53 protein-coding genes and 1 tRNA gene (2 of these 54 running past the window's edge) are annotated in these 57671 nt (G+C 51.2%); 26 read left to right on the top strand and 28 right to left on the bottom strand.

Features of this window, described 5'->3' with window-relative positions; all coding sequences use genetic code 11:
• Positions 1-1084, top strand: the 3' portion of a protein-coding gene (locus ACO0LM_RS03175; protein ID WP_423034647.1) for a hypothetical protein. The gene continues 1034 nt to the left of window position 1, outside the view; the window shows 1084 of its 2118 coding nt (coding positions 1035-2118); its start codon lies beyond the left edge, outside the window; the stop codon is at positions 1082-1084.
• Between the two features lie 89 nt (positions 1085-1173).
• On the opposite strand, the gene ACO0LM_RS03170 is transcribed toward ACO0LM_RS03175, so the two are convergent.
• The 3 genes from ACO0LM_RS03170 to kbl form a co-directional block, all read right to left on the bottom strand.
• Positions 1174-2556 carry an L-serine ammonia-lyase gene (locus ACO0LM_RS03170; protein ID WP_423034645.1) on the bottom strand — a complete coding sequence of 461 codons (1383 nt, stop codon included), beginning with the start codon at positions 2554-2556 and terminating at the stop codon, positions 1174-1176.
• A gap of 170 nt (positions 2557-2726) precedes the next feature.
• Positions 2727-3698: an NAD-dependent epimerase/dehydratase family protein gene (locus ACO0LM_RS03165; RefSeq protein ID WP_423034273.1), complete on the bottom strand. Its 972-nt coding sequence runs from the start codon at positions 3696-3698 to the stop codon at positions 2727-2729.
• An 8-nt stretch (positions 3699-3706) separates the two neighbouring features.
• Positions 3707-4912: a glycine C-acetyltransferase gene (gene kbl, locus ACO0LM_RS03160; RefSeq protein ID WP_423034271.1), complete on the bottom strand. Its 1206-nt coding sequence runs from the start codon at positions 4910-4912 to the stop codon at positions 3707-3709.
• A gap of 170 nt (positions 4913-5082) precedes the next feature.
• On the opposite strand from kbl, the gene ACO0LM_RS03155 reads away from it, so the two are divergent.
• The 5 genes from ACO0LM_RS03155 to thrC all read left to right on the top strand — a co-directional run bounded on the left by ACO0LM_RS03155 (position 5083) and on the right by thrC (position 10962).
• A complete protein-coding gene (locus ACO0LM_RS03155) occupies positions 5083-5655 on the top strand; it encodes a helix-turn-helix domain-containing protein (RefSeq protein ID WP_186945372.1) in 573 nt (190 codons plus the stop codon).
• 206 nt (positions 5656-5861) lie between these two features.
• Positions 5862-8198, top strand: coding sequence for an FdhF/YdeP family oxidoreductase (locus tag ACO0LM_RS03150; RefSeq protein WP_423034269.1), 2337 nt, complete (start codon positions 5862-5864; stop codon positions 8196-8198).
• Complete coding sequence (locus ACO0LM_RS03145) at positions 8191-8556, top strand: hypothetical protein (RefSeq protein WP_423034267.1); 366 nt, start codon at positions 8191-8193, stop codon at positions 8554-8556. The genes ACO0LM_RS03150 and ACO0LM_RS03145 overlap by 8 nt, the downstream gene beginning before the upstream one ends.
• Entirely contained in the window at positions 8538-9392 is an 855-nt protein-coding gene (gene fdhD / locus ACO0LM_RS03140; protein WP_423034265.1) for a formate dehydrogenase accessory sulfurtransferase FdhD, read from the top strand. The genes ACO0LM_RS03145 and fdhD overlap by 19 nt, the downstream gene beginning before the upstream one ends.
• Positions 9393-9501: 109 nt before the next feature.
• Positions 9502-10962: a threonine synthase gene (gene thrC / locus ACO0LM_RS03135; protein ID WP_423034263.1), complete on the top strand. Its 1461-nt coding sequence runs from the start codon at positions 9502-9504 to the stop codon at positions 10960-10962.
• A gap of 114 nt (positions 10963-11076) precedes the next feature.
• Here the strand turns inward: thrC and ACO0LM_RS03130 are convergent, their stop codons facing one another.
• The 5 genes from ACO0LM_RS03130 to ACO0LM_RS03110 all read right to left on the bottom strand — a co-directional run bounded on the left by ACO0LM_RS03130 (position 11077) and on the right by ACO0LM_RS03110 (position 14567).
• Entirely contained in the window at positions 11077-11580 is a 504-nt protein-coding gene (locus tag ACO0LM_RS03130) for a DUF6265 family protein (RefSeq protein WP_423034261.1), read from the bottom strand.
• A gap of 26 nt (positions 11581-11606) precedes the next feature.
• Positions 11607-11954, bottom strand: a complete 348-nt coding sequence (locus ACO0LM_RS03125; RefSeq protein WP_423034259.1) for a glutaredoxin family protein — start codon at positions 11952-11954, stop codon at positions 11607-11609.
• 369 nt (positions 11955-12323) lie between these two features.
• Positions 12324-13283, bottom strand: a complete 960-nt coding sequence (locus tag ACO0LM_RS03120) for a GlxA family transcriptional regulator (protein WP_423034257.1) — start codon at positions 13281-13283, stop codon at positions 12324-12326.
• Between the two features lie 24 nt (positions 13284-13307).
• On the bottom strand, positions 13308-14204 hold the full coding sequence (locus tag ACO0LM_RS03115; protein ID WP_423034643.1) for an EamA family transporter: 897 nt from the start codon (positions 14202-14204) through the stop codon (positions 13308-13310).
• A gap of 135 nt (positions 14205-14339) precedes the next feature.
• Positions 14340-14567 carry a DUF1272 domain-containing protein gene (locus tag ACO0LM_RS03110; protein ID WP_423034255.1) on the bottom strand — a complete coding sequence of 76 codons (228 nt, stop codon included), beginning with the start codon at positions 14565-14567 and terminating at the stop codon, positions 14340-14342.
• A gap of 159 nt (positions 14568-14726) precedes the next feature.
• Here ACO0LM_RS03110 and ACO0LM_RS03105 point away from each other — a divergent pair, with 159 nt between their 5' ends.
• From ACO0LM_RS03105 to ACO0LM_RS03095, 3 genes are read left to right on the top strand one after another with little or no spacing between them, the layout of a single operon-like run.
• On the top strand, positions 14727-15404 hold the full coding sequence (locus ACO0LM_RS03105; protein ID WP_423034253.1) for a ribonuclease HI family protein: 678 nt from the start codon (positions 14727-14729) through the stop codon (positions 15402-15404).
• A 57-nt stretch (positions 15405-15461) separates the two neighbouring features.
• Entirely contained in the window at positions 15462-15875 is a 414-nt protein-coding gene (locus ACO0LM_RS03100; RefSeq protein ID WP_423034251.1) for a VOC family protein, read from the top strand.
• Complete coding sequence (locus tag ACO0LM_RS03095) at positions 15872-16828, top strand: 2-hydroxyacid dehydrogenase (protein ID WP_423034249.1); 957 nt, start codon at positions 15872-15874, stop codon at positions 16826-16828. Before ACO0LM_RS03100 ends, ACO0LM_RS03095 begins: the two co-directional genes overlap by 4 nt.
• A 77-nt stretch (positions 16829-16905) precedes the next feature.
• On the opposite strand, the gene ACO0LM_RS03090 is transcribed toward ACO0LM_RS03095, so the two are convergent.
• From ACO0LM_RS03090 to ACO0LM_RS03080, 3 genes are all read right to left on the bottom strand, one after another.
• A complete protein-coding gene (locus tag ACO0LM_RS03090) occupies positions 16906-18306 on the bottom strand; it encodes a hypothetical protein (RefSeq protein WP_423034247.1) in 1401 nt (466 codons plus the stop codon).
• A 283-nt stretch (positions 18307-18589) separates the two neighbouring features.
• Positions 18590-19273: a hypothetical protein gene (locus tag ACO0LM_RS03085; protein WP_423034245.1), complete on the bottom strand. Its 684-nt coding sequence runs from the start codon at positions 19271-19273 to the stop codon at positions 18590-18592.
• A 118-nt stretch (positions 19274-19391) separates the two neighbouring features.
• Complete coding sequence (locus tag ACO0LM_RS03080; protein WP_423034243.1) at positions 19392-19853, bottom strand: cupin domain-containing protein; 462 nt, start codon at positions 19851-19853, stop codon at positions 19392-19394.
• Positions 19854-20032: 179 nt separating this feature from the next.
• Here ACO0LM_RS03080 and ACO0LM_RS03075 point away from each other — a divergent pair, with 179 nt between their 5' ends.
• Together ACO0LM_RS03075 and ACO0LM_RS03070 are read left to right on the top strand one after the other, a co-directional pair.
• Positions 20033-20734 (top strand): hypothetical protein, encoded by a 702-nt coding sequence (locus ACO0LM_RS03075; protein ID WP_423034241.1) that lies wholly within the window; start codon positions 20033-20035, stop codon positions 20732-20734.
• A gap of 64 nt (positions 20735-20798) precedes the next feature.
• A complete protein-coding gene (locus ACO0LM_RS03070; RefSeq protein WP_423034239.1) occupies positions 20799-21398 on the top strand; it encodes a phosphatase PAP2 family protein in 600 nt (199 codons plus the stop codon).
• A 13-nt stretch (positions 21399-21411) separates the two neighbouring features.
• On the opposite strand, the gene ACO0LM_RS03065 is transcribed toward ACO0LM_RS03070, so the two are convergent.
• Complete coding sequence (locus ACO0LM_RS03065; protein WP_422982370.1) at positions 21412-21657, bottom strand: hypothetical protein; 246 nt, start codon at positions 21655-21657, stop codon at positions 21412-21414.
• Between the two features lie 340 nt (positions 21658-21997).
• Between ACO0LM_RS03065 and ACO0LM_RS03060 the strand changes: the two genes are divergently transcribed.
• Entirely contained in the window at positions 21998-23956 is a 1959-nt protein-coding gene (locus ACO0LM_RS03060; protein ID WP_423034237.1) for a TonB-dependent receptor plug domain-containing protein, read from the top strand.
• On the top strand, positions 23944-24549 hold the full coding sequence (locus ACO0LM_RS03055) for a YfiR family protein (protein ID WP_423034235.1): 606 nt from the start codon (positions 23944-23946) through the stop codon (positions 24547-24549). Before ACO0LM_RS03060 ends, ACO0LM_RS03055 begins: the two co-directional genes overlap by 13 nt.
• A 17-nt stretch (positions 24550-24566) precedes the next feature.
• On the opposite strand, the gene ACO0LM_RS03050 is transcribed toward ACO0LM_RS03055, so the two are convergent.
• The 3 genes from ACO0LM_RS03050 to ACO0LM_RS03040 all read right to left on the bottom strand — a co-directional run bounded on the left by ACO0LM_RS03050 (position 24567) and on the right by ACO0LM_RS03040 (position 30890).
• Positions 24567-27212 carry an EAL domain-containing protein gene (locus tag ACO0LM_RS03050; RefSeq protein ID WP_423034233.1) on the bottom strand — a complete coding sequence of 882 codons (2646 nt, stop codon included), beginning with the start codon at positions 27210-27212 and terminating at the stop codon, positions 24567-24569.
• A gap of 3 nt (positions 27213-27215) precedes the next feature.
• Entirely contained in the window at positions 27216-30275 is a 3060-nt protein-coding gene (locus ACO0LM_RS03045; protein ID WP_423034231.1) for a response regulator, read from the bottom strand.
• A gap of 538 nt (positions 30276-30813) precedes the next feature.
• Positions 30814-30890, bottom strand: a tRNA-Pro gene (locus ACO0LM_RS03040).
• A gap of 212 nt (positions 30891-31102) precedes the next feature.
• On the opposite strand from ACO0LM_RS03040, the gene ACO0LM_RS03035 reads away from it, so the two are divergent.
• The 4 genes from ACO0LM_RS03035 to ACO0LM_RS03020 are packed head-to-tail and all read left to right on the top strand — an operon-like array spanning position 31103 to position 34078.
• Complete coding sequence (locus ACO0LM_RS03035) at positions 31103-32227, top strand: M14 family metallopeptidase (protein WP_423034229.1); 1125 nt, start codon at positions 31103-31105, stop codon at positions 32225-32227.
• A 27-nt stretch (positions 32228-32254) separates the two neighbouring features.
• A complete protein-coding gene (locus ACO0LM_RS03030) occupies positions 32255-32731 on the top strand; it encodes a CYTH domain-containing protein (RefSeq protein WP_423034227.1) in 477 nt (158 codons plus the stop codon).
• Positions 32724-32993: a MoaD/ThiS family protein gene (locus tag ACO0LM_RS03025; RefSeq protein ID WP_423034225.1), complete on the top strand. Its 270-nt coding sequence runs from the start codon at positions 32724-32726 to the stop codon at positions 32991-32993. Before ACO0LM_RS03030 ends, ACO0LM_RS03025 begins: the two co-directional genes overlap by 8 nt.
• Positions 32993-34078 (top strand): exo-alpha-sialidase, encoded by a 1086-nt coding sequence (locus ACO0LM_RS03020; RefSeq protein ID WP_423034223.1) that lies wholly within the window; start codon positions 32993-32995, stop codon positions 34076-34078. Before ACO0LM_RS03025 ends, ACO0LM_RS03020 begins: the two co-directional genes overlap by 1 nt.
• 188 nt (positions 34079-34266) lie before the next feature.
• Here ACO0LM_RS03020 and ACO0LM_RS03015 read toward each other — a convergent pair whose 3' ends face one another.
• From ACO0LM_RS03015 to ACO0LM_RS02975, 9 genes are all read right to left on the bottom strand, one after another.
• Positions 34267-34656, bottom strand: a complete 390-nt coding sequence (locus ACO0LM_RS03015; RefSeq protein WP_423034221.1) for a nuclear transport factor 2 family protein — start codon at positions 34654-34656, stop codon at positions 34267-34269.
• A gap of 43 nt (positions 34657-34699) precedes the next feature.
• A complete protein-coding gene (locus tag ACO0LM_RS03010) occupies positions 34700-35152 on the bottom strand; it encodes a MaoC family dehydratase (RefSeq protein WP_423034641.1) in 453 nt (150 codons plus the stop codon).
• Between the two features lie 52 nt (positions 35153-35204).
• Positions 35205-35666, bottom strand: a complete 462-nt coding sequence (locus ACO0LM_RS03005) for a MaoC family dehydratase (protein WP_423034219.1) — start codon at positions 35664-35666, stop codon at positions 35205-35207.
• 65 nt (positions 35667-35731) lie between these two features.
• Complete coding sequence (locus tag ACO0LM_RS03000; RefSeq protein ID WP_423034217.1) at positions 35732-36871, bottom strand: acyl-CoA dehydrogenase family protein; 1140 nt, start codon at positions 36869-36871, stop codon at positions 35732-35734.
• A 10-nt stretch (positions 36872-36881) separates the two neighbouring features.
• Complete coding sequence (locus ACO0LM_RS02995) at positions 36882-38072, bottom strand: acyl-CoA dehydrogenase family protein (RefSeq protein WP_423034215.1); 1191 nt, start codon at positions 38070-38072, stop codon at positions 36882-36884.
• A 270-nt stretch (positions 38073-38342) separates the two neighbouring features.
• Positions 38343-40196 carry a DUF3857 domain-containing transglutaminase family protein gene (locus ACO0LM_RS02990; protein ID WP_423034213.1) on the bottom strand — a complete coding sequence of 618 codons (1854 nt, stop codon included), beginning with the start codon at positions 40194-40196 and terminating at the stop codon, positions 38343-38345.
• Between the two features lie 111 nt (positions 40197-40307).
• Entirely contained in the window at positions 40308-40832 is a 525-nt protein-coding gene (locus ACO0LM_RS02985; protein ID WP_423034211.1) for a GNAT family N-acetyltransferase, read from the bottom strand.
• A 28-nt stretch (positions 40833-40860) separates the two neighbouring features.
• On the bottom strand, positions 40861-42087 hold the full coding sequence (locus ACO0LM_RS02980) for a DUF2863 family protein (protein WP_423034209.1): 1227 nt from the start codon (positions 42085-42087) through the stop codon (positions 40861-40863).
• A 228-nt stretch (positions 42088-42315) separates the two neighbouring features.
• Complete coding sequence (locus tag ACO0LM_RS02975) at positions 42316-43008, bottom strand: glutathione binding-like protein (protein ID WP_423034207.1); 693 nt, start codon at positions 43006-43008, stop codon at positions 42316-42318.
• A 229-nt stretch (positions 43009-43237) separates the two neighbouring features.
• On the opposite strand from ACO0LM_RS02975, the gene ACO0LM_RS02970 reads away from it, so the two are divergent.
• From ACO0LM_RS02970 to ACO0LM_RS02950, 5 genes are all read left to right on the top strand, one after another.
• Entirely contained in the window at positions 43238-44095 is an 858-nt protein-coding gene (locus ACO0LM_RS02970) for a DMT family transporter (RefSeq protein WP_423034205.1), read from the top strand.
• Positions 44096-44287: 192 nt separating this feature from the next.
• On the top strand, positions 44288-44668 hold the full coding sequence (locus ACO0LM_RS02965; protein WP_423034203.1) for a BlaI/MecI/CopY family transcriptional regulator: 381 nt from the start codon (positions 44288-44290) through the stop codon (positions 44666-44668).
• Complete coding sequence (locus tag ACO0LM_RS02960) at positions 44665-46185, top strand: TonB family protein (protein WP_423034201.1); 1521 nt, start codon at positions 44665-44667, stop codon at positions 46183-46185. The genes ACO0LM_RS02965 and ACO0LM_RS02960 overlap by 4 nt, the downstream gene beginning before the upstream one ends.
• A gap of 64 nt (positions 46186-46249) precedes the next feature.
• Complete coding sequence (locus tag ACO0LM_RS02955; RefSeq protein ID WP_423034199.1) at positions 46250-47596, top strand: M56 family metallopeptidase; 1347 nt, start codon at positions 46250-46252, stop codon at positions 47594-47596.
• A 142-nt stretch (positions 47597-47738) separates the two neighbouring features.
• A complete protein-coding gene (locus ACO0LM_RS02950) occupies positions 47739-48395 on the top strand; it encodes an SIMPL domain-containing protein (RefSeq protein WP_423034197.1) in 657 nt (218 codons plus the stop codon).
• A 74-nt stretch (positions 48396-48469) separates the two neighbouring features.
• Here ACO0LM_RS02950 and ACO0LM_RS02945 read toward each other — a convergent pair whose 3' ends face one another.
• From ACO0LM_RS02945 to mfd, 4 genes are all read right to left on the bottom strand, one after another.
• Complete coding sequence (locus ACO0LM_RS02945; RefSeq protein ID WP_423034195.1) at positions 48470-49729, bottom strand: acyl-CoA dehydrogenase family protein; 1260 nt, start codon at positions 49727-49729, stop codon at positions 48470-48472.
• A 64-nt stretch (positions 49730-49793) separates the two neighbouring features.
• Positions 49794-50867, bottom strand: a complete 1074-nt coding sequence (locus ACO0LM_RS02940; protein WP_423034193.1) for a phosphotransferase — start codon at positions 50865-50867, stop codon at positions 49794-49796.
• Between the two features lie 445 nt (positions 50868-51312).
• Positions 51313-52161 (bottom strand): phosphoserine phosphatase SerB, encoded by an 849-nt coding sequence (serB, locus tag ACO0LM_RS02935; RefSeq protein ID WP_423034191.1) that lies wholly within the window; start codon positions 52159-52161, stop codon positions 51313-51315.
• 24 nt (positions 52162-52185) lie between these two features.
• On the bottom strand, positions 52186-55617 hold the full coding sequence (gene mfd, locus ACO0LM_RS02930; RefSeq protein WP_423034189.1) for a transcription-repair coupling factor: 3432 nt from the start codon (positions 55615-55617) through the stop codon (positions 52186-52188).
• Between the two features lie 128 nt (positions 55618-55745).
• Between mfd and ispD the strand changes: the two genes are divergently transcribed.
• The 4 genes from ispD to ACO0LM_RS02910 form a co-directional block, all read left to right on the top strand.
• Entirely contained in the window at positions 55746-56483 is a 738-nt protein-coding gene (ispD, locus tag ACO0LM_RS02925; protein ID WP_423034187.1) for a 2-C-methyl-D-erythritol 4-phosphate cytidylyltransferase, read from the top strand.
• Positions 56473-56976 carry a 2-C-methyl-D-erythritol 2,4-cyclodiphosphate synthase gene (gene ispF, locus ACO0LM_RS02920; RefSeq protein ID WP_423034185.1) on the top strand — a complete coding sequence of 168 codons (504 nt, stop codon included), beginning with the start codon at positions 56473-56475 and terminating at the stop codon, positions 56974-56976. The genes ispD and ispF overlap by 11 nt, the downstream gene beginning before the upstream one ends.
• 39 nt (positions 56977-57015) lie before the next feature.
• Complete coding sequence (locus ACO0LM_RS02915) at positions 57016-57285, top strand: DUF4404 family protein (protein WP_423034183.1); 270 nt, start codon at positions 57016-57018, stop codon at positions 57283-57285.
• A gap of 201 nt (positions 57286-57486) precedes the next feature.
• Positions 57487-57671, top strand: the 5' end (the start) of a protein-coding gene (locus tag ACO0LM_RS02910) for a GbsR/MarR family transcriptional regulator (protein ID WP_423034181.1). Its footprint extends 418 nt past the window's final position; 185 of the gene's 603 nt are visible here — the first part of the coding sequence; it begins with the start codon at positions 57487-57489; its stop codon lies off the right edge, out of view.

Below are 57671 nucleotides of genomic sequence, written 5' to 3'. Positions count from 1 at the left end.
CGACCTGAAAACACCGCAACTGAATACTGCCAAGGAATTGTTTGTCGCCAACGATGAAGACGTATTGGAATTGGCTCTCGCCAAGAATGCGCTGTATGCCCATGTGGCAGAAGCAGGCTTTAGTAAATTGATGAAAATCGATCTGGCCAGCAATAAAAAGGAAGAAATCAATTTGCCTTATCCCGGCAAGATCAGCCAATTGACTGCTGATACAGAAAACGAAGGGGCACTCTTTGTACTGGAAGCAGCCAATGCTGCTCCCTTGTCTTACCGCGTGCTGCCAGCGGGTGAAGTAAAAAATGTCGAGGTTTTTCGTTCCCCGCAAATCGGCTTTCATCGCATTGCCACCAAACACCTGACGCTGACCAGGCCAGGCACTGACAAACAGTTGTCCATGACTTTGCTGTATCCGCAAGGTATGGAGCTTGATGGTAGCCACGCCTGCCTGTTGACCATCGAAACCGGCAGCGGCCTGGCTGCCCTGGCGAGTTATGACGCAAAACGCCTGGCATGGCTGGAACAGGATGCGGTGATGGCCATCGTGTATGTGCCTGACAGTACCGATGTCAAAAGACGTTCTGCCAATGATGGCCTGGATGAATTCCTGTTTGCTGCAGACTATCTGGTCAATGAGGGGTATACCAGCGCCAAAAAACTGGTGGTGCAAGAGTCGCGTGCCAGTCAGCGTTATCTGGCCATGGCGATCAGTCAGCGGCCGCAGTTGTTGGCTGCGGTGCAAAGCTCGGCACTGTTGTCCGAGCCTTTGACGACAGATAAAAACAAGAAAACGGCGCAACGCGGCAAGAATCCGGCGAGTGGCGCTTATCCTTACCAGCAATTGCGCGAAGCATCTTATCCCGCCATGTTGCTGACTGCACGCTTTGGTGTCGGTACTGCACCTGTGTGGATGACGGCTAAATTCGCAGCGCGTGTGCAAATGCTGAATGCGGATAAATCACGCCCAGCCCTGTTTCGGACGGATTTTGCCAATTCCTGGAAAACAGATGCCATGGCAGACCAGGCAGATGCATGGTCGTTTTTCTTTTGGCAAACAGGGCGCAAGGGATTTTCGCTCAGACCCTAAAACGATTTCCGTATACCTGGGCTGGATAAAACAAACGGCCACTTGATGGCCGTTTGTTTTTGATGCAGGCAGGATATGTCGGCAGGTGTTTAGCAGGCAGCGTAATTTACACTCACCACGTGCACCGCCAGACCACCCAGCGAAGTTTCCTTGTATTTTGCTTGCATGTCGGCACCAGTCTGGCGCATGGTTTCAATCACGTCATCGAGGCTGACATGATGGCTGCCATCACTGCGCAGAGATAGCGAGGCGGCAGTAATCGCCTTCACCGCACCCATGCCATTGCGTTCTATGCAGGGTATCTGTACCAGCCCACCGATAGGGTCGCAAGTCATGCCCAGATGATGTTCTATGCCGATTTCTGCCGCTGACTCTACCTGTTCATTACTACCGCCCAGGGCTGCAGTCAGGCCGGCAGCAGCCATCGCGCAGGCCACGCCGACTTCACCCTGGCAGCCGATTTCTGCGCCAGAAATCGAGGCGTTTTTCTTGCACAGCATGCCTATCGCCGATGCCGCCAACATGAAGTTGCGTATGCCCTGTTCTGGGTCGCTGGGTTTGCAATCTTCTGCATAATAGCGCAGCACGGCCGGTATGATGCCTGCTGCGCCATTGGTTGGCGCAGTCACGACCCGGCCACCGGCGGCATTTTCTTCATTCACGGCCATGGCATACAGACTGACCCTGTGCATGCCATCATGCGGCAAGACATCTGCTGTTTCATTGGCGGTGCGCCACAGTTTGGCGGCGCGGCGTTTGACATGCAGGCCGCCTGGTAATTCGCCTGATATTTGCAAGCCACGTGATATACAGCCCTTCATGACTGACCAGATTTTATCGATGCCGGCATCCAGTTCCTGGTCGCTGCAATACACATTTTCATTTGCACGTAACATGCTGGCAATCGACAAGCCGCTGCGCTTGCCGTGTGCCAGCAATTCGGCCATGGTGGCAAACGGGTAGGGCAGGGGTTTCCTGTTGCCGCTTTCATCAGCGCCGGGATTGGCCAGTTCGTCAGCGGAATAGATAAAGCCGCCGCCAGTGGAATAATAGATTTTTTCAAAGCTGCTGCCATCATTGCGTGTCAGCATGAATTTCATGCCATTCGGATGACCGGGCAGCACTTCCTGTTTATGCCACAGCAGGTCTGTGGCGATGTCGAATTTGACAGGATATTCACCGAGTAAATTCATCCTGCCTGAACTGGCGATTGCTGCCAGTTTTTCATCCACACTTTCAGGAATGAGATCTTGCGGTGTTTCACCCATCAGGCCCAGCAGCACGGCCTTGTCAGTGGCGTGCCCCATGCCTGTCAGGGCCAGTGAACCATACAGGGCGACCTGTATCTTGCTGGTTTTATATAAATCACTGGCATCAAGCAAAAACCGACGGGCGGCCAACATCGGGCCCACCGTATGGGAACTGGACGGACCCACGCCTATCTTGAATAATTCGAATACACGCATGTCCATCATTTTGCCTCTTTGACTTGTCTCAATGGAACCTCTGATTAAGCTACTGCGCGACACTATTTTGGGCCTGCGATGCTCGCCGTACAGTCGTACGACTGCGCTTCTTAACCCAAACCAGCGTCGCTCGCTACACTTAATCAGAGATTCCTTAGTTTTTACTTAGTTTTTATTTATGCAGCCTTGCTCAACTCCTTGTTATCGACATGGATATTTTTAAGCATGTCTTCCACCAGTTGTTGCAGGCTTACTTGTGCTTGCCAGCCCCAGTCCTTGTGCGCTACTGAGTCATCCAGGCTTTGTGGCCAAGAGGCAGCGATAGTCTGGCGGCTGTCAGGCGCGTAGTGTATGTCAAACGCGGGCAAATTTTGTTTGATTGAAAACGCCAATTCCCGTGGATTAAAGCTTAATCCGGCAACATTGTAAGAAGAACGTATAGAAAGTTTGGTCGCTGGTGCATCCATCAATGAAATGGTGGCGCGTATGGCGTCCGGCATGTAAATCATCGGCAGCGTGGTTTCTGCTTCCAGGAAACATTCATAGCTTTCGCCACGCAAGGCGGAATGGAAAATCGCAATCGCATAATCCGTGGTGCCGCCGCCGGGCGGGGATTTGTAGCTGATGATGCCAGGGTAGCGGATGCTGCGTACGTCCACGCCGTATTTCTGGAAATAATATTCGCACAGCCGTTCGCCTGCCAGCTTGCTGATGCCGTAAATCGTGCTGGGGTCCATGACCGTATATTGTGGCGTATTGATTGCTGGCGTGTTCGGACCAAAGGCGGCGATGGATGACGGCCAGAACACTTTCAGCGGCGTGCCTGCTTCGCCACGCAGGCGCGCCAGTTCCAGGATATTCAGCAAGCCATCCATGTTCAGGGTCCAGGCTTTCAAGGGGGCCTGTTCACCGGTCGCGGACAACATCGCCGCCAATTGGTACACCTGGGTGACCTGGTATTGCTCAACGACCTGTGCCAGTCTGTCAGTATTGAGGACATCAATGATTTCATAGATGTTTGCGCCATACAGGCTTTTTGGGCTGATGTCGGCGGCGATCACATTATCAGCACCATGCTGCATGGCCAGCGCTTCTACCAGTTCACTGCCGATCTGGCCGTTGGCGCCAATCACTAAAATACGTTCCATGACTTTCCTTATTGAATGATGTTTAATTCGCGACCCGCCTGGGCAAACGCAGCCAGCGCAGTATTGAGTTGATCGGTCGTATGCGCAGCCGACAACTGTACCCTGACCCGGGCTTGACCCATTGGTACTACCGGGTAAAAGAAACCTGTCACCAGCACCCCCAGTTCATACAGGCGGGCAGCAAATTTCTGGGCAACCGGGGCATCAAACAACATGACGGGCACGACCGGATGGGTGCCTGGCTTGATGGTGAAGCCCAATGCGGCAATTTCACGCCGGAAGTGTGCGGTGTTTTCATGCAGGCGGTCACGCAGGCTTGTGGACGTGGACAGGCGTTGCAATACCGACAGCGAAGCACCGGCAATCGAAGGTGCCAGCGTATTGGAGAATAAATACGGACGTGATTTCTGGCGCAGGGTATCAACCACTTCCTTGCGTGCCGCAGTAAAGCCGCCCATGGCACCGCCCAATGCCTTGCCCAGTGTGCCGGTAATAATGTCGATGCGGCCCAGTACACCATGATGCTCATGGGTGCCGCGACCGGTCTTGCCCATGAAGCCGGAAGCATGGCATTCATCGATCATCACCAGGGCATCATATTTGTCGGCCAGGTCACAAATCTTGTCCAGTTGTGCAATGGTGCCATCCATGGAAAACACGCCATCCGTCACGATAATGCGGTGACGTTTGTCGGCGGCAGCAATCAATTGTGCTTCCAGGTCAGCCATGTCGTTATGGGCATAACGGAAACGTGCGGCCTTGCACAGGCGGATGCCGTCAATGATGGAGGCATGATTCAGGGCATCTGAAATGATGGCGTCATTTTCATCAAACAGGGGTTCGAATACGCCACCATTGGCGTCGAATGCGGCTGCGTACAAGATACAGTCTTCGGTACCCAGGAATTCGGCCAGTGCTTTTTCCAGTTGCTTGTGCACGGTCTGCGTGCCGCAGATAAAGCGCACGGATGACAAACCATAGCCATATTGTTCAGTTGCAGCAATCGAGGCTTGCACCATGGATTCATCGCCAGACAAACCCAGGTAATTATTGGCGCACAAATTGATTAATTGCCTGCCATCATCGCAAGTCACTTGCGCGCCCTGGCGCGATGCAATCACGCGCTCGGCTTTGTACAGGCCTTGTTCGCGCAAAGTGCCGAGATTACTTGCCAAACTGCTCAAGAAATGTTGTCTGGATGGGTTCTGGCTCATGGGCGTCTCCATTTGTTTGCCTGTTTTGCTTGCGAAAGTGTCACTGCTTGTGGCTGTGCACTGCTACACTATGGTAAGAATTCCCGAATTAATTGAATAATTCGATATCTAGAACTAAAGTTCGATATATCGAATATTAATCCAGCTTTTTTAGTGATGCAAGAGTCTCTATGAAAAAAGTTTTACCGAATACGCCGCCAGAAGTGGGCGCAACTTTGCAAAAAATGCGTCTTGAACGCGGCTTGACACTGGAAGATTTGTCACGGACGGCAGGGGTATCCAAATCCATGCTGTCGCAGATAGAGCGGGAAAAGGCTAATCCGACGATTGCGGTTGCCTGGCGACTGGCTAATGCCCTGGGTGTTGGCATAGCAGAACTATTGTCATCCGAATCACCAAAATTGGACCCGATACGGGTGCTGGAAGCGCATGAAACCCCGACTTTGCCGGGTGAGCATGCTGGTTATGTCTTGCGTATCCTGGGGCCGATGGAATTGGCAGGCAAATATGAATGGTATGAACTGACACTTTCCCCCGGTGGTGCACTGGTATCAAATTCACATGATCCTGGTGCATCCGAGCACCTGACCCTGTTACATGGCAGCGTCGAAGTAGAGGTTGAAGGCAGTCGCAAGAAACTGAAGCTGGGGGCGACGGCAAGGTATGAAGCCGACAAGAATCACGCCATACGTAATATAGGCAAGACAGAAGCCAAGGCCTTGCTGGTGGTGATACATCGATAAGGCTTTGTGCCAGTGCCTGAATTCTTTTCCGGCAATAGATTCTGGTAATATCCTCATACTGAAACTGAACATGGTTTGCTTCGCAATAGGGACGCGGACTGTGTGATTATTGAATATGATAGGACTTACGCAAAATTGTTCCAGAACCTAGGTTCAATGCACAGCGCTGCTGTTTTGCGTAAGTCCTATATGAATACAAGGTTGGTATGAGTAATAAAAAAGTAGTCCGGGTATACGACAGACCTGCTGGCGGCTGGGGTGCATTGAAAAGTGTGGCGCAACAGATCATTGAGCAGGGCATACCTAAAAAAGGTGCGCTGACACTCTTGTCAGCCAATCAGCCTGATGGCTTTGATTGCCCCGGTTGTGCCTGGCCGGATGCCGACCATACCTCCACCTTCGAGTTTTGCGAAAACGGTGCCAAGGCGGTGGCGGCTGAATCGACTGCCCGCCGTGCGGTGCCGGAATTGATCTCTTCCCTGACCGTGCAGGAATTATCCGCCAAGTCTGATCACTGGCTGGAAGCCCAGGGGCGCCTGACCCACCCCATGCGTTATGACAGGGTAACGGACAGATACCAGGTCATAGACTGGGACCAGGCTTTTGAATTGATTGCAGCACGCCTGAATGCCTTGCCCAGTCCGAATGACGCCATTTTCTATACCTCAGGCCGCACCAGCAATGAAGCGGCTTTCCTGTATCAATTGTTTGTGCGTGAATTTGGTACGAATAACTTCCCTGATTGCTCGAACATGTGCCACGAGCCATCCGGCTTTGCCATGCGTGAAGCGATAGGGGTAGGCAAGGGTACTGTTTTGCTATCTGATTTTCAACTGGCCGATGCCATCCTGATTTTTGGGCAAAACCCCGGTACCAACCATCCGCGCATGCTGGGTGAATTGCGCGCTGCATCCAAGCGGGGGGCTGCCATTGTGTCCTTCAATCCTTTGCGTGAGCGCGGGCTGGAAAAATTCCAGAATCCGCAAAATGCGCTGGACATGCTGGCAGACCAGTCTACCAATATTTCATCCGATTATTTTCAGTTGAAGATAGGCGGTGACCTGGCCAGCGTCAAAGGCATGATCAAATGTGTGCTGGAAGCAGATGTGCAGGCGCAGGCCGCGGGCAAGCCCCGGATTATTGATGTTGAATTTATAGCGCAGCACACGGCCAATTTTGAACAATTTGCGGCAGATGTCATGGCAGAGCAATGGGATGTCATCATCCGTGAATCCGGTTTGGAGCGTGCGCAGATACAACGTGCTGCCGATACCTATATGCAGGCCGGCAAGGTCATTGCCTGCTGGGGTATGGGCATTACCCAGCACAAGCATTCTGTTGCCACCATACAGATGATCGTCAACCTTTTGCTTTTGCGCGGTAACATTGGCCGGCCTGGCGCGGGCCCCTGTCCGGTGCGTGGACATAGCAATGTGCAGGGTGACCGCACCATGGGCATCGTGGAAAAACCAAGAGCAGCATTCCTTGATCGTCTGGGGCAGGTGTTTGATTTCGCGCCACCACGCGAACATGGCCATGACACCGTCGGTGCCATCGAGGCCATGTTGAATGAAAATGGCAAGGTGTTTTTTGGCATGGGTGGCAACTTTGCCACGGCCACGCCAGATACCGAAGTGACGCATCGCGCCCTGCGTAACTGTGCGCTGACCGTGCACGTCACCACCAAGTTAAACCGCAGTCACCTTATTTGTGGCCAGGAAGCCTTGATCCTGCCTTGCCTGGGGCGCACAGAAATCGATATGCAGGAAACCGGACCGCAGGCGGTAACGGTAGAAGATTCCATGAGCATGGTGCATCTGTCTTCCGGCATCAATCCACCTGCCGCACCAGGCTTATTGTCTGAAACTATGATCGTGACCCGGCTGGCGCAGGCGACACTGAAACAACGCAGCAAGACACCGTGGGCCTGGCTGGCGGCGGACTATAGCCGCATACGTGACAAGATTGCTGCAGTGTTTGATGATTTTGCTGACTTCAACACGCGCGTCAGCGTGCCTGGCGGTTTTCATTTGCGCAATACGGCGGCAGAACGGGTCTGGGTGACTGCTAGCGGCAAGGCGAACTTCAATGCCCATGCAGTGCCGGTTGATTTACCCATCCACCAGGCGCGCAAGAATCAACAGTCGCCCGTGTTCAACCTGGCGACCATGCGTTCGCATGACCAGTACAACACGACTATCTATGGCATGAACGATCGTTACCGTGGCGTGTTTGGTGAGCGCCGCGTCTTGTTCATCAATAAGGAAGATATACAGGAACTGGGTATGCAGGCCGGTGACTGGGTAGACCTGGAAAGCTTGTGCGATGACAAGACAAGACGGCAGGCAAAACGCTTCATGTTGGTGGAATACAATATCCCCCGCGCTTGCCTGGCCGCGTATTTCCCGGAAACCAATGGGCTGGTCCCCTTGTCGAGTTTTGCCGATCATGCAAGGACGCCGACTTCAAAATCGATACCCGTGATGATCACTGCACATAATACCCATACCAATAGCGCGCAAGCTGCACTGGCCAATGAATGAAGAAACATCACAGGTGGAAATCCAGCCTGAATTACAGCCAGAATTACAGCCGGAAGCGCAGGCTGAACTGCAGGCTGCAGATGTCATAGCAGTGCTGAAGCAGGATGAACATGCCTATGCACTGATGGCAGAAATGGCAAACCATGCTGGTGCCGTCTCGCTGGCACGCCTTAGCAAACGTTTGCAGATGCGGCAAAGCACGCTGTTGCGTTGCATCGCTTATCTGGGTGAGCAGCAACTCGGCCAGCATCAGGGTGTTGGCTGGGTAAGCCTGCAACAGGATGGCGAGCGCAGCTTGCTGGTGCTTACTGAAGAGGGACGCAGGATTTGCGACACACTATGCGACGCGATAAAGTAAACGACAATCCGCTGGAGCGTGCCATCCGTTTGCGCCGGGTACAAAAGCATGCGTACGCCAGTCCGCAACCGCAAGACATCAATGATCAGTTGGCAGAAGAAATGCCTGTGGCGCTGGTATTCAATGGCGTTTCGCATGCCGTCATGCTGGCAACACCGGTGGATCTGGAAGATTTTGCCATCGGCTTTAGCCTGTCCGAACAGATTATTGATGGCCTGAGCGATATCTACGATATCGAATGCAGGGAAACCCCGGGTACGCTGGGGGTGGAAGTACATCTGCATATAGCCGCCAGTTGCTTTGCGCGACTCAAGGAAAGGCGGCGCAATCTGGTTGGCAATACTGGTTGCGGTTTATGCGGCATAGAGAGCCTGCAAGCCCTGCACAAGGACATGCCACAGATATCTTATGGTGGCCATGCCGCACCCAGGCTGCATAAATCCAGTCTCTTGAAAGCCGCGCAGGCTCTTGAGCTGCAACAGCCACTCAATACCTTGACCGGGGCCATGCATGCCGCTGCCTGGGTCAGCATGGACGGTGATATTCGCCGGCTGCGCGAAGATGTCGGGCGCCACAATGCACTGGACAAACTGATCGGTGCTATGAGTGATGGCGAGCATGTGGGAAATGCGGGTTTTGTGCTGATGAGTAGCCGTATCAGCTACGAACTGGTGCAAAAAATGGCGCATGCCAATATGGCTATTCTGGCGGCGATTTCTGCGCCGACAGCGCTGGCGATTGACATCGCCGAGCGTAGTGGCATCTGCCTGATCGGCTTTGTGCGTGAGCACGGATTCGTGGTTTACTCACATCAGGAAATGCTGGCGGCCGAATGAAGCACACATGAAAATGGATTTTCACCAAATTTACAGAGGTTTAAAGGGCGTAAGAAAGCTATAATAGGAAGAATATTTGCTCAATTTCCTTCCTCTCCTCTGACGACTTATGCAATACGCTTCAACACGCGGGCATGCCGCAGCTCAAAATTTCTCTGAAATCCTGTTAGGTGGTCTGGCTCCCGATGGTGGCTTGTATCTGCCCACGGCTTACCCACAGATTACCGGGGCCGAACTCGATGCATGGCGCAAGCTGTCTTATGCCGGACTGGCATTCGAGGTATTGAAAAAATTTGCCACGGACATTCCTGAAGCAAATCTGAAGGCACTGACAGACAAAACCTATACTGCCGATGTGTATAAAAATGCACGTGCAGATGAATCTGCTGCGCAAATAACCCCTTTGCGTGTATTGCAAGACAAAGCTGGCCGCAAGCTGATTTTGCAGGCATTGTCAAATGGCCCGACGCTGGCATTCAAGGATATGGCCATGCAGTTGCTGGGCAATCTGTTTGAATACACATTGGCAAAAAACCATGCTGAATTGAATATATTTGGTGCAACTTCTGGCGATACTGGCAGTGCTGCCGAATACGCAATGCGCGGCAAGAAGGGCATACGCGTGTTCATGTTGTCGCCACATAAGAAAATGAGTGCCTTCCAGACTGCGCAAATGTTCAGCCTGCAAGACCCGAATATTTTCAATATCGCGGTAGAAGGTGTGTTTGATGACTGCCAGGACATGGTCAAGGCAGTATCGAATGATTTGGAATACAAGAATCGCCAGAAAATTGGTACCGTCAATTCCATCAACTGGGCGCGCGTGGTTGCACAGGTGGTGTATTACTTCCGTGGCTACCTGAGTGCTACTAGCAGTAATGATCAAAAGGTGTCATTCACTGTGCCATCCGGTAATTTTGGCAATATATGCGCTGGCCATATCGCCCGTATGATGGGTTTGCCGATTGACAAGCTGGTCGTGGCTACCAATGAAAATGATGTGCTGGATGAATTTTTCCGTACCGGTATATACCGTGTACGCAAATCGGCGGAAACCTGGCATACCACCAGCCCATCCATGGATATTTCCAAGGCATCCAATTTCGAACGTTTTGTGTTTGACTTGCTGGGTGGTGACGCCAAACGCTTAGCAGCATTGTTCAAAAAAGTTGAAACCGAAGGCGGCTTTGATCTGTCGGGCAAGCCAGGCAGCGATGGTGATGAATTCAAAAAAATCGCTGCATTTGGGTTTGAATCTGGCAAATCTGTTCATGCAGATCGCCTGCAGACCATACGTCAGGTAGAAGAAGAATTTGGCATCACCATCGATACCCATACTGCAGATGGGATCAAGGTCGCGCTGGAACATATCGCAGAAGGTGTGCCCATGATCGTGCTGGAAACCGCATTGCCAGCCAAGTTCAATGAAACCATACGCGAAGCATTGGACCGCGATGCTGAACGTCCAGCCGGGTTCGAGAATATTGAATCCCTGCCGCAGCGTTTTGAAGTCATGACTGCCGATGTGCAGGCGATGAAGGCTTTTATCGCTCAACACACCGGGCTGTAATTCAGTAGCAGTCAGCAGTAGCAGTCAGCAGTAGCAGTCAGGCAAAAACAGAAAAGGGGCGTAAGCCCCTTTTTTATGTCTTCCGAAAGACCGGTGAATTATCTCCCACGCTATCTATTTTGTGCAGGCTATTTTTTTCATGGGAAAATCAATGCCTTTCAACTGGTCGTTGATCATGCCCTCGATACGGCCCAACAAGCTGCCATCGGCATTGAGCTGGTAAATAACCCGTTGCGGGAATTCAGGACGCGGATTTTCAAAAACGACTTTTTGCTTTTCCAGTGTCTGCAGTTGAAAACTCGCTTCCGGTTTGCCGGATGGCATGGCGGTAAAGACCAGGCTGTCTGCGTTTTCTTGTATGCGCATGAATTCCCAGGCGACCATCTTGCCTTTGCGTACTGTCCTGCCCATGCCCAGCATGCTGCCGCCTGCTGGTGCCAGCCAGTGTTCTTCCGACCCTGTTTCTACCACGCCACTGGCTTGCCAGCATCCGCTGAGCCATTGCAGGTCTTGTATGCTGTTGCCGGCCTGACTGGCTTGTGTGTGCAGCAGACCCAGCGCCACAGCCAGGGCTGGAATCAATCCACGTAGTGAGGGCATTGCAGGCATTGCTTTCATACAGCCTCCGTCAGGGAATTTATGTTTCAGCTTTTACGCAACCAGGGTTCCAGTTGCTTGCGTACTCTCTTTTCATCAAAACCTTCTATCAATTCACTGCCTATGACGATAGCCGGGATACCTTGCACACCCAGGGTTTTATAGGCTTGATAACCTTCATTGGATTTTTCTACATCCAGGTCTTTGTAGGCAATGCCATTAGCATTGAAAAATTCGCGGGCGGCGGAACAATAGCCGCACCAGGTGGTGCCGTACAGGACAATCACCGGTTGTGATGTTGCTGCCTGCCGGCTCATCTCGGCCCTATGGGCCCGGGTTTTCTTCCAGCTTGAATAGCTTTGCAGGCTGACACCGGCCAGGATAAGGGCAAGCAATAGCCATTTCCACGCACTCGAGGAAGAGTTGGCAGATGTATTAGCAGTACGGCGCGTGTTGTTACCTGCCGCAGCATGATAGCTATCTAGCCCCTGCAAATCTGCCGCTTTGTTATAGGCAACCTGGCAGGATGGACATTGCCATTCAGGGCAGTCGTCGGTTTCTTTGCGAATATAGTTACATTTGGGGCAGGTACGCATAAAGGCAAGATAAGTTGAATGTTGCTTGTGAATATTACCTATATTAGCGCATTTGCAGTGGGGTCGATACTGTCCGTTGAACAAGTGCTTAGTAAATCAAATTGGCCCTAAGTCGACCTGACGCCGGCCCGAAGTCGAACTGAAGAGGGATAGATTAGTAACAAATATTCATCTTTGCTGGAATGCCGAGGGCGGCGACGCAAAGTGCTGATGCCAGACTCGCCTGAATTGTCGTGCAGAGCCAAACCCAGATGCCTCTGCAATTCTTTCTATAGACCAGTCGGTATCACTCAGAAACTTGCCTGCCAGCGACAGGCGCAATGAAGTCAGGTAGGTTTGCACCGAGATATCTGTGTGCAGCTTGAACAGGCGTGTGACATGACGTGTGCTGGTACAGGCGACGCTGGCCAGTTCTTGCAAGGTCCATGCATGGGATGGGTCTTTGGTGATGGCATCTTGCACCTTGTGGATGGCAGGGTGCAGGTGGTTACGGTATTTCAGCCAGGGCGACAACTGAGGGTCATTGCCGGAACGGCGCATATACACCACCAGGTTGCGTGCCACGGCACTGGCTGCCAGCGGACCTGCCAGTTCACTGACGGTATGCAAGGCCAGGTCGATGCCAGCCGTGACACCAGCACTGGTGCTGACAGGGCCATCTTCGACAAAAATACGGTTTTCCTCAACCCGGATAGAGCTGTCGATGCTTGCCAGATCCTGGTAGTGGCTGTGATGCGTGGTGACTTTGCGCCCGTTTAGCAGGCCAGCGTAGGCCGCCAGCAGGGCACCTGAACAGATGCATATCAGTTTGTGGCGGGCATCTACATGTTGACGCAACCATAGTATCGCGGCCTTTGCCTCACCCCTGGTGTGTTGCACCTTGTCGCCACTGATGCCGGGCAAGACCAGGATGGCATCCTCTTCCAGCACATCAGGCAACGGCAGCAGGGAGCTTAATTGCAGGCCGATTGAACAGTTGATGCTGTCAGCAGGGCTGATAAATATCAGTTCAAATTGAATATTCTGCTGGTAACGATTAGCAAACAGAAAAGCATCTGCCGGCCCCGCCAGGTCCAGCAAGAGCATATCAGGCAATAGTAAAAAATAAACAGGCTGGCGACGCATCATCGTTCAATAACAATACAGGGAAGGTCAGGAAAATGCCAGACGCAGGCGATCAGTCAGTTTTTGGCCGAACACATTGATCAGCAAGCCGGCCATGACAATGGCTGCACCAGCGATCTGTTTCTGGCTTAATGCCTCATCCAGCAAGAGCCAGGCAGCAGTCAAGCCAACTACCGGCACCATCAGCGTCAGCGGTGCCACCAGATGTGTCGGCAGGCTGGACAGCAATTTCCCCCACAGGGTATAGCCTATCAGTGTCGCTGCCACAGCCAGATAGACAATCGTAAGTCCGGATGCCCAGCTCATATTACTAAGGCTGTGCAACATGATATCGCCACCTTCAAACAGGTAAGACAGTAACAGGAAGGGCAGAATGGGGACCAGCGCGCTCCAGGACACCAGGCTCAGCACATTGGTCACGCCGATTTTTTTATTGATGACGTTGCCACTGGCCCAGGACAGCGCCGCACACAAGGTCAGCACAAAGCCGGCAACGCTGACCTGGCTGGTCGTAGTGCCAAGGCTGGCACTACCCAGCAATACCAGGCCCATGCTGGCTACCAGCATGCCTGTCAGATTACTGGCACGCAGCTTGTCACCAAATACCATGGCAGACAAACCTACTGTAAAAAAGGCCTGAGCCTGCAGGACCAGCGAGGCCAGACCCGCCGGCATGCCAACAGCCATGGCAGAAAACAAAAAGGCAAATTGCCCCAGGCTGATAAACATGGCATAAGCAAACAGTAATTTGAATGGTACCTTGGGTCGTGGCAAAAACAATATCGCCGGAAAGGCAACCAGCGCAAAACGCAAAGCCCCCAGCAGAAATGGCGGTATCCCCTTAAGCCCGATCTTGATCACCACAAAATTCATACCCCATAGCAGAATGACGGTGGCGGCAATCAGGATGTGGCGCGGGCTCAGGACGGATTTGTTCATGGTGTCGGGATAAAATGTTCAATGTTGCTTTAAGATCGTGCCTTAGTATCGTGCCTTAGTATCGTGCCTTAGTATCGTGCATTAATACCGTGCTTTAAATTGGCATCAAGGTACCGGTCTTTATTTTGCCCTTATGCGCACGGTAGACGGCGGATTTTTCTCCAGCTTGTTGGCTGGCCGTATAGGCCGGGGAACAAAATTGCCGCCGCAATTGGGGCAGACACCCAGCAAATGATGGTCTATACAATCAGCACAGAATGTACACTCAAATGTGCAAATGCGTGCATCAGGTGATGCTGGTGGTAAATCGCAGTCGCAACGTTCACAATTGGGTCTGAGCTCTAGCATGGCATATCTCCTGTAAGGTGGAATGATTCAGGATAACAGTTTGCTCCACATTTTCCAGTCGCCTAAGCGACCAAAGGCGGACAGATCGGGACATTGCAAGTTGGCCCGGGACAGTCCGGTTCATCAATGGCATACTGTTTTTATTTCGCAGAATTTTGCATGACTGATACCGCCTTCACCTATGCGCAGTTGGTTGCTATTGCCACCCGTGCCGAGCGCAAACTGGGTCTGCAGCAGGCCAGGCAACAAGATATACCCGCTTCACAGGCACTGGAAGGCTTATTGCTGCTGGCGGCGACTAAAGCTGGCGTTGGCTATATAGTGCAACTGGCAGAGCTGCGCCTGCAACAGCAGGCAAACCAGCAGACCTTGCAAGTAGCCAGGCGCATGGCAAAAGCTATCGACAGAAAGAACGGACGTATCAAGACAGGCACTGGCGTCAGTGAACAGGTCTGGCAAGCCTGGTTTGACGGCTCGGCGGTACCCAATCCGGGCAAATGCCGTTTTGCCTGTGTGTTGCAGGCACCAGATGGGCAAGTGTTTGAATATGTCGGCCACCTCGAATATGGCGACAGCTGCGATGCCGAATTCAGTGGCCTGATACTGACGCTGAAGCAGGCGCACAAGCACGGGCTAAGCCAACTGCTGGTACATGGTGATAGCCAGGTCGTGATTGATGAAATCAATCAGCGTACCAAGAGCAGTTTGCCGCGCATGATCGAATACCGCCGGCAGCTAGAGGCATTGTGCCAATTGTTTGAGATTATCCAGATAAAATGGATACCACGTCATAAAAATAGCCGCGCCGATGCACTGGCGCAGCACACGACGAACTAGCACTTATTTCATTCGTGAATATCGTGAATATACAGGGCTGCAACACAAAGGATGACGATGAAAACCTTTTTTCACATGGCTTACCATGTGCACGACCTGGAGCAGGCAAGGCAATTCTATACTGGCGTGCTGGGGTGCAGGGAAGGCCGTAGCACCGAAACCTGGGTGGATTTTGATTTTTTTGGACACCAGATTTCCCTGCATCTGGGCCAGCCGTTTGCCACCACCCATACCGGCAAGGTCGGTAAAGACCTGGTGCCCATGCCCCATCTTGGCCTGATCATGGCGATGCCGGACTGGCAAGCCCTGGCAGACCGTTTGATCGCACTGAAAGTGGATTTTGTACTGCCACCCAGCCTGCGTTTTGCGGGGGAGCCTGGCGAACAGGCCATCATGTTTTTTGTAGACCCATCTGGCAACCCCATAGAAATCAAGGGTTTTCGTGACTTGGACAGTGTGTACGATAAATGAAGCCAACCAGCAATACTCCCATTCCATTCATTGCCGCTGCCAATTATGCGCAGACCGGGGCCTGGGTCGACGCCTTGCAGGCCGCCATGCCAGCAGAGCGCATCATCGCCTTTGATGCCATGAATGATGAAGACAAGGCGACCTGCCAGGTCGCCATTGTCGCCAACCCCAATCCGGCTGATCTGCATCAACTGCCGCAACTGCAATGGATACATAGCGTCTGGGCCGGGGTTGAACGCCTGGTGGCAGATCTGGGTGATACCCATTTAAAAATCGTGCGCCTGGTAGACCCGCAACTCGCCAATACCATGGCAGAAGCGGTGCTGGCCTGGACGCTGTACCTGCACCGCGATATGCCTGCCTATGCAAAGCAGCAAGCCAAGCAAATCTGGCAAGCGCTTGAGTATGTACGCCCGCAGCAAAGACGCATAGGCTTGCTGGGCCTGGGGGCCTTGGGTGAAGCTGCTGCCGTCAGCCTGTTGCGTGCAGGTTTTCAGGTAGCTGGCTGGAGCCGTCATCGCAAAGCGATAGATGGTGTCAACTGCTTTGCCGGTGCTGATGAATTGCCAGCTATGCTGGCGCAGACCGACATACTGGTATGCCTGTTGCCGCTGACTCCGGATACCAGAGGCTTGTTGAACGCTGTCGCGCTGACTGCCTTGCCCCAAGGTGCATCGCTGATCAATTTTGCACGTGGTGCCATCGTCAATGATACTGATTTGCATGCAGCACTGGATAGCGGCCATCTGGCCCACGCTGTGCTGGATGTATTTGAAGTGGAACCCTTGCCGGTGTCGCAATGGCAATGGCAGCACCCTGGCATCACATTGCTGCCGCATTGTTCTGCACCTACCGACAGGCAGACGGCATCACAGATCGTGGCTGGCAATATCCTGCGTTACCGGCAAAGCGGTGTCTTGCCCGTGACGATTGATGTGCAAAGAGGGTATTGACATCGCAGACATAAAAAAGGCGGGCGCATCATGTGCCCGCCCATGGTTATTCTGATTTTGATTCTGATCAGAACTTTCTAAAAGCCCAGCAAGCCTTTCAAGACATCTGTCGGCTTGATTTTAGGTTCTTCCTTTTGCTCTGGTTTTTGCTGTTGCGGTGATTGTGAAGATTGTGACGATTGTTGGGAGCGTCTGCCACCCATATCACCCATGCCACCCAAAATCGAACTGAAAGTGGATTTCACACGTACCTTGGTTTGCCAGTCTGGTTCCCATGCAACTTTAGGGTCAGCAGGGCGGGGCGGGTAAGCAAAAAATGCATCTGAACCATAGGCAATCATACGCAGCATGCCTGCACCCTGTTCCCCGAAGATACCTTTGGGTACATCACATTTTGTCGTGGTGGAAGGCAAAATCACTTTTTCATTGATCCACTTGTCGATGTCAGCATTCGCCTGGTAATCCACCAGGCCAAAACCGAAATCAGGCAATTCGCTGGATGTCCAGACGATGACTTCTGCGCTGTCGCTGTTGCCAGACTGTTGTCCACCCATGACGCTGATGAAATAACCACGCGCATTCGCAATCGATTTCCATTCCAGGTTAACGCCACCATCCTTCTTGGTTTGTAGCAGTTCTATCGGTGCCATCAAGTCTTGCGCTGAACCCAGATTAACCTTGAAGCTGTCTGGTATGCCATTACCGACAAACTGATGTTGCCCAACCAGCGATGCCGTATCTGGTACCTTGCGGTCATCGACCTTGTTGGGCCAGGATGGGTTGCCCGGTTGCGAACGTGCGCCCTTGGTCACCTTGCCGCGCATGACAAAAAACTTGGCATAATCTTCTGGTGAAGATTTGGCGACATCCAGGGTTCTTGGCTGGCCAGGGCGCACGGTTTCACCGCAGCCCCAGTAAATCGAAATCTTGCCCTTGGGCTTTTCATAGTTGGGTTCGGAAGGCGTTTCTTCACTCGGTGTGTAAGCCACTGGCTTGTCCGGTACCGGCGCGATCAACTTCAAACTCTCGCCCAGATTCATTCCTGCAGGTATTGTCTGTGTAGCCTCACCAAGTGAAGGATTTTTGCTGGTATACACCGACACATCCACATACTTGCCGCTGCTAAAACCCATGGAATGCGTATTGCCAAACGCATTGCCCCTGTCATTGCCACCTGTTGCACCACGTGCCATGCCGCCCAGTGCACCAAAGAAGCCACCAGACTGCGCACCTTGTGCGGCACCACTCATCATCGCGGGCATATCGCTGGCACTGGTCGCCACATCAATAAACGCTAGCGCAACCGGTGCCTTGACCACCTGCGCGCCACCCTTGGCGGGTGCCGCAGCCTTACCCTGCGCACTAGCCGCCGGCTTGGTCTGCGCCGTCGTCAACAACGGCTCCGCCAACAAGCCACAAGTAATCAGCGCGCCTTGCATCAAAGGTGTAATGCGTCTGCGGGCAACAAAAGTTTTCATGAGAGAAATTCCTTGTATTAATTAACAACATAACAGCACGGAAATAAACAAACTTGAATTGTTGGAGGACAGGTGCGGGGCCCAGAGGCAGAGTGGTGTCAACTATCCCGAACGGGCTTTATCTTAGCGCAAAAATAGTGGCAAAGATTAAAGAGATGATGAATGTTGCCTTGCAGTATTTACAATCCTATTGCCGTATAAGAAGCGATTGATAGAGAGATAGATAGAGATGTCTGTGGAGGTGCTTATCTCTAACCCTTCAATACAAACATCATCCGCAGGCTTATTGATTCCCAACCGCGTCTTCCAGCAGAGTGGTGCTCGTGGTGACTTTGCCTTTCTTGGAGCTGAGTATGACTTTGCGGTCGCGGTTTTGGTCGTATTGATAGGTTTCGCTGATTTTTTGGCCGGTCAGCAGATTGGTGCTGACGGTGGAACCCTTGCCTACCATGCCATCGGTATCTTCTTCATCGATGCCTATCATTTGCAGACGCTGGCTGCCTGCATTCAGACGGAAGCGCCAGGTATAAATTGAATATTCACGTGAACCGCTGTACTGGCTGACGACTAGCACGCCGTTCTTGATGGTGACGTTGACGCCGTCCTTGACGCCACCGCAACCCAGGCATTGCAAGAGCTTGTCGTTGCTGCCCAATAAACTGTAAGCCTTGCTCGCGCTTGCCAGTAACACGATCAGGCCGCGCTGCCTGTCATTGATGGTTCCACTGGCATCGGCTGTAGCTTTGTTTTCCACGACCACCGCGGCAATATCGGTCAGGCCGTCACCGTTGAGGTCACCGCTGACCTGGCTTTCGACTGTCCAGCCACGTGGTACAAAATCAGGTAGTGCTTGTGCTGTGGCTGGTATTTTTTTGCCAAAGGGCGGAGTTTGTTGTGCCTGGCTGCTGTTGTTTAGAACTATTGTCAGGAGCAGGGCGACGAGTTGGATAGATTTGGTAGGCTTCATGAGTTTAGAGTCTTTCTGATTAATCTTCATTCATCAAACAACGCTGCTGGGCTCCTGCCTGCGCAGGAACGACGATTTTTGTGATAGCAGTAAGATCAGAGCGCGCCTGTTTTGCAGATCAATCCACAAACACTGTATCCGTCTTGCCCTGCGGTGGGATCTTGATGGCGATGGCCTTGACTGGGCCATTGCTGACGATGCTGCCAGCATGGGCTGTGCCTTTCGGGATGATGATCAGGCTGCCTGGTTTGAAGTCTTTGCGTTCGTTGCCTAGCCACATGCTGCCGCTGCCTTCTATGATGTACTGGATTTCATCCGTCTGTGGATGCATGTGTTTGGCGATATTGCCAGATTGTATGCCCACGGTGGCATGATCGGTAATGACCAGGGGGCGGGCATTGAGTTCGGCATTGGCGGTCTTGGGCAGGTCATCATGTTTGATCGCCAGCAAATCAATCACGGCGGCAGACAGGGCGGGTGCATCGGCGCGGGCGTCGCTGACACTATGCTGTATCAGGGGCGATGCAAGCAGACCGGCACAAAAAGTCATTGCAAAGGCAAAAGTTTTATTGATGCGCATGATGTCTCCAGTTCTACAGTTTTGTTGTAACGGGTCGGATGTAAAGTGTGCAATACAAAACGATGCCCGGCAAGGTATTTCAATGCTGGTCGTGGCATCGTTGAATCTCATGCAGGGTATTGCGCCATGACAGATGGCTATGCTTTAATCCGGTGGATAGAAATTAGCTCACTGATCCCATGTCATCTGCCTTTATCAATAGCCGCCGTGCGCTGCTGCTTTATCCTGCCTTGCTGTTGCTGGCCCAGTCGCCACTCTACGCCGCCAACACTTACCAGAAAATGCAAGTCGATGGCTGGACCCTGATGCTTGACCAGGGCTTGCAAGCGGCAGATGCCGCATCCAGGTCTGCCTTCATTGCTGTTTTAACGGATCAGTTAAACAAACTCAAGAAGCTGCCTGCCCACGCACAGAGCAGTTTGCGTGGCGTCAGCATTTACGTTTCCAGTGGCACTTACCGCGCCTTTGGTGCGCAACATCATCCTTCGGCACAATGGCTGCAGGAACATGCGTACCCGGTCGAATTTGCCGGCAATATAGAAATCTGTAACTGGAAAGAATTCATGACCATGGTGCGCAGTCAGCCTTATGCGCTGCTGCATGAAATGGCGCATGCCTATCATTTTCAGCATCCGGAACTGGATGCGCCTATCATGCGCGCCTATGAAAGTGCAAAAGCTGCGGGACTATACCGCCAGGTTACGCGTGATCACAGGCCAGAACTACAAGAGGCTTATGCCATCAGCAACCATCACGAATATTTTGCTGAACTCAGCGAAGCCTACTTTGGTGAAAATGATTTTTATCCCTATCAAAATGCAGAACTAAAACAATATGATGCACGTGGCTATGCGATGCTGGAAAGTGTGTGGAAGAATTAGATTTTGCATCGACAATACGCACGTAGACACGTGGTACACATAAACCCTGCACAGGAAGAAACTGATGAATGCATTGGAAGGTTTGAACCGCAATCTGTTTTTGCAATTGAATGCTGGTGCACAAACTGACGCTGGCATGATTGGCACCGCGACGGTAATCGCTGATGCCCTGATTTATCTGATTCCCCTGGCTCTGTTTGTCGCCTGGTTATGGCAGCCAGAACGCCGTCCACTGGCAGTCAGGGCTTGCCTGGTCTGTTTCATTGCCCTCGGTATTGGTCAATTGCTGGCCTTGTTCTGGCCGCATCCGCGTCCCTTCATGATAGGTCTGGGACACACTTGGATACCTCATGCAGCTGATGCTTCTTTCCCCAGCGATCATGGCATTGTCTTTGCCAGCATGGCTTGTACTCTGTTGCTGACAGGTGAACTGGCCTGGGGTACGTTGATGGCAATCATGGGTATTGCGGTGGCCTGGGCAAGAATATTTCTGGGTGTGCATTTCCCCCTGGATATGCTGGGCGCGCTCATGGTGGCGTTGTTTGCTTATGGATTGCTGTTACCCTTGTGGGCCAGATGGGGTAGTGTGTTTATGCAGGCGATCGTAAAAATTTATCGCACGCTCCTGGCATGGCCTATAGCCAAAGGCTGGATCAGGGCGTAGCGTCTATTTTGCATCAGCGATTGAAATAAATGACTGCAGCAATAGCTCCACCTATCCAGAACAGGACGCCAATCAGGCTGGTGAGGTTTGTACTCAGGACTATGCCTTTTTCATCACGCCATACACTGGATTTGCCAGTTGGCGCTTCACCCTTGAAGCCCTCGCCGCGCATGCTGCCTAAAGTCAGAACGGGAATGAGAAGCCGGCCCGTACCATAGGCGATGATTTGAAAAAGAATTTCAAAGACGAAATCCAGCATGATATGCGCTTGATATAGAGTAAAGACGAGTGGGTAATCAACTACACGGCCTTGACGTAGCTATTGCGATGATTATGCAGATTAACTTATTGTTAATGAGAATAGTGAAAAATAGTTGATGAAATTAAGGAATGAGAGCTACGGATTGCAATAGCTCCGCTGAGCTGGCACAGATATTTTTACTTGCTGGAAAATAGCTGTATTTTTACAAATGCATCTTATTTTCGTAGCAATTTTTTTAAAAAAAGCCTATCTTTAATTGCGTATGCATTGTGCAATTAAATGGATAGAGGCTTAGCCTCTGAAATCTCTGAAACCCGGCGATCTCAAAAGGGGCGAAATGAAATCATCCTGCGTACTTCGCAAATGGCATTCAGCTTCCCCTGTCAGGGGCAAGGCTTTGAGTGCGCTACTGGTCACGGCAATGACGACGCCCTGTTATGCGACCCTGGGCCCGTCAGATAACTTCCTTGATCTTTCCTTTGATGAGCTGGCGAATATCCGTATTACGTCAGTTTCCAAAAAAGCTGAAAATATTGCCCAGGCACCCGCCTCGATCTTTGTTATCACGAATGAAGACATTCGTCGCTCTGGCGCTGCAAGCCTGCCTGAAGCACTGCGTTTGGCCCCCAATCTGCAAATGGCGCGGGTGGATGCCAGGAATTATGCGGTGACCGCACGTGGTTTCAATAGTCCCTTTGAAAATAAGCTGTTGGTCCTGATCGATGGGCGTACCGTTTATTCCCCTCTGTTTTCAGGCGTGTTCTGGGATGCGCAGGACGTGGTGCTGGAAGATATTGATCGTATAGAGGTCATCAGCGGTGCCGGCGCCACACTTTGGGGGGCAAATGCTGTCAATGGGGTGATTAATATCATTACCCGTTCTGCCAAAGATACTTTGGGCAGTCTGGTCAGCGCGGGCATGAGTCCGCACGAACGCAACATGGCAGTCAGGTATGGTGGCAGTTTTGCTAATGACACCAGCTACAGGGTGTATGCCAAACACGCGGACAATGACGATAGTCGCAACGAAAACGGAAATTTGCTGCTGGAAGGCTGGCGTCGTGATCAATTCGGATTCCGTACCGATTGGGAACAGGCGGGGCTGGGCCAGGCATTTATCGGCAATGCCTATCATGCCAGCCTGCGTCAGGGTCTCACCACGAATATTGAGCTTGCAGGGGCCAATTTACTGAGTCGCACGAGCTGGAAGGGGGCTGACAATGCTGACAGTAGCCTTCAAATGTATTGGGATCATACTGAGCGCAATCAGCCAAACGCCTATAACGACCATCTCGATACGCTGGACCTGGAGTTTCAACATGCCCAGACCGTGGCCAATATTCACAATCTGGTGTGGGGTTTGGGCTATCGCTACGCAATAGATAAAGTACAAAACGGGAATAATTTCGGATTTTTACCTGGAAGCCTGAACATGCATTGGGCGAATATTTTTATCCAGGATGAGATCCGCCTGATGGAAAATTTACGTCTGACCCTGGGATTGAAATTTGAAAAAAACAGTTATACAGGCCTGGAAAATTTGCCCAATTTGCGCCTTGCCTGGGAACCTGCGGATAAACATTTGCTGTGGGCTGCCTTGTCGCGCTCTGTGCGAACACCGTCACGCATAGACAAAGATTTGTTTGCTCCGACCAAGCCCTTCCTGTTCGGCGGGAAGCTCACGTATTTCTATGCTGGTGGCCAGGACTTCGAATCTGAAATCGCCAAAACGACAGAATTGGGGTATCGCGGTCAGTTAAATAAAAACATTTCTTATTCCGCGACCATTTTCTATACTGAATATGACAAATTGCGAACCCTGGAACCTGGTATTGCCGGCCTAGATGCGGTTTTTCGCAATCAGGCTAAAGGCAAGACCAAGGGGATTGAAATGTGGGCAACCTGGCAGGCCAATACCGCTTGGCGCCTGACTGCGGGAGGAGTCTGGCAAAATATCACTACGCAATTGCTACCTGGCAGCAAGGATACTTCCAGCAGCAATGGTTTGACCATGGTGAATGATGCTGACAACTACTGGATGATACGAAGCAGTTTTGATTTGGCGAAAGATAAAGAATTTGACATGCATCTGCGGCGTGTAGCAAGCCTGCCGAAACCTGCGGTGCCGGCATATACCTCTTTGGATATGCGGTTTGGCTGGAAAATCAGGCCGGATATTGAACTGTCGCTGATAGGGCAAAATCTTTTGCAGAAATCGCATGTTGAATATGGTGCCAGTCCGAATCGCGCCGAATTCGAACGCAGTCTGATGGTCAGGGTGATATGGAAGCTTTAAAACCGGAAAATTTATTTCCCGTTCCGGAATTGAATGGGAAACTATTTTCCTGCCTGTTACTTTCATTGCTGCTGATATTGCTGCCTGCCTTGCATGCGCAAGGTAGTGAGCAGAATGAAAATCTGGAGCAACGTGTCAAGGCCGCTTATCTGTTTAAATTCTGCAGTTATGTGGAATGGCCCGAAAAATCATTTCCCGCATCCGACAGTGTTTTGAATATTGCGGTGCTCGGTTCGGATGGTGTGGCGAATGAGCTGCTACATATGGCTCAGGAGCGAAATATCAATGGCCGTAGTTTTCTGGTGAAAAGACTCAAGGGGGACGAGGGGGTTAATGGCTTGAACGGAGTACATGTGCTCTTTGTGGCACGTTCCAGTAGCAAAATGACAGATATTGTGACTGCAGCAAAAGGACGGGCGATCCTGATCGTCACAGAAACGGAAGGTGCACTGTCAATCGGCAGCATGATCAATTTTGTCATCGTGGATGGCAAAGTCAGATTTGAAGTCGCTCCCAAGACGGCAACGCAGGATTTAGTGCTGATCAGTTCCCGCCTGATCTCGGTCGCGTATAAGGTCGCTGCCGGGCAGTAGCAGGGTGATTTGAAGTTTTATTGATTTACCGATGGCCGATAGCGCCGGAATGCTTCACTGATATTTTGTCTGAGCAGTTCGTCGTCCCAGGGCTTGGTCAGGAAACGATAAATCTCACCCCGATTGATGACGTCAAGAACCGACTGTAGCTCTGTATAGCCACTGAGCACTATGCGCATCGTATCAGGGTATAGCTTGGCTGCTACCGTCAGAAAATCAGAGCCGGTCATTTTAGACAGTCGTTGCTCACATAAAATGACCTGCACTGGATTGATTGCCAGCAATTCCAGGGCTTTCTGGCTGTCAGGCGCCGTCAGTATGCGATATCCCTGACCACGCAGGGAACGCCGTAAGGCTGCGAGTATGGCTTCCTCACTGTCAACAAGCAGCAAGGTTTGCTGTTCAATATCGACTTCAGGAGCTAGCTGCTTATCGTCGAACAGCATGGTGGCGAAATCGATTGCCGGTACAGGGGGGCTGAAGAAGTAACCTTGTATCTGGTCGCAATTGCGCGCCCGCAGGAATTTTAACTGCGCCTCAGTCTCCACGCCTTCGGCAATGACACTCATGTGTAAGCTATGTGCCATCCCTATAATGGCGGTGGCGATCGCCGCATCTTCAGGATTTTGTGTGATATCGGTGACAAAAGCCTTGTCAATTTTTACGGTATTGAAGGGAAAGCGCTTCAGGTAGGCGAGGGATGAGTAGCCTGTACCAAAATCATCCAGTGATAGCGATAAACCGTGTGCGCGGAAAGCATGCATGATGACTTCGGCATCTTCCGGCTTTTGCATGACAGTGGATTCGGTCAATTCCAGTTCTATCGATTCAGGCCCCAAATTGTTTTTTGAAAGAGCCTCTCCCACAATTTCGAGTACATTGCCTTCCTTGAATTGTAAAGCAGAGAGGTTGACGGCGACCGGTACTATATGCAATCCATCCCGCAGCCAGGCAGATTGTTGGGCGCAAACAGCATGTATTACCCAGGTACCGATAGGGACGATAAGACCGGTTTCTTCTGCCAGCGCAATGAAGGCAGCGGGTGGCAACAGTCCTCGTTCAGGATGTTGCCAGCGTATAAGCGCTTCGCAGCCTATGATTTGGCCGGTTCGCAAGTCTATCTTGGGCTGGAAATGCAATACAAACTGGTTTTGATCCAATCCAGTTTTCAGCATGTTTTCCATTTCTATCATGTCGGAAATTCTGGCGTTGATTTCCCAGGAAAAGAATTGAAAACGTTTTTTTTGCAACTTGCATTGTTTTAATGCGGCTTCTGCATTTTTGAACAGGGATTCGGCACTGTTGGCATCGTTTGGATAAATGGCAACCCCCATTCTTGCCAGCACCTGAGTGCGGGCAGCATCGATCAGCATCGGTTCTTGCAATAGGCTGATGACTTGTTCGCACGTGGCGCTGACATCGGCATTGCTTGCGAGTTCACCCAGTATGGCAAAATTGTCCGCGCCGATTCGGGCGACGCTGTAATGGCCGGGGAGACCATCAACCAGACGTTTTGCGACAAGCTTCAATATGTGATCGCCAATATGTCTTCCCAGAGTATCGTTGAGATGTTTGAAACGATCCAGATTAATTGCAATGACAAATACACCGTAATTTTCTCTGTAAGCGGCCTGTATCAGTTGGTCGGTGCGGTCAAGAAACAGGCTGGTGTTGGGCAGTGCAGTGAGCGCGTCGAAATAGGAAAGGAAGTTGGCGCGCTTTTCATTATTGATCGCCAGCAGTGCAAATGACATATCCCCCGCCAGTTCGCTAAGCAACTTCATTTCCTCATCATCGAAATAATTGCTTTCCCTGGCATACAAGACCATGACGCCGACCAGCTTGTCATTTGCTATCAAAGGCAGGCCGACGATGGACAGGTAGCCCCTGTCAAGAGCATCACGACAACTGCGGTCAACATGGGCTTTGATGCGTACGTCGTTGCAGTAGGTTGCCTGGCCGGTCTTGAGTACTTGCTCAGGTATATCCGGTTCGGTGGCAATACCGCCTGTTTCTGGAAATAAAGAGGCACTCATCTGTTCCAGGTTGACTCCTTGGCTTGCGGTCAATTTAAAAGAGTTATCCAGGTCGTTAACGATGCCTATCCAGGCGATACCAAAACCACCTTGTTCGACGGCGATATGGCAGGCTTCCTCTAGCAGTGCTTGTGGTTCCCTGATACGGACGATGGCAGAATTGGTGCCGCTTAATACAGCATGTATGCGGCTCAGGCGGGCGGTTTTCGCCTGTTCGATCTCAAGTTGTTTGACATAGCGTTCAAGTAAGGTTGCCCTTACCAGCGATACATGGGTGCGTACGCGCGCGCGCACCAGTGCCGATGAAACCGGCTTGATAATATAGTCAACGCCACCGCAGTCAAAACCTGCCGTCTCATCCCCGATTTCACTTAATGAGGAAACAAAAATGACGGGTATGCTTTCAGTTGCCGTATCGGCTTTTAATATTTTGCAAACGGTATATCCATCCATATCTGGCATCTGAATATCGAGCAAGATCAACGCTGGTTTATGTTTTTTTGTGGCATTCAGGCATTCCTGGCCGTTACGTGCAAATACCAGTGCATAGTCGTTTCCCAAAATCTGTTTTAGCGTGGCCAGATTGCCAGGTTCATCGTCGACGATGAGGATAGGGGAATTGGGCATGAATTATTCCTTCAGTTCTATGTCGAGATCTTTGGCCAAATTCTGGGTCAAGATTTCTGCGCCACGAAAATCAAAATCGTCGACACGTGCGAGCAGGCTGTCAAGCCTGTCACTTGGCAGCAAAGGCTTGAGTGCCTCGAATAACTGCGTGGTACGATCAGGATGGTCCGCATCCAGGGCATGCAACAATGCACGCAATAGCGGGCCAATTTTTTTCTTATCAATAAAGTCAGGTTCTGTTGTCCGTCCTTCTGCAGTTTTTTCTTCATCTGCACACAGTAGCGTGATCGAAGTAAAAGTCTTATCCATAGCCATCTGCAGTTTGTCTATGATGAATTGACCTTCTTCCGATGTCCCTGTGGTTTCGATTTCGGTCGCAACGTGTGCAATGTCAACCAGCCCCAAATTGCCTGCACATCCTTTCAATTTATGTGCCAAAGTTTTGATACCCTGAACATCGTTTGTTGCATAGCAGTCCTTGAACTGACTGGTACAGCCAGCATAATCAATTTTAAATTTCAGCAAAAATTTCCGGTAAACCTTGAAATCATTCCATGTGGCCATGGCTTTTTTTACCGCGATACCCGGTAGGCTGTCTGTATATTTTCCTGTCGTGACTGCATACGGTTCACTGGGATTTTCGTCTTCAGGTATTGATGACTGAGGTGATTGGGGTGACTGGTAGTGGGTTAATTTCTGTATGACTGTTATCAATTCTTCGACATTGAAGGGCTTGGCAACAAATGCATCCATCCCTGCCTCGTGTGCAGCTTCTTGCTGCATCTTGAATGCACCGGCAGTGAGCGCGACGACGGGTAATTTATCTGCGTTGGGCAAGCCACGTAACTGTCGCGTGGCTTCATAGCCATCCATGATCGGCATCTGCACATCCATCAAGACAATGTCCACCGCGTTGGGGTGACTACGTAACCATTCTACGGCTGCGTATCCATCATTTGCCAGATAGACCGTAGCACCGTCGCCAGCAAGAATTCTCTGGGCCACTTCACGATTGATTTCGCTATCATCAACCACCAGCACGCGCACGCCAGGCAGGCGCTTCTCTTTTGAAATTCTGGCTTGCCGCCTTCTTTGCAACTGGCTGGTCCCGCGACGGCTAAGTACTTCAGCGACGCAGTTATACAGCGTTGAGCAGGTAACCGGTTTGCTGAGTATGCCGTCGATCAGGCCGATGTCGGCCTGTTTCAGCAGTTCGTCACGCGAAAAAGCGGTGACCATTAGCACGATGGGAGATGTATCATTTTTCAGCGCATGACGGATTTGGCTGGCAGCTTGCAGGCCATCTATTCCTGGCATTTTCCAGTCAAACAACAAGACATCATAGGCGCTGTTACTGTCAAGCCTGGCCTGAACTTTTTGAATTGCCGCTTCACCGGAATCCACTTTGGTGGGATTCCAGCCTACAGAGCGGGCGGTGAGTGCCAGGTTTTCACGCGCATTTTCGCTGTCATCGGCTATCAATATATCCAGGGCTGTCATCTCGGATGGTGCGTAGGCACTGGCAGCTGTCCAGTCAAAAGGTACTGTGAACCAGAATTCACTACCTTTGCCGGGTTCGCTGATGACGCCGATTTCTCCCCCCATTTTATGCACCAGATGCCGGCAGATAGTCAAGCCCAGGCCAGTGCCGCCAAATCGTCTGGTGGTGGAAATGTCTGCCTGGGAAAATGCAGCAAAGATTTGCGATTGTTTTTCCAGCGGAACGCCAATGCCAGTGTCAGTTACGGAAAAACGCAATGTAATCGTGTCGTTGTCTCTGGCCAGTTGGCGGATGTCCAGGGTGACCGATCCATGTTCCGTAAATTTGATCGCATTTCCGGTAAGGTTGATTAACACCTGTTCTACACGCAGTGCGTCGCCAAGCAATTGGCCACTGAATGCAGGAGGAGGGGAAATCGTCAGCTCAACGTCCTTGTCACCTACAGTGGCGGCCATGATGCCGGCCAAATTGTCCAGTAAATCGACGATACGGAAAGGTGCATGTTCCACCTCAAGTTGCCCGGCTTCGATCTTTGAAAAATCCAGGATGTCATTGATGATGCTTTGCAATGAATGGCCGGCATTACGAATCTTCTTGATCAAGTCTCTTGCATCGTCATCCAGTTGATTCTTTTCAAGCAGGTAAGCGAATCCCAGTATGGCGTTCATGGGGGTACGGATTTCATGGCTCATATTGGCGAGAAAATCAGCTTTTGCACGGTTGGCGCTTTCAGCTTCTTCGGTACGCGTGATCAGAGTCTGGTTGGCAATCTGTAGTTCATTGGTGCGGTCAGTGACTCTGCGCTCCAGATCAGCGTTCAATGTGCGTACGGTTTGTTCTACCTGGCTTTTTTCACTGATTTCACGTTCGAGAGTTTGTAACATGTCGTTAAAGGACTGGGCTAATTGACCAATCTCATCTTCAGTGCTTTTACTGGCCCGCAAATGATAATTGTGCTGCTCCATGACTTGTCGTGCGACCGTGCTGATTGCATGAATGGGAACAGATATCCAGCGCTGCAGTTGTGAAGAAATAAGGACGCCTAAAGCAAGGCTGGCAAATAAAACCAAACCCAGGATGACGAGATAATCAAGCAGCCATTTGCCCAGGTCATACTGCTGTTTCAAATAGATGGTGCCAAGGACTTCGCTATCAGAAATGATGTGTTTGGAAACGGTAAGTTTGCCACCTTCGAAATGCGAAGCCTCAACCCCGGGGCTGGCAGGTAACTCATCTTTGCTTGCTTTTTCACGCAGGTAATGCGCAAATAATTTTCCTTGAGAGGTATATATTGCTGCCGCGACGATATTTGAATTGGCCCGTAATTGCGCCAGGTTTTCGTTGGCCACCTTGGTGTCGTCAAATTCCAGTGCAGTTGCACTTCCTTGTGCCAGAATATTTGTCAGTACTGATAACTCGGCTAATGCCTTGGCACGATTTTCCGTTAGTTCGTGATAGAGCAAGGCACCACCTGCTGATATCAAGGTGGCGAGGTTGGCAATCAACACCATCAGTAGCAATTTATGGCGGACGGTACGCAAGCGTAGTGACTGCATCATCATGAGCACCCGACTTTCCAGGCGATAGGCAAGTGGGACAAATCTGGATATGAGTCAACATATCCGCGTAAGCCAGGAGGCTGCTTAAATAGAGAATAGCTGGAAGTGGATAAGGCCGGTGCTATCAATGCCTGTTTGCATGATGCGTTGATAAGCCGCTTGACTGTGACGGTACAGGCAATGGCTAAACAGTGAACCTGGTATTGTCTGAGCCCGAGAAATAGCAGCTTGCCGCTCTGTTTAGCGCAAGGACGCATATCGATGTAACAAAGCATTTGTTTCATCTCACCCACGCTTAAGTATTATTCGTTACCCAAAGCTTACTAGTGTATTTTAGTCAGTTCTGTTGATTAGGTGTGATAGTTATAGAAATGTTTCATTTTTCAATAGAAAATTTCGCTCTAACAATTTTTTTGTGTGAAACGATGAATGGCTACCTGCTCAGGTGATGAAGATGAAATGCCGCAGAAATTGATTGTTGTAAATTCAGCAAAATAAAAAAGGCTTACAGACCGGAGTCTGTAAGCCTTTTATTTATTTTTGGTCGGGGCGAGAGGATTCGAACCTCCGACCCCGTGCACCCCATGCACGTACGCTACCAGGCTGCGCTACGCCCCGACACTGAGCGAAAGATTATAGTCGATGATGGCGATTTTTGCCATTATTTGCTGAAAACTTCCTTAATGATTGCCGGGGTGAAAATATTTGTACGATTTTGACGGTAAATTTGACTAAAATATTTTCATATTTTGTGAAAAGCTGTGAAAATAACACTCCTAAGGACACCGTATGGGATGCGGTGCTTGAAAACATTTCTGAACATATAAAATATGACAATTAAAATCAGTCAGAACTTCGACGCGGGAGCGATTGAAGTAGTCAACGCGGAGCAGGTGGGGGCCATAGAGTTGAAGTTGCGTAAGGATTCACATGCTGATATCTGGCAGTGGTTTCACTTTCGCCTGCAGGGTGCCCGTGGGCAAGATGCAGTCATGCAGATACGCAACGCCGGTGAAGCCACCTACCCAAAGGGATGGGAAAACTATCGTGCGGTTGCCAGCTATGACCGTGCCAACTGGTTCCGTGTGGATACCGAATTTGATGGCAAGGTGATGACGATACGCCACACACCAGAGCGTGACAGCGTGTATTACGCTTACTTTGAACCGTATACCTGGGAACGTCACCTGGCTTTACTGGGCGGCGTAGAAAATTCAGCCGTCGCACGGGTGGAGGATTTGGGGAATACGGTGGATGGTCGTGACTTGAATATGATCGTGGTTGGTAACCCGGCAGCAGAGAAAAAAGTCTGGATTATTGCCCGTCAGCATCCTGGCGAAACCATGGCAGAATGGCTGGTGGAAGGCAGCCTGAATGCCTTGCTGGATCCATCGAACCCGACCGCGCGTCGCATTCTGGAAAAAGCCGTTGTATACATCGTGCCGAATATGAATCCGGATGGTTCTGTGCGTGGCAACTTGCGCACCAATGCTACCGGTGCCAACCTGAATCGTGAGTGGATGACACCTTCGCTGGAAACCAGTCCGGAAGTGTATTACGTCAAAAACAAGATCCAGGAAACCGGTTGCGATTTGTTCCTGGATATTCATGGCGACGAAGCTTTGCCCTACATATTTGTGGCCGGTAGTGAGATGCTGGCGGGCTTTACTGAAAAGCAGATGCAGGAACAACAGGCTTTTGTCGATAGCTTCTGCCTGGCCAGCCCTGATTTCCAGACCAGGTTTGGGTATGAGGCATCGAAGTACAATGAAGATGTGTTGAAGCTGGCGTCCAAGTACATCGGCCACACCTACAAATGTGTATCGCTGACGCTGGAATTACCTTTTAAGGACAATGCCAATCTGCCGGATGTGGAGGTGGGCTGGGATGGTGCGCGCAGTATCAAACTGGGCGAAGCAATGTTGCAACCGATTTTGGCTTCGTTAGGTGCATAATTCCGGTATTTAATCATCGGAGTCGTAATGGGCGTGGAAATTGAACGCAAATTCCTTGTTGTCAGTCAGGATTTTAAACAACAGGGGCAGGGCACATTTCTGCGCCAGGGCTATATTTGCTCTGACCCTGGTCGCATCGTGCGGGTACGCATAGAAGCAGAACGTGCGATGCTGACCATCAAAGGCATGTCAACTGGTATCAGTTGTGGTGAATGGGAATATCCCATCCCGCTGACAGATGCACAAATCTTGCTGGACACAGTCTGCCAGCAACCTCTCATAGAAAAAACACGTTATCGCATTGCTTTCTCCGGCCTGGTCTGGGAAGTGGATGAATTTATTGGAGACAATCTTGGCCTGATCGTGGCTGAGGTGGAACTGGAATCCGAACAGCAGCAGTTTGAGCGTCCTGCCTGGCTGGGCGAAGAGGTCAGCCATGACCGGCGCTATGCGAATGCGAATCTGCTCAAGCATCCTTATTCTGCCTGGGGGCAACGTGGCTAAGCTGACTTTTACCCAGCAACTCAGTCGTTTTACTGAGGTACCTGAGGTAGAAACAACAGCCGACAATTTGCGTGACGCACTGGAAGCCGCCTTTCAGTTGAACCCGACACTGCGAGGCTATATTCTGGATGAGCAGGGTGATTTACGTTTTCACGTAGTGGTCTTTATTGATGGCAAGCGCGTCATGCAGCGCAGTAGCCTGCGCGATGCTTTGGATGTGAATAGCCAGGTATATGTCTTGCAGGCACTTTCAGGAGGGTGATGATGAAAGCTTTGGTAGCGACCCGCAAGGGACTGTTTGAATTGATTCATGCTGACAATCGCTGGCAACTCGACCAGGTCAGTTTTTTGGGTGAGCCGGTCAGTATGTGCCTGCATGACAAGCGTGATGGTGCGGTGTATGCAGCACTGAACCTGGGGCATTTTGGGGTCAAACTGCATCGCCGCGATGAAGAGCGCTGCGACTGGACCGAGGTGGCCGCACCAGCTTACCCCGAACATACCAAGACAGACGATGACGTTGAATGGAAGCTGAAGGCTATCTGGTCCATGGAAACTGGTGGCAGCGAAGAACCCGATGTACTTTGGGCTGGTACCTTGCCTGGTGGTTTGTTCCGTTCATCAGATCGTGGTAATAGCTGGGAACTGGTACGGTCATTGTGGGACAGGGAAGAGCGCAAGCAATGGATGGGTGGCGGTTATGATGTGCCGGGCATACATTCGATATGCGTCAACCCGCGCAATCCGCAGCATATCTTGTTGGGCATATCCTGTGGTGGTGCCTGGAAAACTGCAGATGGCGGACAGAGTTGGACGCTGGCTGCAGCGGGCATGCGTGCTACGTATATGCCACCCGATATGGCAGACAATCAAAATATCCAGGACCCGCACCTGATCGCCCGCAGCAAGTTTGCCAGCCACGTCTTGTGGTGCCAGCATCACAATGGCATCTGGCGCAGTGAAGACGAGGCAGCAAGCTGGCAGCAACTACGTTTACCGGAAGATATTCCAGACTTTGGTTTTACCGTCGCGGCCCACCCGCGCGACCCGGATACCGCCTGGTTTGTACCTGCCATCGCCGATCAAAAACGCGTGCCTTTGAATGGCGCAATGAGCGTCACACGCACACGTGATGGTGGCAAGACGTTTGAATCATTAAGAAATGGCCTGCCCCAGCAAGATTGCTATGACCTGGTGTACCGTCATGGCCTTGCTGTTTCTGAAAACGGCAAAAACCTCTTGATGGCATCGACCACCGGCCATTTGTGGGCAAGCGAAAATTCGGGTGATGACTGGTATCAGATCGCCGCCAATTTGCCACCGGTTTATGCGGTCAGGTTTTATTGATGTGAATGTATTGAAACCGGCATTGGTCATACTACTCATTTAGTCACTAGTGGACTGTAACAATTGAAAACAGAGTGCCTCCCGCTTGCGCGACGACCATGGCTGCGTTGCAAATGCTCGCGATAGTTCACTATCGCTGTGCTTTGCTCCTTGCCCTGATCGCCGGGCAAGCGTCTTTCACTTCTGTTTCAACTGTTACAGTCCACTAGCTTTTGCGGAATGCGTTGCGCAGGATCATAGAAGAAGGTTTCTTCTGCAATGCATTCACCTTCCCAGCGCTGGTAAGCCAATTCTTCCATCCGTGTGACACTGCCATCCAGCCATTCGAAACTGAAAATCCAGCGTATGACGACATGGTCACCGTTGACCAATACCGGGTGTATGCAGGTGGATGATACCGATTTGGCGCGTGACATGACGGCATGTTCGGCAGCCACATGCGTTGCACGGCCTATCCTTGGCTTGGCCTGGTTTTCTTGCATGCTGGAATTCTCGGTATAGAATTCTTCACATGCGGCAGCGTGGGCATTGGCTTCTACCTTGGCGATAAAGCGTTGGAGTGTGTCAGGAGTTGGCATGGTTTTGTTACCAGGTTGATACAGCGTTTTAGTGTTTAAGGAATCAATAGCAGCGTGAAATAGATTCAGCCACGCATACAGGTTTGTCCTGGCCTTCGCGTTCTATGCTGACTTCCCAGGTCAATTGGGCACCGTCCTTGATGTCTTCGATTTCCAGCAATTTCATTCTGGCACGCAGGCGGCTGCCGACTGGAACGGGGGAGGGGAAGCGCACCTTGTTGAGCCCATAGTTCACACCCATCTTGACGTAGCTGAGATGAATGGCATTGGCGACCAGCATGGGTAGCAGCGACAGGGTCAGAAAGCCATGGGCGATCGGGCCACCAAAGGGGGATTCACGTTTGGCTCTTTCGACGTCGATGTGTATCCACTGGTGATCACCGGTTGCATCGGCAAAGATGTTCACACGTTCTTGCGTAATTTCTACCCATTCTGACTGGGCAACTTCCTGGCCTATCAAGTCTTTCAGTTCATTGATGCTGCTGAATTCTCTCATCATGTCTCCGTGGTCTTATTTTTAAATGGATATGAATGGATATAAGTGGGGCTTATACAGGGCGGCAGCCAAACATGCCCATGCCGGCAATCGTACACACCAGCTTGCCATCCTGGTTATGGGCTTTCCATAAAGTATTGACGACACCACGGCCTGGCTTGGATGTTGATACTTTGCTGCTCAGGGTTTCTGCAGTGACAGTCAGGGTGTCGCCTGGACGTACCGGCAATATCCAGCGTATTTCATCGACACCGGGCGAGCCCATGCTGCTTGAATTAGCCAGAAAACCATCCACCACCATGCGCATGATCATGCTGCAGGTATGCCAGCCACTGGCAATGACGCCGCCAAAGATGGAGTGACTAGCGGCCTCTTTATTGACGTGGAAGGATTGTGGGTCAAATTGCGTCGCAAAGTTGATGATTTCTTCTTCAGTCACTGTGCGCTGCCCCAGTTCAATGACTCTGCCGGGAATGAAATCTTCGAAATACCAGCGATCTGTTTTGATGCTCATGACGTGTCCTTGTTTTTTAAAGAGTAAAAAAAATCCCGAACACAGTCGGGATTTTTCTACAGCAATCAGGCTGCGTTTTTAAAGCCGGGTTGTGCCACGAATCTGGCCAGGTGATGGTCCGTATCACCCAATGACAACTCGATGGTGGTCAGGCGTTTGAACATGTGGGCTACTGGCAGTTCATTGGTGACCCCCATGCCGCCATGCAATTGCACGGCTTGCTGGCCTATGTATTTGGCGGCCTGGCCTATCCTGGCCTTGGCGGCAGATACAGTGCGTCGACGTTCTTCGACATTATCAGCGCTAATCTTGACAGCTGCCAGTGTGGCCATGGAACGGGCCTGCTCCATTTCCATGAACATTTCTGCCATGCGATGTTGCAAGACCTGGAACTTGCCGATAGGGACGCCAAATTGCTGACGGGTTTTCAGATAATCCAGGGTGGCTGCCGTAATGGCTTCCATGATGCCTATGGATTCGGCGCACAGCAGGGTAACGCCATAATCGGCCACGGCATCCAGCAGTTCCCAGCCAGCATCTGCTGTAGTCAGCAGGGCGTCCTGGCTGACTTTTACCTGGCTTAACGTGATGTCGGCGGCGCGATAACCATCGATGGTGCGATAGTCGCGGCGGCTGATGCCTGCGGCCTTGGCATCAACGATAAACAGGCTGATGCCATTGGTGTCGCGCTGCGCACCGCTGCTGCGGGCAGATAGGATCAGTTTATCTGCCTGGGCACCATGCAACACCACAGTCTTGCTGCCGTTGAGTACGTAGCCATCGGCAGTTTTGCCCGCAGTGGTGGCAATGTCAAACAGGTCATGGCGTGACTGTCTTTCGCCCAGGGCATTCGCCAGCTTGACTTCGCCGCCAGCGACTTGTTCCAGCACATCCGCATGCTTGCCGGATTTCTTCAGGAACTCTGCACCCATGACAGTGGCAAAGTAGGGTTCGATAACAATGCCACGCCCCAGTTCCTGCATGATGACCAGCATGTCAATGGCTGAGCCATCAAAGCCACCCTGTTCTTCAGGAACAGGCAGGGCCAGCGCCCCCAGTTCTGTCAGGTCAGCCCAGGCTTTGGCGGATACACCTTCAGCCGATTCGATGACGTGTTTGCGCTGTTCAAAGGTATAGTCTTTTTCTACCCAGCGACGTAAGGCGTCAGCAAACTGTTTTTGTTCTTGCGTTAAGTTGAAATCCATAATGCTCTCCTCACAGACCCAGGATCATCTGGGTGATGATATTTTTTTGAATTTCGTTGGAACCACCATAGATGGAGGTCTTGCGGAAATTGAAGTAATACGGTGCCAGCGGCGCAGCATCGTCGTCGCCCACCACGCTGTGTTCGGTTTCACCTTCGAGGAAAGCCGGGTCAAACGGCAGGCCGTAGGGGCCGACTGCTTCCACCATCAGTTCCGTCAATCTTTGCTGGATTTCCGTACCCTTGATTTTGAGCAGGGAGGCTTCCGGACCAGGGCGACCACTATCCTGAGAGATCACGCGCAGGACCGTAATTTCCAGCGCCATCAATTCCACTTCCAAGCTGGCAACCTTGCTGGCATAGACGGCATCATTGATCAGTGGCTGGCCATTCTTTTGATGTTTGGCAGCAATGCGCTTGAGGAATTGCAATTCGCGCTTGGCACGGCCCACGGCGGCGATATTCGTGCGCTCATGGCCCAACAGGTATTTGGCATACGTCCAGCCCTTGTTTTCTTCGCCTATCAGGTTTTGTACCGGCACTTTGACATTGTCGAAGAAGACTTCATTCACTTCATGTTCTTCATCCAGCATGATGATGGGGCGTACGGTAATGCCCGGCGTTTTCATGTCAATCAGCAGGAAAGAAATGCCTTCCTGTTTGCGTACACCAGTGTCGGTACGTACTAGACAGAAAATCATGTCGGCATGCTGGGCCAGTGTGGTCCAGGTCTTTTGACCATTGACGATATAATGGTCGTCATCGCGTTCTGCACGGGTTTTCAGGGACGCCAGGTCAGAGCCTGAGCCCGGTTCCGAATACCCCTGGCACCACCAGTCTTCACAACTGAGTATGCGTGGCAGGTAATAGTCTTTTTGTGCCTGATTACCAAACGCCATGATGACAGGTGCCACCATATTGACGCCAAAGGGCAGGATGGCAGGCGTACCTGCACGTGCGCATTCTTCTTCAAAGATGTGGCGCTGGGTCGGTGTCCAGCCCGTGCCGCCGTATTCTGCTGGCCAGCCTGTGGCTACCCAGCCTTGCTTTGCCAGTATCTTATGCCAGCGAACAAAGTCTTCTCTGGACAGGCGCTTATGGTTCAATACTTTTTGCTGCAGGTCTGGTGGAAGATTGGCTTCCAGATAGGCGCGCACCTTATCCCTGAAGGCCAGGTCTTCAGCCGTATAGTTCAAATCCATGTTGTCTCCTGTTTTATGATGGCCGCAGCAAGCAATTAACGAAAAAAAGCAGAAAAAAGCACGACCGTTCAAAACTAATTGTACAACGGATTTTGAAAATGGTGATAGTCGTGTTTTGTCGACAAATAATGGGCTGTTTTTTAAGCCTGTTTCGTTGTGTAAACAATATCAAGTCAAATCAAAGGATGCAAAAAAAGCCAATGCGCAGACACATTGGCTTTTTGACCTGCTCAGGATTAATCAGGCGGGTCAGAACTCACCAGGAAAATTCTATTGCACCTGCACGATGAACTGGCTACGCAAGTCTTGCACCATTTTCTTGATAGTGGCTTGCATGGCCTGATGGTCGTTGGGGGTGCATACACGACTGCCTTCCTTGCCGCTTTTAAATGTGCGTTTGATGATGACCTGTTTGTCATTGTGCGTATATTTTGCCTGATACTCAAAAAACGCAGTGCGCATATCGACATCCTTGGGGACATACAGTATTTTTGCTTGCGCGGGAAATTGATATACGGCTTCTTCGACGAAATTGTTTTCGGGGCAAATGAAATCCTGCGTGCGTTCCACTTCAGCCGTTAAACCATAAATGCTATTGGCCATACCTGCATACAGGCTGCTATTGGCAGCTATACCAACTGTGCCTGGAAGGTAAGTCCAGTTGTCGACTTTGCCTTTGAGCTTGAATTCATACTGGTCTTGGCTTCCCTTCAGGTCACCCAGTTGTACAGTGCCTTTGCCGGTCATGCCATAGCCTTTCAGTATGTTTTCCACAGCAAGTTCCTGATCGTTGATGCGCCAGTTGCTTTGTTCATAGCGCGTCGGTTCGGCCGACTGGCCCGTATCTTCGCGTGCAAATTCAAACTGGGCTGCACCTTCGGTCGAAATGTTGACCTTGTAGTTGCTGCTGGTCTTGAAGAATTCTTTTGTCGGTGTCCTGCCAATTTCACCGGTCCTGGTCAGGATGGCAGGTTTATCCCAGACTGAAAAAGGTAAATAGCCGTGATTGACATCGATGGCGGTTGAGTCAAGATAAAGGTTCAGGCTGGGGATAAAGGTAATGGCATGGTTGAGCTGACCCAGGTTGGCAACAGGTGACAGTTTAAAAGAGTCGCCAGAATTGATCAGTACCGGGGTACTGTCTATTCCTGCAGCGGCCAACATGGCTTCCATCAGACTGGTGTGGTCTTTGCAGTCGCCATACAGGTTGTCCAGAATTTCATCTGCATTGTGTGGCACCAGCCCGCCATTTCCGATGTACACGGCAACATAGCGAATATTTTTTCTTACCCAGTCGTAAATGGCATAGGCCTTATCACGTGGATTGTTGATGCCTTTGGTAAGTTCTGCAGTCTTTGCCTTGATCTTGGCATTTGCCTTGGTCGTCAGGGCCGCTGTCTGGTAATAAGCCTTGCCGAGGCTCGCATAATCCGTGAAAGTAGAAACTACCAGTTGCTTTCCATAGTCTGCATAACTGACTGAAGATGATTCTATGCGCGGATTGTCAGAGGGCAGATAATCCCAGCGATACACCGTGCGACCATTTTGGTTGACGCGGGGCGCGGCGGCAAAACCATCTTCCTGGCTAAGCAAAGGCATGTCGGCAGGCATATCGTAAATCATGGTCAGCTGTTTGGTGGGAACATAACGGCTAGGTGTGTAATCACTGAATTGCCCCGGGAACATTGCTGTCTTGCGGGTTTTGCTGTGTCTTGAATAAATTTTATCGCCGACTGCAACTTCGGGATAAATCACTACCCTGACTTGCATGTCCTGAAACATGGGCGCACCGCTGTATGCAGGCTCTTGCTGCAATTTTATTTGCTCTGGTTTGACGTGGACTTTTCGGCCGTCAGGCTTTTCTACATAGGCTTCCAGTAATTCCAGGGTTTCCAGACTTTGGTTGAAAGACCATTGACGTTGTGACTGAGATACTACTGCGCGTTCTTCGTTGATTTGTACGTAACTCTCTACGGTTACTGCATAGCTACCATCCTTATTGACGACAAAGGATTGTATTTCTTTCAGAATAGTGATGGATTTGTCTGTGCCATCATCTTTAGCGATGCCTGGGGTGCTGGCGAAATTGAGAATGCAGAAAACAGCGAGCAGATATTTTTTCATGTATGTGTATGCTTGAGATTTTTTGTCAGAACGTATTCTTGTAAATGAAATGAGCGTTGGTTGTGTTTATAGTGTATCGCAAAACACTTCTTTATTTGACAACTTCCTTGCTCAATTATTCGATTGAAATTGCATGGGAAGAAAGACAATGCCATGCATTTCGACTACCTGACCCTTGGCCTTGAAGCCGAAGCGCTCATAGACGGGGATGGCATTCAGAGAAGAATTAACGGTGAAACTAGTGCTTTGTCCTTGGGACGCAGCGTATTGACGGGCGTGTTGCCATAAGACTGTCGCTAGCCCTTGCCCCTGAAATGCCGGGGCGACGAACATATGAAACAAGTGGCTATGGTCGCGTAGGGCAATGAAGCCAGCCAGCGTATCATCCTGCATGGCAAGGATGAAGTGGTAGCGGCTATCTGCAAGATAGGCCTGCTCGGCGGTAATCGACACCGATTGATGAAATAAATCGGCACCACTACCGTCAGGGTTGATACTGAAGTCTTTGGCAAACAACATGATCAGATCGCTGATGATCTTTGCGTCTGTAGTCAGACCAGCCCGGAAATGTAAATCATTGCTGATTTCATTACCGGGTTGTTCTTTTTTACGTGACGACATATCTGTGACTGTCATGCCGCACCGTCAAGCCATGCCGATTGCATCAATGAAAATGCGTGGCACCAGGTGTCGGTGTGTCATCCGGCATTTCTGTATGGACCAGGTCACTTTCGCGGTCGGCAAACAGCGGGCTGCCGCAATCATCGCAAAATTCCATCGCAAAGATTTCTTCCAACTGGATGATGTCGGTAACGCCGCATTCTTGCAGGATGCCGGGAATCTCGCCAGCCAGTTGTTCGTTGTCATCCAGATTGACCGCGATGATCTGGTCTTCAGCCTGGTACAAGGGCCAGACCACGCCATACACGACTTCCGGTTCATCGCGCAGGCAAAAGCTGACACGGTATTCATCGATTTGCCCCGGGTTTTCCTGTTCACCAAACGAGGCAATGATGACGCTGAACTGGTCAGCCTCTTTACCCAGCGTTTGGGTCAGGTAGAACATGGCTGAACGTATGGTGGCAGGCCGTATCTTGATATCCGCTTCGCGACAGGCGGTGTAATAGGATTCGGGCAGCAAGACTTCAATGCCACATCCTGGCAACAGGCGCTTGAATGTGGTTTCAGTCTCTTGTTGCCATTGCAGCAGGGCATCACTCTTGGCCTGCACGCAATCAAACGGCGCATCGATGGTTTGCCATTGGAACAAAGGCTTGCCAACAGGTACGGCCAACACCCCCAGCACATAGCGTATATCTGCCAGAAAGGGGACGGTCTTTGCGCGTTCTGCTTCTACCGGGACAGTCGCCTGCTTGAGCATTGCCACACCCTGACGTTCCAGCAGGGCGAAGGTTTCCACGTGATTGCGTGGCAACTGGTCAATGGAATACAAACTGGGTAGCAGTCGCAATTGGGTATGCCCGGCCAGCAAGTGGGCAGACAATTGTGCACTGAGCAGGTTTAATGCCTCTACCGGTATGCTGCCAGAGGTGATTTCAAAACGTGTCCAGGCCAATACCGGTGCGGCAATCAGCAGGCAGGTATAGGGCTGACCCTCATACTCAAAAGTGTTGCAGGTGCTGGTGGATTCCAGTGTCTCGGTCAAGACTTCATAGCCATTCGGGTGTGACTGAAATAAATGTTCAGTCGCGGCGTCCAGCATGTCCTGATGATGTTGCCTGAGATTTTTGGTGACCAGTGCATCCAGCCTAGCTTGCCAATCCAGGTCTTCGACCCGGCTGGCTGATTGCGCTACGGCCAGCGCAAGATTGACAACGCGTTGACTTTCAGCGGCTAGTTTGAAACGATTTCTTTTTATCGGACGACGCATACTGAAATAGAGTAGAGAGGAGTAAGCCCATTGTAACGGCAATCGGCTAGTGTCGTGTTGCACGCAGATTGATGCTTATAAAATCGCGAATTTTTCGTTGGGACAAGGAAAAAACCGCAGCAATACAGAGGTATTGCGAGGATTTTTGACGCAGTATCGGCGGAAAAGGCGCATTTCATAAGTGGCAAGAAGAGTGCAGCAATGCGCTAGTCCCTAAGGTGAATGAAATTATTTCTTAGCGTATTGTGTTTTTCCGAACAGTACTTCTTTTGCCTTGTCGTTATCCAATGGTTTGCGTAAATCGGCCAATACCTGCACGCCACGTTGTACAGCAGGGCGTTTGCTGATGGTATCGAACCAGCGTTTGGCATGCGGGAACTCTACCCAGTCTACACCCTGATTGGCGAAAGAGCGCGTCCAGGGGAAAGTGGCAATGTCGGCAATCGTATAGTCATCGCCAGCCAGGTAGGCAGTTTTTTCCAGTTGTTTATCAATCACGCCATAAATGCGTTTGGTTTCATTGGTATAGCGATTGACGGCATATTCAATCTGCGTCGGCGCATACATGCGGAAATGATGCGCCTGGCCCAGCATGGGACCGACACTACCCATCTGGAACATCAGCCACTGCAGGGTGTCATATTTTTCCCTGTCGGTTTTGCCCAGGAACTGGCCGGTTTTTCCTGCCAGATACAATAAGATGGCACCGGATTCAAACAGGGAAATCGGTTTGCCATCAGGACCATCAGCATCAACGATGGCGGGGATCTTGTTATTGGGTGAAATCGCCAGGAAATCCGCCTTGAACTGGTCGCCATCGCCGATATCTACCGGGATAGCACGGTAAGGCAAGCCGCATTCTTCCAGCATGATGTGTACTTTGTGTCCGTTGGGAGTCGGCCAGGAATAAACGTCTATCATTGCTTTCCTCTTTGCATGGTTGATGAAAACAGCATGCATCCATTATGCATAGATTCGGACATTTGTGCTTCAGTTGCCGGTAAATACTATTTTTACCTCCGCAGACCTACGTGCTCTCACTTCTCACGCTACGGCTGACCTTCAGTGCCGGTGACACAGATAGCCTGGTCCAAGCCTATGATGCTATTGTTTAACTTTGTCTCTTGTTGACCAATTCCCGCAGCATCTTATGAAAAATAACGCGCTTTCTTCCTTCTTGGCTCTGCATGTAGCAGTTTTCCTTTTCGGAGCGGCGGGGGTAGTGGGCAAGCTGCTGGCAACGGGTGCACTGTTGCTGGTGTTTGGTCGTACCTTGTTTGCCGCGCTGAGTTTGTTGCCACTGCTGGCCTTGCAGGGGCAATTGCATTTTCGAGGCATTCCCAAGACCGTGATTCTGTGCGGGGTATTGCTGGCCATGCACTGGCTGACTTTTTTCGCCTCTTTGAATTTTGCGCCGGTTGCTTTTGGTCTCATGGGTTTTGCCAGTTTTCCTTTATTTGTCGCCTTGCTTGAACCCTGGTTTTTTAAAGAAACCAGGCGCGCATCAGATGCCTGGGCTGCGCTACTGGTGGTGACAGGCATGGTGGTGATGGTCAGTGATGCATCCTGGAACGGAGGCGCGGTCATTGCGCTGGCGCTGGGCATTTTGTCGGGCCTTAGTTTTGCATTTTTGGCGATGGCGAATCGCTGGCAGGGAGGGCAGATTCCTGCATTCAAACTGGCATTCCTGCAAAACGGCGTGGCTGCACTGGTGCTTTTGCCGTGGGTACTGGGCTTGGGTGTAATGTCTGACGTTGCACCACAGACCTGGTATGGGCTGGTGTTGCTGGGTGTTGTTTTTACTGCCTTGTCACATGGATTGTTCATGTTCAGCCTGCGCCGCTTGTCTACCAGTTTCGCCAGTCTCATGACTTCGCTGGAGCCTGTTTACGGCATGTTGCTGGCTTACTTTTTTCTGCATGAAACGCCAAGCATGCGCGAATTGATTGGTGCAGCCATTGTGCTTGCAGCGACTGCGTATGCTAGTTATCAACATGAGCGGCATTAGGTACGGTTTTTTTCTGCGGCTGGTTTTGGAATCTATTGTCAGCACGCATTGTCGGTGCACATTATTTCCTGTTTTTGTAGTGGCGTTACTTATCGGTTTTAGTACTGTTGGAAAAAGTAGACAAAATAATCTAGACAAATTAATCTAGACCATATATTCTACATTCACATCAACACGAGCCATCAGCAAGCCATGACCAAAAATACCTCGCGCAAACCTACCGCCGCAGAACTCGACTTACTGCGCCTGATCTGGCAAACCGGGCCGGCAACAGTCAAGGAAGTGCATCAGGCTGCCATCAAAGACCGGCCAGAATTAAGCTATGCAACGGTTTTGCGCCTGATGCAGGTCATGCATACCAAGGGCTTGCTCAACAGGGATGAAGAGCAGCGCTCGCACATCTATGCCGCAGCACAGGCCCAGGATTCCTTGCAGACCAATCTCTTGAAGGATTTGATACACAAGGCGTTCTCCGGTTCGGCAAAAGACCTGGTCATGGCCGCTCTGCGCGGACATGTCAGCAAGGAAGAGCGGGCCGAGATACAGAAATTGTTGAATGAGGAAAAAAAATGAATCAATTTCTTCCATCCCTTATCAACGCCCTGGGTTGGGCCTTGCTGCACTTTGTGTGGCAAGGCCTGTTGATCGCCTTGTTCCTGGCCCTGCTGTTGAAGTGCATCGGCCCTGCTCAGGCAAGGGCTCGCTATGTCGCCAGTTATATTGCATTGCTGACCTGTATGGTGCTTCCAGCCAGAGAGTTTTGCTCGCGCCTGGGCGTCAGCTATTCCAGTATGGAAGCAGGGGGAATGAGCGATTTGCCGATTCGTCTTGGTTTGAATCAGTCAAGTTGGATGAATGTATCAGCCTGGCTGGAAATGCATCTGAGCGATATCGTAGTGGCCTGGCTGATATGCGTCGCCTTACTGGCTGTGCGCATGGGTGCTGGCTTGCTATGGATAGGCAGTTATGCCAGTTCCCGGCGCAGCAAGCCAGACCTGTGGTGGCAGGCACGCATCGATCAACTGAGCCAACAATTTCAGATTCAGGGCAAGGTAGTGCTGCGTGTCGTGGATGACCTGAATACACCTTTGGTCGTGGGTATTTTTCGCCCGATGATCTTGCTGCCGGGCGCCATGCTGAGCGGCATGCCGGTCGATCTGCTGGAAATGCTGGTGGCGCATGAAATGGCCCATATAAAGCGTCATGATTATTTACTGAACCTGGTTCAGTCCACGATAGAGATGCTGCTGTTTTACCACCCGGCAGTATGGTGGATATCCAGACAGATCCGTCATGACAGAGAAGAAATTGCGGATGATCTTGCCGCAAGAGTCACAGGCGAACCGCGGCGTCTTGCTCTTGCACTTTCTGAATTGGCCAACTTCCAGTTCACAACCCCTCAACTAGCCCAGGCGGCACATGGAGGAAATCTTATGTCTCGTATTAAACGTTTGCTTAAGCCAGAAGTGAAAAGTACAGGTCTGCGCGGTATGTTTGGTGTATTGGGCTTAGCTGCAAGTACCGTCGTCTATGCTGCACATGCGGTTTCCGTTATACCGGTTGCTGCATTGGAAACGACATCCGCTTCACAATTGCTGGCGACGGCAAATCCAGTAGCACCACAGCTTGAAAAACAACTCGAACAGCAACTCGATTCTGACGCCATGCCCAAAAAAGAAATTAAACTGGTGTCGCTGCAAACTAAAGACAAGGAAAAAACAAAACCTGCGTCTGAAGAAAAAAATTCGGTCCAGTCGGCAGATGCAACGAAGATTGATGCCGACGCTCCCCAGGTAAAAAACAGGCTTGCTGCTGACACAGCCAAAAACCGTTTCGATTTCACTTCCTGTTATCCAAAATATCCGAGAAGTGCCTTGCGTAACGGAGAAACCGGTGTAACGTCACTTGCATTTTTGGTCAAAGCCAATGGTTTGATTGATGATGTGACCGTGCTTGATTCCAGCGGAAACCTGTCATTGGATGCCGCCGCAGCGCAGGCTTTTAGAGGATGCAAGGTCAAGCCTGCGGTAGTGAATGGGAAAGCGGTTGCACTTCGGTCAAAAATCAGATTTATATGGAAACTGAGTTGATTCGCATATCGCTCTTTATTGCGACGTGATTTCTAATGTGAGCCCAAATACATCCGGGGGATAAATGAACGAGTTTCTTCCTGTTCTTGTGAATGCACTTGGCTGGACACTATTGCACTTTATTTGGCAAGGCAGCCTGATTGCTCTGGCGCTGGCTTTATTGCAGACTCTGATTGGACATCGCCATCTCAGATTGCGTTATGTCAGCAGTTACATTGCTTTGCTTGCCTGCATTATTGTGCCAGCAAGGGAGTTGTATTTGCACCTGGGGACCTCTGCAACTGGCAGGGACGTACAGGTATTGAGCGAGATGTTGGTTTATCCGGTGTGGAATTCAAACGGAACGATGAACATATCAGCCTGGCTGGAAATGCGTCTGAGTGACATTGTAATAGCCTGGCTGATATGCGTTGCCTTACTGGCCGTGCGCATGGGTGCTGGCCTGCTATGGATAGGCAGTTATGCCAGTTCCCGGCGCAGCAAGCCAGACCTGTGGTGGCAGGCGCGCGTCGATCAGTTGAGTAATCAATTCCGGATTCAGGGCAAGGTAGTGCTGCGTGTAGTGGATGATCTGAATACACCTTTGGTCGTTGGTATTTTTCGCCCGATGATCTTGCTGCCGGGCGCCATGCTGAGTGGCATGCCGGTCGACCTGCTGGAAATGCTGGTGGCGCATGAAATGGCCCATATCAAACGTCATGATTATTTGCTGAACCTGGTTCAGGCCACGATAGAAATGCTGTTTTTTTATCACCCGACAGTATGGTGGATATCCAGACAGATCCGTCATGACAGAGAAGAAATTGCGGACGATCTTGCCGCAAGAGTCACAGGCGAACCGCGGCGTCTTGCTCTTGCACTTTCTGAATTGGCCAACTTCCAGTTCACAACCCCTCAACTAGCCCAGGCGGCACATGGAGGAAATCTTATGTCTCGTATTAAACGTCTCGTCAAACCTGAAGTAAGCACAATCAACTGGAAGGCCGCGCTTGCCATTCTGGGTATCACTACCAGTTGCCTGGCCGTGTATGCGCAGGCAAATGTCCCGGTAGCAGCAGTTGCGATAGTCGCATCAACCGAAATCAGCCAGCAAGTCATGGATGCAGCAAAATTGGCAAATGAAAGAGATGGGGATAAAAAGCCAATCATCGATTTTAAAGACTGCAGGCCAGAATATCCCCGGGCGTCAATCCGTCGTGAAGAAACGGGAGTTGTCCAGACATCGGTATTGGTTGCTTCCGATGGACAGATATTAAAAGCCAAAGTGGATCGTTCAACAGGCTTCCCGGATTTGGATAATGCTGTTACTAGCGCTCTTGAAAACTGTGCCGTCAAGGCGATTCCAGGGCAAGTAAAAGGCGAAAATGCCATGCTGTGGGTGAAATTACAGTATGTCTGGAAATTGAAGTAAGTATCAGGCTTTGCTGGTGGCAGCGTGGCTGCCGCCAGCTTCCAATTAAAGATAACGAAGATCAAAATTAATAGATATGATGTTTCGCCATTTCAGATTTTTTCTCCTCGTATTGCTTTCCGTTAGTGCAGAAGCAGGCACATTGCCTGCCTATCCCTTTATTCACGTCAACGGCAGCGCTACGATCACTTTGCCAGCCGATGTTGCCGAGATGGATTTTGAACTGACTGCTTTCGAAGCTGGTGCAGACGAAACGCTGACACAGTTAAATACCCAATCCAATGAAGTGCTCGAATTTTTGTTGAGCCATCACATTGCTTCAATTGATATTGAGGCACACGACACCAGGAAATTGGTCAGCGCGAATGAAATGCAGGCAAATGAGCTGCGCCTGCAACGTCACCGCCTGATCAGGACGTTTCATATCTATGTCAAAAATCTGGAGCAATGGAACGTAATGACGCAATATCTGCTTTCCAGACCTTATCTCGGCAATTTCTCAGTGCGCTTTGGGCGTACGGACTATGCGCAAATTGAACATCAACTGACAGCTAAAGCGGCAGACAATGCCAGGGACAGGGCGAAGGAATTGGCTGCGGGTTTCTCTGTCAAACTGGTGGGGCCAACCGCAGTTTCCGAACAGGCTTTGAGTCGGATAGACAGTGAGCTTGGGCTGGATGGGGCTAGACTGGTACAAACGAATTCCAGTGCTGGTGACAAACCTACCATGACAGATCTGTCTTTGCCAGGCGCATTGATGTACAAGAAATCCGTCAACGTGATTTTTCGTACCCGATGATGTCGAGTTGATGTGTTGTGCGCAATTCATGGGCCTATTGAATTGCGCACAAACCTCAAATAAGTCTTGAATATTTAAGATCGCGTAATCGGCAAACCCAGGTCTTCATTCAAACTGATGTGCTTTGCCAGCTCCAGTTTGGCGATCGCATTTCTGTGTACTTCATCCGGACCGTCTGCCAGGCGTAAAGTGCGGTTGCCAGCCCATTGTGCAGCCAGCGGAAAATCGCCGGAAACGCCACCCGCACCGTGGGCTTGTATGGCCCAGTCCAGCACTTGCTGCGTGACATTCGGTGCCAGGACCTTGATCATGGCAATTTCTGCCTGTGCATGCTTGTTGCCGACCGTATCCATCATGTAGGCAGCCTTCAGGGTCAGCAGGCGCGCTGTATCGATTTGTATGCGTGATTCGGCAATGCGCTCACGCCAGATGCTTTGTTCAGAAATTTTCTTGCCAAAGGCAGTGCGGCTGTTCAGGCGCTTGCACATCAATTCCAGCGCACGTTCTGCCACGCCTATGGCGCGCATGCAGTGATGGATGCGGCCTGGGCCAAGGCGACCTTGTGCAATTTCGAAACCACGGCCTTCACCCAGAAGGATATTCGATGCCGACACGCGCACGTTTTCAAACAGGATTTCGCAATGGCCATGTGGCGCATCATCGTAACCAAAGACGGGCAGAGGGCGGACTACGGTGATGCCCGGGGTTTTGGCGTCGACCAGTATCATCGACTGTTGTGAATGGCGGGCGGCAGTGAAATCGGTCTTGCCCATCAGGATGTACACAGAACAACGCGGGTCACCGGCGCCGGATATCCACCATTTGTGGCCATTGATGACATAGTCAGCGCCATCGCGGTCGATACGGGTTTCGATATTGGTGGCGTCTGATGAGGCGACGCCAGGTTCAGTCATGGCAAAGGCAGAACGGATTTCACCGCGCAACAGTGGTTCCAGCCATTGTTTTTTGTGTTCTTCGCTGCCATAGCGTTCTATGGTTTCCATATTGCCGGTGTCTGGGGCGGAACAGTTGAATACCTCTGGTGCCCAGCCAACACGGCCCATGATTTCGCACAGCGGGGCGTAATCCAGGTTTGACAGGCCTTCTGGCGCACGGACCGATTTTGGTAAGAATAAATTCCACAAACCTTGCGCACGTGCTTTCGGTTTTAAATCTTCTATGATCTGGGTGGCGATCCAGCGATTACCTTTTTCCAGGCCATTGCGGTCTATTTCTTCCTTGTAGGCTTTTTCATTCGGGTAGATATGTTCATCCATGAAACGCAAGAGCCGGCCTTGCAAGTCTTTACAGCGATCTGAGTATTCGAATTCCATGTTGTCTCCAATGATATTGTTCGTTTTGCGCTACTGTGGATCTGAAAGAATTTACCGCCTGAATTTATAATTGTTTTTTAGCGTAACTCCAGCCCAGTTCCGCCATGGGACGGGCTGCTTCGCCAGATTTTTTTGCCTGGGCACTGGATGCCGTGCCATCGACATAGCGCTTCATGATGCCTTGCAAAATCCCCGCCATGCGGAACAGGTTATAGGCCAGATAGAAGTTGAAATCTTCCTGACGTATGGTCTTGCCAGTGCGTTCGCAATATTTGGCGATGTATTCCTGCTCATTGGGGATGCCCATGCCCTTGTGATCAAGACCGGCAATGCCACGGAACTGGCCAGGTGTCACATGCCAGCTCATGCAGTGATAAGAAAAATCAGCAAGTGGATGACCGAGTGTCGACAGTTCCCAATCCAGTATTGCCATGATGCGTGGCTCGGTCGGGTGGAACATCATATTGTCGAGGCGGTAATCACCATGCACGATACTGGTGTCGTCACCAGGCGGAATATTATGCGGTAGCCATTCTATGAGCTTGTCCATGGCTTCGATTTTTTCAGTTTCGGAGGCACGATACTGCTTGGTCCAGCGGTCTATCTGGCGGGCAAAATAATTGCCAGGCTTGCCGTAATCGGCCAAACCTATGGCGGCATAGTCTATGGTATGCAATTGGGCGATGACGCGGTTCATTTCATCGTAGATATCTGCCCGTTGCGCAGGCGTCATGCCGGGCAGGGATTGATCCCACAGTACACGACCATCGACAAATTCCATGATGTAAAACGCGCGACCTATGACGTCTTCATCGGTGCACAATGCATATTGGCGTGCAGCCGGAAAGCCTGCCTTGTTCAAGGCATTCATGACCTTGAATTCACGTTCTATGGCATGGGCAGAAGGCAGCAGTTTGGCGACAGGTCCAGGTTTGGCACGCATCACATAGCGTTGGTCGCCTGCACTGAGTTTGAAAGTGGGGTTGGACTGGCCACCCTTGAATTGCTCAACCACCAGCTTGTCTGCCAGCGAGGCATCGAAACCCTCAACATGCTGGCGCATATAGTCTGCCAGCGCTGCCACATCAAATTTCTGACGCTCGGCCACCGGCATGGTGCCCATGAATTCTTCAAACATCGGTGTCTCCCAATTGTTTCAGTTTTAGTATGATCTTACGCCTGGCGCAGGTGAATGTGCTGGATGGGCTAAAACTATTCTAACTCAAATAATAGAACGTTCGTACTATTTATTGTGTGCTTATGCTATTTGTTTATTTTTCAATGACGGTATTGATGATAGTTAGTGGACTGTAACAGTTTGAAAGCAAAGAGTTTGTCGTTGCGAACGGTTCTTGCTCTTAGTGGAAGGTGGGGGCAGTTGCGTAGCGATTTGTCTGTTTTGAAGACTTGCTTAAGAAGAGGCGTTTCAAGCTCCTTCCCCTTCAAGGGGAAGCTTGGGATGGGGATGGGTTTCTGCCGCAAATACATTTATCGTCAATTGACCGAAACCCATCCCCACCCTGACCCTCCCCTTGAAAGGGAGTGGATTTGTCAGTAATTCCTGCTAAAACAAACTATATTGTTCAAAGCAGATTCAACACCCCATCCAGCCCGACAAAATTCAATGCCACATCTGCCTGCGCCCGCACCACAGGCTTGGCCCTGAATGCGACTGACAAGCCAGAAACTTTCATCATCTTCAAATCATTTGCGCCGTCACCCATGACGATGGCCTGGCTGGTGGAAATGCCCATTTCGGCGCAGACGCGTTCGACGGTTCTTTGTTTTTCATCCGCATCAACGATGGTGCCGACGACTTTGCCGGTCAGTTTGCCATCCTGGATTTCAAGTACATTGGAGTGGGTGTAGTCGAGGTTCAGGCGTGATTTCATGCGGTCGGTAAAGAAGGTGAAGCCGCCGGACACCAGCAAAGTCTTGAGGCCGGCTTGCTGTATGGCCTTCAGCATCTGGCCTGCACCCAGGGACAGTTGCAGGCGTTCGTCATACACGCGTTGCAGGGCGCTGGCATCCAGGCCTTTGAGCAGGGCAACGCGACGGGTCAGGCTTTCCTGGAATTCCAGTTCGCCGCGCATGGCGGCTTCGGTGATTTCGGCCACTTGCGGTTTCAGGCCCTGCATGTCGGCTATTTCATCAATGCATTCTATGGTGATCAGGGTTGAATCCATGTCCATGGCGACCAGTTTGAAATCGGCCAGAGCAAGTTGCTGGTCCAGGGCAGTGATGTCCAGTTGTGAGGCAAAGCAGCGTTCGCGTATGGCGGTCAGTGCCTGCTCATCACATTCAGCTTCATCCAGGCGCACTGCCTGAGCATTCAGTTGCACCAGTTTTGCTTTGGTCTGGCTGGCGATGTCCTGAATGAGTGCAGTGTAATTGCTGAGCGTGTTGTTCAAGCCTTGTATGGTCAAATGCATGGTCGTCTCTTATATTCAGTAAATTTAATGCAGCGCTTTGATGGTGGCCTTGATCTGGGCTACACGGCTGGCCAGGTCGGGCATGGCGGCTGTGATGCGCAACTTGTCCTGACCATTCAGTTTGATGTGCTTGTTTTTTTGCACCAGTTCTATGATGCGCATGCCATCTATCGGTGGCTTGGGTTCAAACTGCAGGGTCGCGGCTTCGCTATGGGCATCGATCTTGATGATGCCCAACGGCTTGGCGGCGACGCGCAGTCTATGCGTTTCCAGTAGGGACTTCACGGGTTCGGGCAGCTTGCCAAAGCGGTCTATCATTTCTTCCTGCATGTCATCAATGCCGTTGGCGCTGTTGCAATTGGCCAGGCGTTTGTAGATGGACAGGCGTTCATGCACATCGCCACAGAATTCATTCGGCAGCAGGGCAGGGATGTGCAGGTTGATTTCTGTCGTGCTTGACAATGGTGCGGCCAGATCAGGTTCCTTGCCATTCTTCAGTGAGCGTACTGCTTCACTCAGCATGTCGGAATACATCTGGAAACCAATTTCATGCATTTCGCCAGACTGGTTATCACCCAGCACTTCTCCGGCACCACGAATTTCCAGATCGTGCATGGCCAGGTAAAAGCCGCTACCCAGTTCTTCCATTTGCTGGATGGCTTCAAGCCGGCGATTCGCCTGCTTGGTCAGGCTTTGCACATCATGTACCAGCAAATAGGCATAGGCCTGGTGGTGGGAGCGACCTACGCGGCCACGCAATTGATGCAACTGCGCCAGGCCGAATTTGTCAGCCCTGTGCATGATGATGGTATTAGCGGTTGGTACGTCGATACCGGTTTCAATAATAGTGGTACACAGCAAGATATTATGGCGCTGGGCCACAAAGTCACGCATGACTTTTTCCAGGTCACGCTCATGCATCTGACCATGTGCCACGATCACGCGCGCTTCTGGCAGCAGGGCTTCCAGCATGGCCTTGCGGTTTTCTATGGTCTCAACTTCATTGTGCAGGAAATACACCTGGCCACCGCGTTTCAGTTCACGCAGACAGGCTTCGCGGATGACAGAATCATCTTCACCGCGTACAAAGGTTTTGATCGCCAGCCGTTTTTGCGGCGCAGTGGCGATGATGGAAAAGTCACGCAAACCTTCCAGCGCCATACCCAGGGTGCGTGGTATCGGTGTTGCTGTCAGCGTCAACACATCGACTTCGGCGCGCAGGGCCTTCAGGGCTTCTTTCTGGCGCACGCCAAAACGGTGTTCTTCGTCGATGATGACCAAGCCAAGTCGAGAGAATTTGACATCAGCGGACAGCAATTTATGCGTGCCAATGACGATGTCGATGGTGCCGTCGCCCATGCCCTTCATGGCCAGGCTGATTTCCTTGCCGGAGCGGAAGCGCGATAGTTCAGCAATCTTCACTGGCCAGTTGGCAAAGCGGTCGGCAAAGGTTTGGGCATGCTGTTCGGCCAGCAAGGTGGTGGGTGCCAGGATGGCGACTTGCTTGCCACCCATGACGGCAACAAAGGCCGCCCGCAAGGCCACTTCCGTCTTGCCAAAACCAACATCGCCGCAGATCAGTCTGTCCATGGGCTTACCCGAGGTCATGTCGCCAATCACGGCGGTGATGGCGGCTGCCTGGTCTGGGGTTTCATCAAAGCCAAAACTGTCGGCAAAGGCTTCATAGTCACGCGCAGAATATTCAAAGGCGTGGCCCTGGCGCGCGGCGCGGCGGGCATACAGGTTCAGCAATTCGGCGGCGGTATCGCGGATTTGCTGCGCGGCTTTTTTCTTGGCTTTTTCCCATTGGCCTGAACCCAGGCTGTGCAAGGGTGCATCATCTGGCGAAGCACCGGAATAGCGCGAAATCACATGCAGTTGCGATACCGGCACATACAGCTTGGTGTCTTTGGCATATTCCAGATGCAGGAATTCGGTTTCGCCTTCACCCAGATCCATACTGATCAGACCCATGTAGCGGCCTATGCCATGGTTGCTATGGACGACGGGATCACCGATTTTCAACTCTGACAGGTCGCGCACCATGTGCTCGACCTGGGTGACGGCTTCCTGTTTTTTGCGGCCTATGCGTTTGCCACTGCCGGCATACAACTCGGCTTCGGTAATGAAGCCCAGGCCATCTGCCAGCACAAAACCGGCGTGCAGCGGGGCCACACCCAGCATCAGTTTGGCGTCTGCCGTGGCAAAGTCGGTATAGCCTTCGCACAGGCTCAGGCGGATATCGTATTCAGTGAAATACTGTTGCAGGGTTTCACGCCGGCCCAGGGTTTCGGCGCAGATCATCACGCGTTTATCTGTTTGCAGCAGGAAAGAACGCAGGTTTGTCAGTGGATCGTCAGCACGGCGATTGACGGCTATATCCGGTAAAAAGCTGGAGACTTCTGAGGCGGCAGCTGCCTTGTCTGTTTCGGCGATGGTCCAGCGTGCCAGCGGTTTCATGGCGGCAAAGAAGTCTTCGTCGCGCAAAAATACGGTTTCTGGTACCAGTACCGGACGTTCGCGGTCAGACTTTAAAAACTGGTAGCGTGAGCGGGTATCGTTCCAGAAGCGTTTGATGGCATCGTCAATATCGCCGATCAGTGCAAAATGCGGGGCTTCGGGCAGGTAATCAAACAGGGTGGCGGTTTGTTCGAAAAACAGCGGCAGATAATATTCTATACCGGCTGAAGGTATGCCATTGCCTATGTCCTTGTAGATGGACGAACGCGAAGGGTCGCCTTCAAAGGTTTCACGCCAGCGGCTGCGGAAGGCTGCCCGCGCCGGTTCATCCATGGGGAATTCGCGTCCCGGCAACAGGCGTACTTCCGGTACCGGGTACAGCGAACGCTGGGTGTCGGCATCAAAAGTGCGTATGGTTTCTATGGTGTCGCCAAACAGGTCGAGACGGTAGGGCAGGGGCGAACCCATGGGAAACAGGTCGATCAGGCCGCCGCGCACTGAATATTCACCCGGCGACATGACCTGGTTGACATGGCTGTAACCGGCCAGCGTCAATTGTGTTTTCAGCCTGGCTTCATCAAGGCGGTCCCCTTTTTTGAAAAAGAAGGTGTAGGCTGCCAGGAAAGACGGTGGTGCCATGCGCAGCAAGGCTGTAGTCGCCGGTGCCAGCAAGACATCACAATTACCGTTCTGGATTTCATGCAGGCTGGCCAGGCGTTCTGATACCAGGTCCTGATGCGGTGAAAACGCATCATAGGGCAGGGTTTCCCAGTCTGGTAGCAAATGGCAGCGCAGTTCTGCATTAAACCAGGGGATTTCATCCAGCAGGCGCTGGGCATCTCCCGGATTGGCAACAAAAATGGTCAGCATGCGCTTTTCCAGCTTGAGCGCGGTAGCGGCTTGCGCCAATGCATACGCATCGGAAGAGCCATGCAGATAAGGAAGTGCCAGCCTGTGGCCGGGTTTGGCTAAAGATTTGCTGAAATCAAATGACATTGCGGCTATATGCGGCTATACGAAAGGATGCCGTAAAACGTATTACGGAACAGGATACGCGGTTAAAATGAGCGCCTCATTATAAACGAAGGGGCTCTTTGATATCAGAGAGCGCAAATCGGGATTGTATGGTCGCGGAAATCACATTACAGGATGAACCACGCTATTTTGCACTGATTCCGGCTGCAGGAGTAGGATCTCGCATGGGGGCGGCTACTCCCAAGCAGTATTTGCAACTGGGTGCTAAGACTATTTTGCAACATACGGTCGATGCTTTTTTAAATTTTGTGCCAGTACAGCATACTTTTGTCGTGGTCAGCGCTGGCGACAGTTATGTCGATACGCATTTGCAAACGGCAGAGAAACTGAGCGTGCTGCGCTGTGGTGGTGATACCCGCAGAGATACAGTACGCAATGGCTTGCGCCAGATGGCATTGCAACTGGGTGCTCAATTGAAGGCGGATGACTGGGTATTGGTGCATGATGCCGCCAGGCCGGGCTTGAATCAACACTTGCTGCACCATTTGCTGGACAACCTGGATGGGCACCCCGTTGGCGGCTTGCTGGCCTTGCCGGTGGTGGATACGGTTAAACAGGTGCTTGATGGCAGGGTGAAGACCGTGTCGCGCGACGGCATGTGGTTGGCGCAGACGCCGCAAATGTTTCGCTATCAACTGCTGTGCGATGCCCTGGACCAGACTGAACAGGTGACGGATGAAGCCAGCGCCATCGAGGCCGCAGGCCATGTGCCAGCATTGGTAGAGGGACATCCCTGCAATGCGAAACTGACGCTGCCGGGCGATCTGGCCCTGATTGCCAGATTGATGGGTATTCCATTTGAAGAGAGAAAGATTGATGCAAAATAAGATGCTGCCCTTCAGAATCGGGCAAGGTTATGACTGTCATGCGTTGGTGCCAGGACGCAAACTGATCATCGGCGGTGTGGATATTGCACACCACACCGGCTTGCTGGGTCATTCCGATGCCGACGTGTTACTGCATGCGATTACCGATGCCTTGTTTGGGGCAGCGGCACTCGGCGATATAGGCAGGCATTTTCCAGATACGGATACACGCTTTGCCGGTGCCAATTCACGGGTGTTATTGCGTGAAGCCGTCAGCCGGATTCATGCAGCTGGCTATCAGGTCGGTAATCTGGATGCCACCATCATTGCCCAGGCACCCAAGATGGCACCGCATATTGCGGCCATGGTGGCGAATATTGCCGGGGATTTGCAGGTAGATGTGAATCAGGTCAACATCAAGGCCAAGACCAATGAGCGTCTCGGTTATCTGGGGCGCGAAGAGGGGATTGCTGCCGAAGCGGTAGTGCTGGTTTTTCCCATGGCAAGCGCCTAAACTGGATGTAGTATTTAAAAACAATGGAGGAGATGCAGTATGAAAAGCGAACACCTGAAGAACTTGTTGACCCAGTTACATCAAGAATTGGCTGGTGCCGGTCCGGTTGATGAAGAGTTGAAATCTTTGCTGGAAACGCTGAGTACTGATATCCAGCAGGTATTGACGACATCGAAACATGACGATCCTGTTTTTGCAGCACTCAGCGAACGCTCACAAGCCTTGTCGGCAAAATTTGCGGCCCAGCACCCCAAACTGGAACCTGCTTTGCGTGAGCTGGGTACCATGCTGGAGAAAATCGGTGTGTAGAAAGACTTTTTAGCAAGTCTCGTTTCAGCTATCCCCACAAAACCGCCGTCATGGCGGTTTCGCATTTTCTGTGCCCGGATAAGCGGGTCTCCAGCTTCTGTTTTCCATTTTTTGACGCGCTCAGCAAGAATTTCATGAACATCCTATAATTTCAGTAATTTGTGAAAATTCAGAAAATTCAGAAAATTGGAAGGCTTGAATATGGAAACGCTAAGTCCGCTGACGCAAAGATTCATCCTGCACTTTGGAGAAATGGGGAGCCGTTGGGGTATTAATCGCACTGTGGGGCAGATATATGCCTTGCTTTATGTGCAAGGCCAGCCGCTGAATGCAGATGATATCGCCGAAGCGCTGAGCTTTTCCCGCTCGAATGTCAGTATGGGCTT

Origin of the sequence: Undibacterium sp. Di26W (assembly GCF_049340265.1) — a bacterium.
GTDB lineage: Bacteria > Pseudomonadota > Gammaproteobacteria > Burkholderiales > Burkholderiaceae_D > Undibacterium.
Note: the sequence above shows the minus strand (reverse complement) of the source record. Positions and strands in the feature narration are given on the sequence as shown.

Bases quoted from the DNA above. Each gene is read 5' to 3' on its own strand.
- ACO0LM_RS03060 (WP_423034237.1), top strand. From the start codon at position 21,998: ATGAAATCATCCTGCGTACTTCGCAAATGGCATTCAGCTTCCCCTGTC.
- ACO0LM_RS03070 (WP_423034239.1), top strand. From the start codon at position 20,799: ATGAATGCATTGGAAGGTTTGAACCGCAATCTGTTTTTGCAATTGAAT.
- ACO0LM_RS03150 (WP_423034269.1), top strand. From the start codon at position 5,862: ATGAGTAATAAAAAAGTAGTCCGGGTATACGACAGACCTGCTGGCGGC.
- ACO0LM_RS03065 (WP_422982370.1), bottom strand. From the start codon at position 21,657: ATGCTGGATTTCGTCTTTGAAATTCTTTTTCAAATCATCGCCTATGGT.
- ACO0LM_RS02960 (WP_423034201.1), top strand. From the start codon at position 44,665: ATGAATCAATTTCTTCCATCCCTTATCAACGCCCTGGGTTGGGCCTTG.
- ACO0LM_RS03020 (WP_423034223.1), top strand. From the start codon at position 32,993: ATGATGAAAGCTTTGGTAGCGACCCGCAAGGGACTGTTTGAATTGATT.
- ACO0LM_RS02980 (WP_423034209.1), bottom strand. From the start codon at position 42,087: ATGCGTCGTCCGATAAAAAGAAATCGTTTCAAACTAGCCGCTGAAAGT.
- ispD (WP_423034187.1), top strand. From the start codon at position 55,746: ATGGTCGCGGAAATCACATTACAGGATGAACCACGCTATTTTGCACTG.
- ACO0LM_RS03170 (WP_423034645.1), bottom strand. From the start codon at position 2,556: ATGGACATGCGTGTATTCGAATTATTCAAGATAGGCGTGGGTCCGTCC.
- ACO0LM_RS03100 (WP_423034251.1), top strand. From the start codon at position 15,462: ATGAAAACCTTTTTTCACATGGCTTACCATGTGCACGACCTGGAGCAG.
- ACO0LM_RS03050 (WP_423034233.1), bottom strand. From the start codon at position 27,212: ATGCCCAATTCCCCTATCCTCATCGTCGACGATGAACCTGGCAATCTG.
- ACO0LM_RS03035 (WP_423034229.1), top strand. From the start codon at position 31,103: ATGACAATTAAAATCAGTCAGAACTTCGACGCGGGAGCGATTGAAGTA.
- ACO0LM_RS03000 (WP_423034217.1), bottom strand. From the start codon at position 36,871: ATGGATTTCAACTTAACGCAAGAACAAAAACAGTTTGCTGACGCCTTA.
- ACO0LM_RS03080 (WP_423034243.1), bottom strand. From the start codon at position 19,853: ATGCGCATCAATAAAACTTTTGCCTTTGCAATGACTTTTTGTGCCGGT.
- kbl (WP_423034271.1), bottom strand. From the start codon at position 4,912: ATGAGCCAGAACCCATCCAGACAACATTTCTTGAGCAGTTTGGCAAGT.
- ACO0LM_RS03155 (WP_186945372.1), top strand. From the start codon at position 5,083: ATGAAAAAAGTTTTACCGAATACGCCGCCAGAAGTGGGCGCAACTTTG.
- ACO0LM_RS03005 (WP_423034219.1), bottom strand. From the start codon at position 35,666: ATGAGCATCAAAACAGATCGCTGGTATTTCGAAGATTTCATTCCCGGC.
- ispF (WP_423034185.1), top strand. From the start codon at position 56,473: ATGCAAAATAAGATGCTGCCCTTCAGAATCGGGCAAGGTTATGACTGT.
- ACO0LM_RS02940 (WP_423034193.1), bottom strand. From the start codon at position 50,867: ATGTTTGAAGAATTCATGGGCACCATGCCGGTGGCCGAGCGTCAGAAA.
- ACO0LM_RS03030 (WP_423034227.1), top strand. From the start codon at position 32,255: ATGGGCGTGGAAATTGAACGCAAATTCCTTGTTGTCAGTCAGGATTTT.
- fdhD (WP_423034265.1), top strand. From the start codon at position 8,538: ATGCGACGCGATAAAGTAAACGACAATCCGCTGGAGCGTGCCATCCGT.
- ACO0LM_RS03045 (WP_423034231.1), bottom strand. From the start codon at position 30,275: ATGATGATGCAGTCACTACGCTTGCGTACCGTCCGCCATAAATTGCTA.
- ACO0LM_RS02955 (WP_423034199.1), top strand. From the start codon at position 46,250: ATGAACGAGTTTCTTCCTGTTCTTGTGAATGCACTTGGCTGGACACTA.
- thrC (WP_423034263.1), top strand. From the start codon at position 9,502: ATGCAATACGCTTCAACACGCGGGCATGCCGCAGCTCAAAATTTCTCT.
- ACO0LM_RS03105 (WP_423034253.1), top strand. From the start codon at position 14,727: ATGACTGATACCGCCTTCACCTATGCGCAGTTGGTTGCTATTGCCACC.
- ACO0LM_RS03010 (WP_423034641.1), bottom strand. From the start codon at position 35,152: ATGAGAGAATTCAGCAGCATCAATGAACTGAAAGACTTGATAGGCCAG.
- ACO0LM_RS03075 (WP_423034241.1), top strand. From the start codon at position 20,033: ATGTCATCTGCCTTTATCAATAGCCGCCGTGCGCTGCTGCTTTATCCT.
- ACO0LM_RS02985 (WP_423034211.1), bottom strand. From the start codon at position 40,832: ATGACAGTCACAGATATGTCGTCACGTAAAAAAGAACAACCCGGTAAT.
- ACO0LM_RS02965 (WP_423034203.1), top strand. From the start codon at position 44,288: ATGACCAAAAATACCTCGCGCAAACCTACCGCCGCAGAACTCGACTTA.
- ACO0LM_RS02990 (WP_423034213.1), bottom strand. From the start codon at position 40,196: ATGAAAAAATATCTGCTCGCTGTTTTCTGCATTCTCAATTTCGCCAGC.
- ACO0LM_RS03145 (WP_423034267.1), top strand. From the start codon at position 8,191: ATGAATGAAGAAACATCACAGGTGGAAATCCAGCCTGAATTACAGCCA.
- ACO0LM_RS03110 (WP_423034255.1), bottom strand. From the start codon at position 14,567: ATGCTAGAGCTCAGACCCAATTGTGAACGTTGCGACTGCGATTTACCA.
- ACO0LM_RS03130 (WP_423034261.1), bottom strand. From the start codon at position 11,580: ATGAAAGCAATGCCTGCAATGCCCTCACTACGTGGATTGATTCCAGCC.
- mfd (WP_423034189.1), bottom strand. From the start codon at position 55,617: ATGTCATTTGATTTCAGCAAATCTTTAGCCAAACCCGGCCACAGGCTG.
- serB (WP_423034191.1), bottom strand. From the start codon at position 52,161: ATGCATTTGACCATACAAGGCTTGAACAACACGCTCAGCAATTACACT.
- ACO0LM_RS03090 (WP_423034247.1), bottom strand. From the start codon at position 18,306: ATGAAAACTTTTGTTGCCCGCAGACGCATTACACCTTTGATGCAAGGC.
- ACO0LM_RS03055 (WP_423034235.1), top strand. From the start codon at position 23,944: ATGGAAGCTTTAAAACCGGAAAATTTATTTCCCGTTCCGGAATTGAAT.
- ACO0LM_RS03095 (WP_423034249.1), top strand. From the start codon at position 15,872: ATGAAGCCAACCAGCAATACTCCCATTCCATTCATTGCCGCTGCCAAT.
- ACO0LM_RS02995 (WP_423034215.1), bottom strand. From the start codon at position 38,072: ATGGATTTGAACTATACGGCTGAAGACCTGGCCTTCAGGGATAAGGTG.
- ACO0LM_RS03120 (WP_423034257.1), bottom strand. From the start codon at position 13,283: ATGATGCGTCGCCAGCCTGTTTATTTTTTACTATTGCCTGATATGCTC.
- ACO0LM_RS03165 (WP_423034273.1), bottom strand. From the start codon at position 3,698: ATGGAACGTATTTTAGTGATTGGCGCCAACGGCCAGATCGGCAGTGAA.
- ACO0LM_RS03015 (WP_423034221.1), bottom strand. From the start codon at position 34,656: ATGCCAACTCCTGACACACTCCAACGCTTTATCGCCAAGGTAGAAGCC.
- ACO0LM_RS03085 (WP_423034245.1), bottom strand. From the start codon at position 19,273: ATGAAGCCTACCAAATCTATCCAACTCGTCGCCCTGCTCCTGACAATA.
- ACO0LM_RS02915 (WP_423034183.1), top strand. From the start codon at position 57,016: ATGAAAAGCGAACACCTGAAGAACTTGTTGACCCAGTTACATCAAGAA.
- ACO0LM_RS02945 (WP_423034195.1), bottom strand. From the start codon at position 49,729: ATGGAATTCGAATACTCAGATCGCTGTAAAGACTTGCAAGGCCGGCTC.
- ACO0LM_RS02975 (WP_423034207.1), bottom strand. From the start codon at position 43,008: ATGATAGACGTTTATTCCTGGCCGACTCCCAACGGACACAAAGTACAC.
- ACO0LM_RS02970 (WP_423034205.1), top strand. From the start codon at position 43,238: ATGAAAAATAACGCGCTTTCTTCCTTCTTGGCTCTGCATGTAGCAGTT.